Raw genomic sequence first — 57,671 nt, 5'->3', positions numbered from 1 at the left:
GGCACAACCGGCATCACCCACGATAAAGGACAGCCGGTCGGCTGGATGCACCGGGTCCAGCGGTACATAGGCCGCCCCCGCCCGCCAGACGGCAATCAAGGCGGCCACCATATCCGGCGTGCGATCCAGGCAAATGCCGACCCTGTCGCCCGGACCGATGCCCTGTGTCGCCAGCCAGCCGGCCAGCGCGCCCGACCGCGCCCACAGGCCGGCATGGGTCAGCACAGACCCGCCCTGCGTCACGGCCGACGCATCGGATCGTTCATGCGCCCGCAGCAACACCAATGGATGCGGCACGGGTTCCGCCAGCGCCGTGTCGTTCCACGTCCGGGTCAGCAGGGCCAGCCCGGCCGCGTCCAGCAGGGGCAGGTCGGCCACGGGCCGGTCGGGATCGGCCAATGCCGCCGACAGCAGAGTCAGCAGATGGCCGCGCAGCCGGTCGATGCTGCTGGCATCGAACAGGTCGCTGTCATACTTGATCTCCGCCGACAGCCCATCCCCCTCCGGACGAAACTCAAAAGCCAGATCAAGCTGCGATCCCTGCAGGTCGATATCCAGCGCCCGGAACCCGGTGCCGTCGCCGGCCTGGGCCATCTGGTTCTGCAAAACCACCATGGCCTGGAAGATGGGCGGGCGCGAGGGATCGCGCGCCACGGCCAGTTCCTCCAGCAGCAGCGGGAACGGATAGGCGCTATGGCCCAATGAAGCCGCCGCATCCGCCGCTGTGCGCGACAGCAGGGCGGCAAAGCTGGGCTGGTCGGCGAAGCCGGCACGCAGCACCATGGGATTGATGAAATCACCGATGGTGGCGGCGAAGCCTTCATCCTCCCGTCCCGCTGTCGGCGTTCCCAGCAACACCTCTGCGGCCCCGGTCCACCGGTGCAGCAGGGCCTGGCACGCCGCCGCCAGCAGCGCAAACAGGGTCACGCCCCGGTCCCGCGCAACCTCGCGTACAGCCGCACTCAGGCCCGCCCCCAGGGCGAAGCGCAACGATGCCCCCCGGAAACCCTGCACGGCCGGGCGCGGCCGGTCGGTGGCCAAGTCCAGCACGGGCAGCGGCCCCGCCAGCCGTTCCCGCCAATAGGCCCGCGCCGCGACACCCGCCGGCCCCGCCAGCCAGGCCCGCTGCGCCGCCGTGAAATCGGCATAGCGCCGGGCCGGGGCCGGCGGCAGGGGCGATCCTGTCAGTTGATGGGCCAGACAGGCGCGCAGGTCACGGGCCAGCAGGGCCAGGGACCAGAAATCGATGGTGATATGATGCATTGCCAGGAACAGCACAAACCGCCCGCCGCCCCGGTCGAACAGCACCGCCCGCCAGCCCAGCCCGCGTTCCAGATCAAAGGGCTGCGCATAGGCTGTCGCGATGGCCGCGCGCAGCCGATCCTCGCCCCAGCCCTGGGCATCCACCTGCCGGATCTCCAGCGCCACGCCGGGGGCCGGTTCCTGCACCGGTTGCCCGTCGATCAGGGGAAAGCAGGCATCCAGCACGTCATGCCGGCGGCGCAGCAGACCCAGGGCCGCTTCCAGCGGGCCGGCATCGGGCAGGCCGTCGATCTCCACAGCGAAGGGCAGCGTATAGGCGGCACTGTCCGGTGCCATGCGCGACAGCAACCACATGGAACGCTGATTATAGGAAAGCGGCGAGCGGGTGGGTATCGTCGCCTGCCGCTGCTGTTGCTGCTGCAGACGCAGCATCAACAGGGCGCGTTTGGCCGGCGACAGGGCGGACAGGTCAACCCCTGGTGCCAGACCCGCCCCTTCCTGCGATGCGGCGGACAGGCGGGCGACAAGTTTATCCATCAATGCCTCAGCTTCGGCCGCCCCCAGCAAGGGGTCGGGACGGGTCAGGGTCAGGCCCAGGCTGCCATCGCCACCGGTGACGGCGGCCAGCACCAGTTGCGTGGCTGGCGGCACCACGGCGAAATCCAGCGCCGACGCCCCCGGCACTGCCACTCGCCCCAGATTGGTCAGGCCCAGCCGGTCCGGCGTGAAGCGACCGATATCGGCGGTGGCCGCCGGCAGCAGGCCGGGTTCGGCCAGTCGCGACAGGGCGGCAAGATGGGCGGGCAACAGCCGCTCTGGCGCGGCGCGGTCGCGCACCGCCGCCGCAACCTCCCGCGCCAGGGCCCAGAAGGGGGTATCGGGGCCGGCGGCATGGGCCGTCGTCACCTCTGCCACGGCCAGAGTGAAGTCCTGCCCGCCACCCAGGGCCGCCTGCACCGAAACGGGGCTGGTCAGGCTGAACCCACCGGCCCGGCCCGTGGCCGGCAGCAGGGCCGCTGCCAGCGCGCCCTGCAGGCTGGCCCCCTCCCGCCGCGCCCGGTGGGCCAGGGCATCGACCAACCCCGGTTCCAGCCGGCGATGGCTCAGTCGTGGCTGCCAGCCGGCGGGCGTCAGCGACACGGACGGCAGGCTGGCAGAAGGTGCCGACAGCCCGGCGACGGCGACGGCGCGGGTTTCATAGGCGGGCGGGAATGCCCGCACCGCCTCCGCCGCCCCCAGAAGGGCCGCCAGCAGCCGCATTCCGGCATGGGCATCACCCAGCGCATGATGGAAGCAGACCAGCAGGTCAGCGCCACCGCCGGCATCACGCAACAAGGTCACCCGCCATAGCGGGCCGCTATCCCGCCGGAACGGCGTCGCCAGTTCCGTCTCCGCCATAGCCAGCCAGCCGGCCCCACCACCGTCACGGACAGTCAGGCCAGCCGGCCCGGCATCGGCATGCCAAAAGGGTACCCCACCGGCCCCGATGCGGGCGCGCAGCAGCGGATGCGCCGCCTGGGCTGCCGCCACCGCCGCCGCCAGCCGGTCGGGGTCGATGCAAGCGTCCAGCCGGGCGCGGACCACGACGTGCATGGGCCGGAACCCGTCCAGCGCCAGGAACAACTGTTCCAGCAGGCCCGCCGCGCGCCCCGTCATGCCACACCCCCGGCAGCAGCTTCGGCGGCCAGCAGCGCCTCCACCTCCTCCTCCGACAGATTGTCGATATCGGCCATCAGCCGGGCAAGGTCGCCATCTGGCAGGGCGGGCTGCGTCGGCGGAGCAGCCGACAGCCCGTCTGCCACCGCCGCCGCCAGGGTCGCAACACTGCCCCCGGCCAGGGATGCCGCCAGCGGCAGGGAGACGCCGAAGCTTTTCTCCACATGCCGGTGCAGTTCGATCGCCGTGAAACTGTCCAGCCCCTGGCGCAACAGCGACAGGCCAGGGTCCAGCAATGCCGGAGCGATCGACAGCACCCGCGCCGCCAGGGCCGCCATGGCGGCCTGGATCGCCGGCAACCGGTCGGGGACGGGCAGCGCCATCACCTCCGCCCGCAGGTCGCGCGACGCCGGTGGCGCAACCGGCCCGTCGCCCTGCACCAGATCAGCGATCAGCGGTGCCGGCGCCGACCCGGCGCGCAGGCCCCGGAACCGCTGCCAATCGACCGGCAGCGGCACCACCACGGGCACGTTCAGGCCCAGCGCGCTGTCCAGCACCGCCATCACCTGTTCCGGGTCCAACGGGTCCAGGCCGATATAAGTGGCCCCGCCCCCCGCCGCCAGACCGGGACCGGCCAGCACGGGCCAGGCCACGGACAGGGCCGGCAATCCCGCTTCCCGCCGCACCTGCGCCAGTGCATCCAGCCCGGCATTGGCCGCCGCATAGACCGCCTGCCCCGGCGCGCCCAGCAGCCCCGCCAGGGAACTGTTCAGCACGAACAGGTCCAGCGGGTCAGCCTGCGTCAACCGGTCCAGCAGCAGCGCGCCGTCCAGCTTGGCCGACAGCACGGCGCGGATACGTTCCGGTGTCTGGCCGGCCAGGATGCCGTCATCCAGCATACCCGCCGCATGGATGACGCCGCGCAGGGGCGGCAGCGTTCGGCGCAGATCGTCCAGCAGGGTCGTCATGGCCCCGGCATCGGCGCAATCGGCCGCCCGCCAGGTGACACGGGGGTCGGCCCCGCCCGCCGGGTCCGGTCGCCGCGACAGCAGCACGACATGCCCGGCACCACGCGCCAGCAGCCAACGGCACAGCGTCCGGCCCAGCCCGCCCGTACCACCCGTCACCAGATAGGTGCCATCGCCACGCAGACGCACGGAAGTGCCCGCCCCCTGGACCGGAACCAGACGCTGCCGCTGGACGGCACCACCCTGAAGCTGGAATTCCTGCGTGCCGGGACGCGCCAGCAGGGCGGTGATGGCAGCCGCATCCGTATCATTCCCAGCCAGCAGGCGATGGCCCGCCCGGTCCGGATATTCCAGCGCGAAGCCGCGATGCAAACCCCAGAGCGCGCCGGCCACAGGCGATGTTTGCGTCACCAGCAGATGCACCCGGCCCGCCGCACCGGTCAGCAGGGCCGTGGCCTCTGCCACCATCGCCACCCCATCGCCGGTGCCATTGGTAACCAGGACCAGATCCGCACCGCCCGGCGCATCCGGCGCTGACAGCGCGTCGGCCAGCCCCGCTGCCCCCGGCCCCAGCGCCTGGGCGCGCAAGGGTATGGCACCCACACCAACCCCGTCATCCTGCACCCAGCCCGGTACATAAAGCGGCACTGGCCTTGGTGCCATGATGGGCAGCAGGGGGGCATTACCGCTGCCCTCATGCCAGAAGCGCCGACGCTGCCAGGGATATGTCGGCAGATCCAGGACGCGCCCTGCCGGGGACAAAAGGTCCCAGCGGATGCTGTCCAGACCCGCCTGATAGAGCCGACCCAGCGCCGTCAGGGCCGCAACGTGATCATCCGTCCCCCGCCTCAGACCAGGCACCACCAGCACCTCCGCCCCCCGCACCAGGGCCGTGCGAGCGATGGCGGGGGACAGGGCCGGATGGGCACCGATCTCCAGGAAGATGGGCGTCGCGCCGGCCGACAGCAGGGGCACCGCCGCCCCCTGGAAATCCACCCGTGCACGCAGATTGCGCGCCCAATAGTCGGCGTCGGGTGCCCGGGTCAGGGGCGTGGCGGTGATGGTGGAGATCATGGGCAGGCGCGGCGCTTCGGCCTCCAGCCCGGCCAGCGCATCGCGCAGGGCGGCAGCCGGTTGCTCCATCAGGGGGCCATGGAAGGCGACAGGCACGGAAAGCCGTGTGGCCCGGATGCCCTGGCCCGTCAGGTCGGCCACCAGCCGGTCGATGGCCGCCCCATCGCCGGAAACGGCCACACTGTCCGGCCCGTTAAGGGCGGCGATGGTGATATCCAGCCCCAGCCGGTCGATGGCGGCCTGGGCGGCCCCCTCATCCAGGGACAGTGCCGCCGTGGCACCTGCCGCCTGCTGTGACAGGTGGGTCCGCGCCACGACAATGCGCGCCGCCGTCGCCAGGGTGATGCAGCCTGCGGCATAGGCCGCCGCCACCTCGCCCAGGCTGTGGCCGATCACGCTTTCCGGCTCCACCCCCCAATGGCGATAAAGGGCCAGCAGAGCCACCTGCAGCGCGAACAGGCCGCAGGCCGCGTCCATCACATCTTCCACCGGCACAGCCACCCCGTCCGGCCGCGTCAGCAGCAGGCTGGCCACGCTGGCCCCCCCGGCTGCGACGATGGCGGCATCGGCCGCGTCCAGGGCGGCGCGGAAGGCGGGTTCCCGCACACCCAGCGCCGCCGCCGCCCCGCGCCACAGATTGCCCTGGCCGGAAAAGACGAAGACCAGTTTCCCCCCGGCCGGTTCGGCGCCCGGCGCATCGGCCAAGGCCGCCGCCAGCCCCGCCGCATCCGACCCGACCACGGCCAGCCGGCAGCGGTGATGATCCCGGCGGCGCGCGGCGCTATAGGCCACGTCCCCGGCGCAAGAATTGTCGCGGACCAGCCAGTCCCGCATGCGCGCCGATAGGTCACGCAGCGCCGCCGGGCTGCGCGCCGACAAAGGCAGCAGCACGGGACCGTCAACGGTCGCCATCGGCGGGACGTCCGGGGCCGGGGCCAGCACGACATGGGCATTGGTGCCCGACCAGCCGAAGGAACTGACCCCGGCCAGGCGCGCCGCCCCCGTCCAGGGCGTGGGCACCACCGGCACCTGGAACCGCGTGGCGGCAAACGGGATTTCCGGGTTGGGTGCCTGAAAATGCAGGTTGGGCGGCACCATCCCGCGTTCCATGGAAAGCACCGCCTTGGCCAGCCCGGCAATGCCGGCCGCCCCCTCCAGATGCCCAAAATTCGATTTCACCGCCCCCAGCAGGCAGGGACCGGCAGCGGCCGGACCGCCCAGCGCCTCCGCCAGCGCCTCCACCTCGATCGGATCGCCCAGCCGGGTGCCCGTTCCGTGCGTCTCCACATAGGTGATGTCCGCGCCCGGTCGCCCGGCCATGGACAGGGCCTTGGCGATCACCGTTTTCTGCGCCTGCGCATTGGGGGCGGTCAGGCCCAGGCTGGCGCCGTCCTGGTTGGCGGCGGAACCCAGGATCACGGCCCGCACCGGGTCACCGTCGCGCAGCGCGTCCGCCAGCCGCTTCAGCACCAGCATGCCCCCGCCCTCGCCGGAGATGACGCCATCGGCACGGGCATCGAAGCTTTTGCAACGGTAATCACCGGGCCAGTCGCCCATGCGCGCCGTGGCCGTGGGGAACAAGGGCAGCAGGCGCAGATTGACCCCGCCGGCCAGCGCCAGCGACACCTCCCCCGTCCGCAGCGCCTGACAGGCCAGATGCACCGCCACCAGACCGGAGGAACAGGCGGTATCCACCGCCATGGCCGGCCCCCGCAGATCCCAGAGATAGGCGATGCGACCGGCGGCGACATTATGCGCCGTTCCGGTGGCGCTGTGCGGCGTCACGCTGGCCGGGTCAGCGGCCTGCAAAAAGAAATAGTCGCTGGACTGGCTGTGCAGGCCGACATAGACGCCGGTATCGCTGCCGGCCAGGGTCGATGGCGGGATGCCGGCATGTTCCAGCGCCTCATAGGCGACTTCCAGCAACAGACGCTGCTGCGGGTCGATATCAGCCGCTTCCCGCGGCGATATGCCGAAGAATTCGGGATCGAAACCATCGACCTCCGGCAGGAAGCCACCATAAACTCGCCTTTGTTCCGCATCCGGAACGCCCAGGGCGCGGAAAAACGCCGTCTGGTCCCAGCGACCGGGCGGCAGTTCCACGATCCCGTCCACCCCGTCCAACAGCATGCGCCAATAGGCGTCCGGCCCATCGGCCCCGCCGGGAAAGCGGCAGCCCAGGCCGATCACGGCCACGGGCGGCACGGCCTTCGCCGCCGCCTGTGCCGCCTTCAGGCTGCGAATCTGGCGCAACGCGTCGGCCAGCAGCTTCTGGTAATCGGGGCCCGGATCAATACTCATGGGCGGGCACTCTCCACGAAATCCTGTTCCAGTTCAGCGGCCAGCAGCCGGGCCAGTTCCGCCGTCGACAGATCGTCGAAATCCTCAACCGGGGCCGGCGGCGCTGCTGCCACCGCCACCGCAGCCACCGGATCGGTCTCCAGCAGTCCAGCCAGATGATCGGCCAGCGCGCCCGGATTGGGGTGCCGCCACAGCAGCGTGGCCGACAGGGCCAGACCGTAATCACGCTGCAACCGGTTGCGCACGCCCATGGCCATCAGGCTGTCGATGCCCAGCCCGGCCAGCGGCGTGCGGGCATCAATGCCGGCCGCATCCCGGCCCGTAACCGCCGCGACATGGGCGATGACGGACCGCACCAGCGCCGCCCGCAGCAGCGGGCCGGGCGGCGGCAGGGCATCGCGTGCCGCCCCCTCCGTTGCCGTGGTGTCGTTGCCGGCCAGCAGGTCGGTGAACAACGGATCGGTCGCCACCTGCGGATAGGCCTCGCGCCAGCGCGGCACATCCAGCGGCAATATGGTCAGCGCCGCCGGCAGGCTGCCACCCGGCCGGGCCAGCAGCCGGCGCAGGATCATCCCGCCGCGCGCCGGATCGATACCGCCGATCCCCTGCGCTGCCAGCCGTTGCCCTCGTTCCGCGACTGCCGCCGCCAGCCCCACCTGTGTCCAGGCCGACCAGCCGATCGACAGGGCCGACACGCCCTGCCCGCGCTGCCAGGCGGCCAGCGCATCCAGAAAAGCATTGGCCGCCGCGTAATTGCCCTGTGCCGGCCCGCCGAACAGGGCGGCGGTGGAGGACATGTGGATCATGAAATCCAGCCCCGTCCCTGCCAGCGCCCGGTGCAGCGCCCAGGCACCTGCCAGCTTCGGCGCCAGAACCCCGTCCAGCCGGTGAGGGTCCATGGAAGACAGCGGCACATCGTCCAGCGTCCCGGCCGCATGGATGACGCCGCGAACGGGGTGTGCCGCGACCAGGGCCGCAACGGCCCCCAGGTCCGTAACGTCCAACTGCGCCTCGTGCACCACCACGCCCCGCGTGCGCAAGGCGGCGATATATTGGGTGGCCTGCGCCGTCGGCCCCTGTCGTCCGGCCAGCACCAGACTGCGGACACCGGCATCAGCCAGCGCTTCGGCCAGGACCAGCCCGATGCCACCGAACCCGCCGGTGACCAGCACAGCGCCGTCGATTCCGTCCGATAGCGGTGCCTGATGCGCCAGGATGGCGGCATCGTCGCGGTCCAGCGCCGTGAGGCGGGCACCGAAGGCCCGGCTTCCCGCCAACCGTATCTGCCGTTCCGGCCCGTCGGCCAAAAGCCAGGCGGCCAGCGCCTCAGCATCGACAGAACCGTCCAGTTCAATGAAGCCCGGCCGGTGGCCCGGCATTTCCTGCATCGCGGTGCGCATCAGGCCCGCCATGGCGGCGTGCAGAGGGCCGGTCGGGAACAGGGTCCACAGGCGCGCCCCCTGCCCATCCGCCCCGGCAAGGGCACGGCACAGGCCGGCCAACGATCCCACGCCCGCCGCCTGCGCCGCCATCAGGCCGGCGGGCGACAGGTCGGCCATATCGGTCGGTGCCGCCGGGGCGGTCAGGTGTACGATGCCGGCAAGGCCGGTCAGGTCTGTACCTGCCCCATCCGTCTGGTGCCGCACGCTGCAGCCGGCGCGCGCCAGGGCGGCGGCCAAGGCATCCGCGACATCACCTGTTCCGATCAGCAGCCAGGCCCCCAGGCGTCGGGCCGCACCAGGCACGGGCAGGGGCTGCCAGTCCAGCCGGTAGAGCCAATTGGCCAGTTCCGCATCGGCCCCGCCATCCAGCCGCTGGAACCGCACCCCCTCCAGCGCCGCAAGCACCCGGCCGTTATCATCCAGCAGGGACACATCGCCCACCGGATCGCCCTCGCCCGGGCGGGCCAGCGCGTGGACCCAGGCGGCATCCGCCACGGCGCCGGTCGCGGACAAGCTGTCCACGGCGACCGGCACATGTGGTGCCCCGTCCTCCTTGCCCTGCAATGCCGCGAGGGCCAGGGCCTGCAACCCGCCATCCAGCAAGGCCGGATGGATACGGTGCCCCCGACCGGCGGCGATGGCAGGCAGGGGTGACAGGCGGGCCAGTACCTCCCCCGCCCCCATCCGGATATCGGACAGCACGCGGAAGCCGGGCCCCAGTTCCACACCTGTCCTCGCCGCCGCCGCATAATAATCACCGGCATCCAGCAGCACGGGGCAGCGGGCCATGATCGGTGCCAGCACCCGGTCGGGCCGGATCGTTGCCGCTATCGCCGATAACCGGGCGTGCGCATGTAAGGTCCAGCCGCCCTCACCCTTGGCGTGGATGGACAGGTGCCCCCCGCCATCGGCGTCCCGTCGCACAATGCTGTGCAACGGCACGGCCCCGTCAACCGGTACCAGCAGCAGGCGCTTCAGCGCCATGTCGGCCACGCCGCCGCCATCAGCCGCCGCCAGCGCCATATCAAGATAGGCCGTACCCGGCAGCACCATGGCGCCACCCACCCTATGGTCGGCCAGCCAGGGCAGTGCCCGCACCGACAGGCTGCCACGCCAGGCACTGTCCGGCCCCGGCTGGTCCACCGCCCCGCCCAGCAGCGCATGGCCCGCCTTGCCCAGGGGCACACCGCCGGCCCGTTCAGCCGCCGCCAGCCAATGGCGGGTCCGCGCCCAGGGATGGGTCGGCAGGTCGGGCACCACGGGATGCCAGCCCTGCAGCGCCGTCCAGTCCGGTTCCGCCCCCCAGGCTGCCAGCCGGCCCAGCGTGGCCAGCAGATGGGAGACCTCCCCCTCCCCCCGGCGCAGCGTGCCGGTCAGGCGCACCGGATGGTCCAGCCCCGCCAGCCCTTCCTCCAGCCCCGGCACCAGCACGGGATGCGGGCTGACCTCCAGGAAGATTGTCGGCGCATCGGTCGCCAGCCGTTGCACCACAGGCCACAGGCGGACCGGCCGGCGCAGATTGTCGGCCCAATAGCCGGCATCCAGCCGTTCGCCCGCGATCACGTCGCCGGTCACAGTTGAATGCAGGGCAATGGTGCCGTCCCCCGACCGGATGCCGGCCAACGCATCGGCCAGCGGCCCCAGCACCGGATCCATCTGCGCACTGTGGGAAGCGTAATCCACCTTCACCTGACGGGCAAAGATGCCGGTCGCATCCAGCGACGCCACCAGTGCGGCCACAGCATCGGCCCTGCCCGCCACCAGCACGCTGCGCGGGCCGTTAATGGCAGCCAGGGACAGGGCGTCGCCATGCGGACGGAGGGCTGCCAACGCCTGTTCCTCCCCCATCTCCAGCACGGCCATGGCCCCGCCCGCTGCCCGTTCCATCACCAGGCGGGACCGGGTGCAGATGATGCGGGCGGCATCCGTCAGGCTGAGGACACCCGCCGTGCAGGCCGCCGCCACCTCCCCCATGGAATGGCCGATGACGGCATCGACATGCAGGCCCCAGGCCAGAAACTGCCGGGCCAGCGCCAGTTGCAGGGCGAACAGGGCCGGTTGTATCCGGTCAGCCGGCGATGCGTCGAATGATGCGGCGTCCAGCGCCAGCACGTCCGACAGACGCCAGAAAACATGGGGGGCAAAGGCCGCCTCGCACGCGGCCAGAGTCTCACGCACCACCGGCAGCACCGCCGCCAGTTCACGGCCCATGCCGGCATATTGTGATCCCTGGCCGGGGAAGATCATCACCAGCCGCGCGCCATCCTCCGCCTTCACAGGCTGCGGCACCGCAAGCAACGCCGACGACAGGTCCGCGACCGTCCGGCCGGTAATAGCCAACCGCCAGGGATGGCGGCTGCGGCGCTGGGCCTGGGTGGCGGCGATGGCATGGGCATCGCGGGTCGGACCTTCCGCCCGCAGCCAGTCCCGCCAGATCCCGACACTCACCTCCAGCGCCGCCCGGCTTTGCGCCGACAGCAGCAGCAGGGCCGGCAGGTCGGGCGCGGCCTCCGTTGGCGGCGGTACCATGCCCTGCTCCAGCACTATATGGGCGTTGGAGCCGCTGAAACCGAAAGCGCTGATCGCGGCGAAGCGGCAGCCCTGTTGCGGCCAGGGAGTCAGCGCGGTGGGCACGGTCAACGCTCCGTCCGCCCAGTCGATATGCGGGTTGGGCCGGTTGAAATGCAGGTTGGGCGGCACCTGCGCCCTTTGCAGGCACAGGACGGCCTTGATCAGCCCGCCGATCCCGGCTGCGGATTCCATATGGCCCAGGTTGGACTTCACGGCCCCCAGCAGCAGCGGCCCCGCCCCATCCGGTCGATAGGCGCGGGCCAGCGCCCCCGTTTCGATCGGGTCGCCAAGCGGCGTGCCTGTGCCATGGCATTCGACATAGGCAACCTCAGCCGCCGCCACACCCGATACCGCCAGCGCGCGACGGATCACCGCCTCCTGCGCGCGGCCATTGGGGGCGGTCAGGCCGTTGCTGCGGCCATCCTGGTTGATGGCGCTGCCACGGATCAGGGCCAGGACCGGGTCGCCATCGGCCAGCGCCCTGGACAGGGTCTTCAGCACCACCATGCCGCACCCCTCGCTGCGGACATAGCCGTCGGCGGCGGCGTCAAAGCTCTTGCAGCGCCCGTCAGCCGCCATGGCCCCCAGCTTGGAGAAATAGATGGCACCATCGGGCGACAGGATGATGTTGACCCCGCCGGCCAGCGCCATGTCGCTCTCCCCCGCCCGCAGGCTTTGACAGGCCAGATGCACTGCGGTCAGCGAGGCAGAACAGGCGGTATCCACCGCCAAAGCCGGCCCGTTCAGCCCCAGCAGATAGGACAGCCGCCCCGCCGCCACGCTGGCATTGTTGCCGGTGCCGAAATAGGGATCGATGCGCAGCCGGTCCTTGCGCGTCTCCCCATATTCCAGGGTGGCGATGCCCAGGAACAGGCCGGTGGCGGAGCCGGCCAGGCTGCGCGGCGGCTGGCCGGCGCGTTCCAGCGCCTCCCACGCCACCTCCAGCACCAGCCGCTGCTGCGGGTCCAGGCTGTCGGCCTCACGCGGCGCAATGCCGAAAAAGGCGGGGTCGAACCCGTCGATACCCGACAGGAAGCCGCCCCAGCGGCTGGTGGTCTTTCCCGGTGCCTCGGGATCGGGGTCATACACCTCGCCCAGATCCCAGCGATCGGCCGGCACCTCGGTGATGGCATCGGCGCCGCCGGCCAGCAGGTCCCAGAAAGCCTCCGGACTGTCCACCCCGCCGGGGAAGCGGCAGCCCATGCCGATGATGGCGATGGGCTCCGCATTCAGCACCTCGATCCCGCCGGCGCGGTCGCGCAGCGTACGGACCGCCAGCGCCAGCTTGGCAGGCGGCAGGCCCGCGATCCTGTCCAGCGCCGACATCACGTGCCCCCCAGCGCGCGCATCACATCATCATCCGACAGATCGGCCAGGGCCCCCAGCACATCGTCGATATCATTGGCCACCACCGCCGGGGCGGCGGCGGGGATCGCTTCTGCCACGCCGAACAGTTCGGTGTCCAGGAAGGCGGCGATGTCGGCCACGGTCGGGTGATCGAAGACCAGCACGGCCGGCAGGGTGGCCGACAGCGCCCGTCCCAGGCCCCCGCGCAAATCCACGGCGGCCAGACTGTCCAGCCCCAGTTCACGCAGCGGCCGGCGCGGATCGGGGCGTTCCCCCGGCCCCAGGCCCAGCACGGATGCCGCCTGCCGTGCCACCAGATCGGCCAGTTCCCGCCGCCGCCGGTCGGGCGCCAGGGCCGCCAGTTCCGCCCGCCGGCTGTCTTCCACTTGCCGTTTGGGCAGCAGGTCGGCGAACAGGGCGGGACCGTCGGCCATCGAAGTCCAGTCGATTTCCGCGATCATGGCGGTGGGGCCCGCCGCCGGGTCGCCCAGCACCCGGCCCAGGGCAGCCAGGGCGGCGGCCGGCTGCATCGCCCGCAGGCCGCGTGCGGCGGCGCGGCCGGAACCGGCGCGCGCCGCCATGCCCACCTCTGCCCACGGGCCCCAGGCGATGCTGGTTGCCGCCAGGCCCTGCCCGCGCCGCCAGTCGGCCAGCCGGTCCAGATAGCGGTTGGCGGCGGCATAGGCGGCCTGTCCGGCATTGCCCGTCAACCCGGCCAGCGAGCCATAGAGCACGAACTGGCTGAGGCCCATCTCCGCCGTCAGCCGGTGCAGCGCCCAGGCACCCCCGGCCTTGGCCGCGATCACCGCCGCTGCGCGGGCGGGGTCAATCTGGGGGATGGTGGCATCCTCCAGCAGCCCCGCCGCATGGAAAACCCCGTCCAGCGGCGCCATCCCGTCCAGCCCAGCCGTCAGCGCACCCGCCAGCGCCGCCATATCCCCCACATCCACCGCCTGATAGGCCACGCGGCAGCCCCCCGCTGACAGGTCGGCCAGCAACGCCGCATCGCCAGGACGCCGACCGATCAGCAGCAACCCGCCGGCCCCGCCTTCCGCCAGCCAGCGCGCTGTCACCAGCCCCAGCCCGCCCAGCCCGCCCGTAACCAGATAGGACCGGTCGGCACGCGGCACAAATCCGGTACCCGTCGCAGCGGGCAGCCGGCGCAGCCGCGCGATCTGGGGTTGGCCGCCGCGCCAACGCACTTGTTCCCCCGCTGCCAAACCTTCGCCCTCACCGGTGCCGCCCATCCGGGCCGCATCCTCCAGCCCGGCGGTCAGCGCCAGCCCTTCCAGCAGCGCGTCGGCTGGGCTGTCGGGCCGCGCGCGGCACCAGACGGGGCCCGCCGTCGCCTTGACCTGATCCAATGCTGCCAGGAAGGCGGCGGGATTGGGGCTCAATGCTTCGCCATGGCCGGCCAGCAGCAGGCCTACCGGAGCAAGGGGCTCCAGCGGGGCGGGCTGCCAGTCGATGGTGTAAAGGCCCGCCGCGTCCGGGCGCAGGGCCGCCTCCGACAGGCGACGGATGGTGAAGCCCTCGATGGACAGCAGCGGTCGCCCATCCTGGGGATCGGTAATCGACACATCCAGGGTGACATTATCAGCCGCCAGCCGGGCGGCACCCGCCGGCCCGCCGGCCACGGCGACGGCCACCCGCCCCGGCAACGGACCCGCCACGGTCAGACGCTTCAGATGCACGGGCATGGAGGCGCGCAGGCCGGCCCGGCCGCCCCCCTGTGCCGCCAGCCAGTCCGGCCCGCCGATGACCTGCAGACAGACATCCAGCAGCAGCGGATCGACGGGTGTCGATCCCGTATGACCGATATCGACCAGGGCAGAGGCCGAAGCACCATCAATGCGGAAATCCGACAGCACGCGATAGCTTGGCCCCAGCGACAGCCCCACCCCCTCCAGGAACGCGTGGAACGTCACCGGATCGGCACCCTGTCCCGTCCCCCCGGACATCGCCGCCGGCACCGGTCCCGTGCCATAGCGCCCCTCGGCATGGCAGGTCCAGTCTCCGCCTGCATCAGCACTGCAAACGCGGAAGCCGCCATCAGCCGCCGTGACCAGCTGCAACCGGCGGCTCTCCCCATCCTCCAGCGTCAGGGCGGCGCGGAAATCCACATCCTCCAGCGATCCGGCCCGCGCCGACAGGGCGAAGGCCAGGAAGAAGGCGGCCGGCACGGTGATGCGCCCGAAATAGCGGTGATGGTCCAGAAAGGGGAAGGTCCCCACCCCGACCAGCACTTCATGCACGCTCTCCCGCCCGGCAAGGTCCAGCTTCCGGCCCGGCAAGGTGCCGGACGACGGCACGCTGGCCACAGGGCGCGGCGGAAAATCGACCCAGCAGCGACGATGCTGCCAGGGATATGAGGGCAATGAAGCGACGGAGCGCGGGGCTGGGAAGGCAGCAGCAAGGCGCACGGGTGCGCCCAATGCGTGCAACTCGCCCAAGGCCGACAGTAACGTCGCCTTCTCCGACCGGTCGCGGCGCAGCGTGGCCACGGCCCGGCCCGGCCCGTCGCCCAGGATCTCACGGACAGAACGGGTCAGCACGGCATGTGGCCCGACCTCCACGAACAGTTCCACGCCGTCCGCCACCATGGCGGCCACCGCATCGGCAAAGCGCACAGGTGCCGCGATGCCGTCCGCCCAATAGCCGGCGTCGAACCGGGCCTGCCCATCGCGCCGCCGCCCGGTCAGCGTGGAATAGAGCCGAACCGGCCCGTCCGCCGCCGGCACCAACCCATCCAGGGCTGCGCGCAGATCCGGTTGCAAGCCCAGCATCGACCGGCTGTGGAAGGCGTAGCGTACATCCAGCCGCCGCATCGCCACACCCTTGGCCGCCAAGGCCACCAGCCCGCCCTCCGTCCCCGCCACCACGCAGGAACTGGGCGCGTTGATGGCCGCGATATCCAGGCCGGTGCCAGCAATCAAACCCGATAATTCGTCGGGCGGCAGGTTCACGGCGGCCATGGCACCGTCGCCATGGGCCGTCTGCATCACCCGACCGCGATACACGGCCACACGCATGGCCTGTGCCATATCCAGCAGACCGGCGGCATGCGCCGCCGCGATCTCGCCCACGGAATGGCCGGCCACGGCGTCGGGCTCCACGCCCCAATGGGCCAGCAGCCGGGTCAGGGCGATCTGCAGGGCGGCCAGCACCGGCTGCGCCACCGCCGTCTCCTCCAACCGGTCGCCATTGGCCAGCATGGCGCTGATGGTCCAGCCGGTCAGGGGTTCGACCACAGCGTCGGCCTGCTCCACAACGGCGCGGAACACCGGTTCCGTAGCCAGCAGGTCGCGCCCCATGCCCGCCCATTGGCTGCCCTGGCCGGAAAACACGAAACTTGTGCGCCGTCGGCGCGCCGGTTCCGGCGGGCCCACGTCCCCGCCCTCGGCCAACACGGCACGCAAGGCGGCGGCTGCCCCGGCATGGCTGTCCGCCACCACCGACAGCCGGTATTCATGATGTGTGCGGCGCGTGCCGGCGGTGAAGGCGATGTCGGCGAAGGGCAGCAGCGGTGCCGCTTCCAGCCAGTCGGCCACCCGCGCCACGGCAGCGCGCAAGGCCGGCCGGCTGCGTGCCGACAGCGGCAGCAGGAAGGGGCCGGCGGGCGCGGCGACCGGTGCGGCCGCCGCCGGCGCCTCACGCAGCAGCACATGGGCATTGGTGCCCGACCAGCCGAAGGAACTGACGGCGGCGATGCGCGGCCGCTGCCCCGCCGGCCAGGACAGCGGCTCCCGCACGATGGACAGGCGTGTACCGGCGATTTCAATGTTGGGGTTCAGTTCCCCCAGCCGGCGATAGGGCGGGATCATGCCCTGGCGCAGGCAGCCGACAGCCTTGATCACCCCCGCCAGACCCGACGCCGCACCCGCATGCCCGATATTGGCCTTCACCGCGCCCAAAAGGCAGCGGCCCGGCGCGTCACTGGCGCCATAGGTCTCGGCCAGCGCCTCCATCTCGATCGGGTCGCCCAGCGGCGTGCCGGTGCCATGCGTCTCCACATAGCCGACATCGCCGGCAGCCAAGCCGGCCCGCGCCAGGGCGCTGCGGATCACGTCGGCTTGCGCCTTCTGGTTGGGGGCGGTCAGGCCGTTGCTGCGGCCGTCCTGGTTGATCGCCGTGCCGGCCAGCACGGCCAGCACCGGATCGCCATCGCGCCGGGCGGCGTCCAGCGGCTTCAGCAGGATCGCCCCGCACCCCTCGCTGATCACCACCCCGTCGGCGCGGGCATCGAAACTCTTGCAACGCCCGTCCGCCGCCATCATCCCCATCTTGGACGAAGGCACCAGCGACATGGGCGACAGCAGCACATTGACCCCGCCGACCAGGGCCATGTCGCATTCCCCACGCTCCAGGCTCTGCGCCGCCAGATGCAGCGCCACCAGGGACGACGAACAGGCGGTATCCACCACCAAAGCCGGCCCACGCAAGTCCCAGAGGTAGGAGACCCGCCCCGCGATGGCGTTCAGCGCGACACCCGTACCGGAGAAAGGCTGTATCTCCTCCAGCCGGTCGAAGGTGCGGGCGGAATATTCGTGATTATAGGCACCGACAAACACGCCCGTGCGGCTGCCGGCCAGGGAGGTGCGGGTTTGTCCCGCCGCCTCCAACGCCTCCCATGCCACTTCCAGCATCAGGCGCTGCTGCGGGTCCATCCAGGCCGCCTCCCGCACGCCCAGGCCGAAGAAAGACGCATCGAACCCGGCGACATCGGACAGGAACCCGCCCCAGCGCGTGGTCATCTTGGCCGGCGCGTCGGGATCGGGGTCGTAGAAGGCCTTCCAGTCCCAGCGGTCGGCCGGGATTTCCCCGATGGCGTCGCCGCCATCGGCCAGCAAGTCCCAGAACCGGGCAGGATCATCCGCCCCGCCCGGATAGCGGCAACCCATGCCAATGATGGCCATGGGCACGGCCACATCCCGCGCGGGTGCCACCGCGTCGGCCAGGGCCGCCTTGCGCTGCAGGTCGCGAACCAGCAGGGCCAGCTTCTGCGGTGACAGGCGGGAAAGCCGTTCCTCCAACTCCATGGTTCAGCCCTCCGCCCGATAGCGCTGTTCGGCCTCGTCTTCCGACAGACCCTCCAGCATGTCCAGCAGGTCGCCCAGGCCATCATCGTCAGATGCCGCAGGTTCGGCGATGACCAGCAGCGGCACCTCCATCCGTTCGGCCAGGTGCAGGGCCAGATCGGCCACGGTCGGGTGCTTCCAGACCAGGGTGACGGGCAGTTTCAGCCCGGTATCCGCCTCCAGCCGGTTACGGGTCTCCAATGCCATCAGACTGTCGAAACCCAGATCCTTCAGCGCGGTATTGCGCTCCACCGCCGCGGGCGACAGGCGCAGGACACGGGCCAGCACCCCGGCCAGATGCGCCTCCAGCCGGCCCTGCCGGGCCCAGCCCACCGGTTCGGCCAGCAAGGCGGCACGCAGGTCCGTCGCCGGCTCCCGCACCGCCACCATCGGCAACGTGACCTCCGACAATAACGGTGCCGCCGCCAGTGCCGGATAGGCCTGGGCCCAGCGGCGGCGGTCGAACGACATCACCGCCAGCTCCGCCACCTCCGCCAGCCCCAGGCAGCGCATCAGCAAATCCAGCCCGCGTTCGGCCGGCAGCGGTTCCACCCCCCGCTGGCTCAGCCCGTCCGCAGCATCGGCAACCAGCCCGATATCCGCCCAGGGTGACCAGTTGATGGACAGGCCCGGCAGGCCGCGCGACCGCCGTGACCGGGCAATGGCGTCCAGGGCGGCATTGGCCGCCGCGTAGTTGCCCTGTCCGGGCGACCCCAGAAAGGAGGCAAGGCCGGAGAACAGCACGAAGAAATCCAGTTTCCGGTCTGCCGTGCCCTCATCCAGGATCAGGGCCCCGCCCTGCTTGGCGGCCAGCAACCGTTCAAAGCGCCCGGCATCCTGTTGCAGCAGGATACCATCATCCAGGGACCCGGCCGCATGGATGACGCCGCGCAGGGGGCGGTCCGGCCGGTCGATATCGTCCAGCAGCGCCAGCATGCGGGCCCGGTCGGCCACATCCACCTGTCTTATGTCCAGTTCCACGCCGCAAGCGGCGATGGCATCCAGGGCCGCCGCCTGCGCCTCCCCCGGCGGACGCCGGCCGGTCAGGACCAGGCAGCCGGCCCCTGCCTTTGCCAACCTTTCCGCCACCGCCAGCCCCAGCCCGCCCAGGCCACCCGTCACCAGATAGGTACCCTTGCGATGTAGGCTTGCCGGTTCCACCAACGTCACCGCAGCCCCCGCCAGCCGCGCCACCGACAGGGCACCGTCGCGCACCGTCACCTGCGTTTCCGGCACATCGGACAGCAGCAGCCGAGCGAAAGCTGCCCAGTCATCGGCACCGGGCACCGGCGGCAGATCGGTCAGGCTGCACCGCAATTCAGGATGTTCATGCGCCACCGTCCGGCCCAGGCCCCAGACGGGCCCTTGCGCCGGTGCGGTGCCGTCCCACTGCACCCCGGCCGTGGCCAGCCACAGGCGCGGCGGATTGCGCAATGCCGCGCGGACCAGCGTCTGCACCAGATGCAGTGCATCAACCACCCCATGCCGCCGCTCCTCCGCCGGCGACAGCCCGGACAGGCCCAGCGCCCCCAGATGCACGATGCCGGCCAGGGAACCGGATACCTCCGCCGGCACCTGGGACGCCGTTTCCACCTGGGCACCGGCCTGGGTCAGGGCCGATGCCAGCGCCGCCCGTTCCCCGTCCCCGCCGCCGACCAGCAGCCATTCCGACCCCGCTGTTACGAGCGGCGGCACCGTCGCCGGCCGCCAGTCGATGCGCCACAGCCAGGGCGCATGGTCGGGTGCGGCGTCGGGCAGCAGGGCGCGGGCTTCCTGATAGGGCGTGGGCCGGTCCAGGGCAGCGCGGTTATGGGCCAGCAATTCCGCCACGGGCGCATGCGGATCATGGACCGCCGACATCAGGGCATAGATCATCAGGCCCGCATCCAGCGCCCGACCGACATTGGGATACATGGCGACATGGCGGACCAGGGCCGGATCGACGGCGGGATCGGCCGCCACCTTGGCCAGATTGGCCTCAAAATCCCCGTCATACAGGCAATTGGCGATGGGGCCGCTGACATCGGTGCAGGACAGCAGCCGCATCCGGGCCCCGGCCAGCAGTTCGGCGAACTGCGCCGTGGTGGCCGAGTAGGTGGACAATTCCGGCAGATCGACCGACGACGACCCGGTGGCCAGCACCTCGGCCAGGATCAGCCGCCCGCCCGGGGCCAGATGGCTGCGGATATTGGCGAACAGCGATACCTTGTCGGCGATCAGGCCCGACACCTCGAACCCGAACACCAGATCATAGATGCCGGGGAAGGGTGTCGCGGCACTGTCGCGCTGGTACAGCCGCACCCGGTCGCCCAGCCCCAGCCGGGCCGCCCTGCCATTGCCGATCTCCGCCTGACGCGCCGACAATGTATAGCCCTCCACCGACAGGCCGGGATGTGCTGCCGCAAGATCAATCAGGTCGCTGCCATAGCCGCAGCCGAAATCGAAGGCCCGCTTCAGGCTGGCCATCTCGATCCCCCGGAACAGCAGCCGGCGCAGTTCCAGTTGGCCATCGACCAGCAGTTTCTGCTGGGCGGGATCATGTTCGGGCTGGAACACGGTGCGCAGCCAGGAGAAACCGGGCACGCGCACGGGCAGCAGGCTCCAGGTCAGGTAACCGCTCAGCACCTCCTGCGATGCCTCGGCCCCGCCCTGGGCCAGCCGCGCCTCATGATAGGCGGCACCCTGGTCGTAATAGCCGCCGATCTCCGTCTGTCCGGCGGCACTACTGGGCAGCGGCGGGGCGATGCGCACGCCCTCCACCGGCTCAGCCCAATAGCGCTGGCGCTGCCAGGGATAGTGCGGCAGGTCAACGGGCGGCACGGGGGCGGGCAGCAGCGCCGGCCAGTCCAGCACGGCCCCGGCGGCATAAAGGGCCGCCACCGCCTCGGCCAGCGGGGCCGCCGCGGCCACGTCGCGGCGCAGGCAGGCGACGGCACGCGCCGGACGGCCAGCGGCCTGGATATTCTCCACCATGGCCGGCACCAGCACCGGATGAGGGCCCATCTCGATCAGCACATCCGTGCCGCGCGCCACCAGCCCTTCCACCACCATGCCGAACAGCACGGGCCGGCGCAGGTTGCGGCACCAGTAATCCCCATCCAGTTCCGCGCCCTTCACCAGCGCGCCGGTAACCGTGGACACCATGGTCACCAGCCCGTCGCGCGGCGACAGGTCGCGCAGCAGCGCCGCCAATTCCGGCAGCAGCGGGTCAACCTGCGGGCTATGGCTGGCCACATCCACCTTCACCTTGCGGGCGAAACTGCCCTCGACCTCTAATTGCGCCGCCAGTGCGTCGATATCATTGGCATCGCCGGCCAACACCGTGGACCGGCGGCTATTGGCCACCGCCACCGACAGGCGACCGTGGAAGGGGGCAGTCCGCGCCTCGGCATCCGGCAGCGACATGTCGGTCAGCAGCATCGCGCCCTGTCCGGCGATGCTGGACAGCAGGCGGCTGCGCAGGGCGATGATGCGGGCCGCATCGTCCAGCGACAGGATACCGGCGACATGCGCCGCCGCCACTTCCCCCATCGAATGGCCGACCACCGTATCGGGCACGATCCCCCAGGATCGCCACAGGGCGGCCAGCGCCACCTGCAGAGCGAACAAGGCCGGCTGTATCCGGTCGATCCGGTCCCAGACCGCCCCTTCGCGGATTAGGCCGGCGACGGACAGGCCCAGATGCGGCACCAGTGCGGCGCTGGCGGTCTCCAGCGCGCCGGCAAAGACGGGGTCATCCATCAGGTCCCGCGCCATGCCGGCCCATTGCCCGCCCTGGCCCGGAAAGACGAAGGCCACGCGCGGACGCGACGCAGCCCCCGCACTGGCCAGCGCCTGCCAACCCTCCCCCTCGTCCCGTCCGTCCAGCCAGCCGGTCAACGCCGCACGCAGGCCAGCGGCATCTGCTGCCGTCAGGGCCAGCCGGTGCGGGTAATGGGCGCGGTGTCGCGCCGTGGCCCGGCACAGGGCAGCGGCATCCTCCGTGCCGCCGGCCAACCGGTCCCGATAGGCAGCGGCCAGATCGCGCAGGGCACCGGGGCTGCGGGCCGACAGGGGCAGCAGCAGGGCCTTGGGCGCTTCGACATCCGGGTGGGTGGCAATTTCCGGGGCCGCCGCCACCACGACATGGGCGTTGGTGCCGGCAAAGCCAAAGGCGCTGACACCGGCCACGGGCTGGGCCACGTCCCAGGGCTGAGCGCGGGTCGGTACGCGTAGGTCGGCGGCGGCCCAGTCGATCTCCGGATTGGGCCGGGTGAAGTTCAGCACCGGCGGGATGGTGCGGTGCTTCAGCGCCAGCACCGTCTTGATCAAACCGGCCATGCCGGCCGCACTTTCCAGATGGCCCAGATTGGTCTTCACCGCCCCCAGGACCAGCGGCACATCCTTCAGTTCTGCCGGGCGCAGGGCGCGGGCCAGGGCGTTGACCTCGATCGGGTCGCCCAGGCTGGTGCCCGTGCCATGCGCCTCGACATAGGAGATGTGGGCCGGCTCCATTCCCGCATCGGCCAGGGCGCGGGCGATCACCGCCTCCTGCGCCGGGCCGTTGGGCACGGTCAGGCCGTTGCTGCGGCCATCCTGGTTCACCGCCGATCCGCGCAACACCGCCAGCACATTGTCGCCCGCCGCCAGCGCATCCGACAGGCGCTTCAGCACCACCACGCCGCACCCTTCCCCCCGGACATAGCCATCGGCGGCTGCATCGAAACTCTTGCAGCGCCCGTCACGGGCCAGCGCCCCCATGCGGCAGAAATACAGCGTCGTTTCCGGCGACAGGATCAGGTTGACCCCGCCGGCCAGCGCCGCGTCACATTCCCCGGCCCGCAGTGCCTGGATGGCCAGATGCACGGCCACCAGCGAGGATGAACAGGCCGTGTCCACCGCCATGCACGGCCCCTGCAGGCCCAGCAGATAGGACAGGCGCCCGGCCGCCGCGCTATAGGCGTTACCCGGCCCGTAATAGGGTTCGCGCCGTGTCAGGTCGCCCAGCACGCGCAGATAATCGCCGCTGCCGATCCCCAGATAGATGCCGGTGGCACTGCCCGACAGCCGGTCCAGGGCCAAGCCCGCATCCTCCAGCGCCTCCGCCGCCACCTCCAGGAACAGGCGGTGCTGCGGGTCCAGGCTTTCCGCCTCGCGCGGGGAAATGCCGAAGAAGCCGGCATCAAACCGGTCCACCTGGGTCAGGAAGCCGCCATCGGTTGTGTAGATCTTGCCCACGGCATCGGGGTCGGGATCGTACCAGGCATCCGCGTCCCAGCGATCAGCCGGCACCCGGCCTACGGCGGACCGACCCTGCACCAGCAGATCCCAGAAGGCGGCGATAGTCTCGGCACCGGGGAAGCGGCAGCCCATGCCGACCAATGCGATGGGGGCATGGCGCGCCCCCTCCAGGTCGGCGATGCGCGCCTCCGCCTCTTCCAGCAGCAGCAATAATTCGCGGGTGGGGTCCAGTCTCTCGCCGTTCATCGCGTGCCCCCCCGGCGGGCGGCCAGCTTGCGCTGCACATAATCCGCCAGGGCCGCCTCATCCATCGAGGCCACCTTCTCACGCAAGGCATTTGGTGCAGCCTGCTTGGCCGGCACAGACGGCGGGTCGCCAGCGATGAAGCGGGCCAGGGCCGCCAGCGTGGGATGGTCATAGGTCAGGGTCGCCGGCAGGGGCCGACCGATCCGGCGGGCCAGCTCGCCACGCAATTCAAGGGCCATCAGGCTATCCATTCCAAACACACTGAACGGCTGGTCGGGATCGACCGCCATCTCCTCGGGCAGGTGCAGCACCGACCGCACCACCCGCCCGACCTCCCGTTCCGCCAGCCGCAGCCGATCACCGGGCGGGGCCTGGTCCAGCAATGCTGCCAGTTCGCCACCCGTGACCATATCCACCGACCCGCGCGGGGCCAGCCGGTCCAGGAAGGCACTGTCATCCACGCTGCGCCACGCCTTCCAGTCAAACGGCAGCACAGCGACCGGTCCCGGTTGCCCGGCCAGGGCGGCCAACGCGGCCAGTCCCGCCGCCGGGTCCAGCGTCCGCACGCCGCGCTTTGCCCAACCGGCCGCGTCCGACCCCGCCGCCATGCCCAGGCCGCGCCAGGGTCCCCAGGCTATGCTGGAAACCCGGCGTCCATCGGCGGACAGGGCGGATACAGCCGCGTCCGCCCAAGCATTGGCGGCGGCATAATTGCCTTGGCCAGCCGATCCCAACGTGCCGGCGGCGGATGAGAACAGGGTCAGGAAGTCCAGGTCCATCCCGTCGGCCACCGCCCGCAGGCTGGCCAGCCCCTCCAGCTTGGGGGCCAGCACGGCGGCAAAAGCGTCCCAGTCCAGGCCCGACAGCACGCCATCACGCAATATCCCCGCCGCATGTACGATGCCCGCCAGCGGCGGCACGTTGGCGGCGGCAATGCCTTGCTTGACGGCTTCCACATCGGTGATGTCGGCGCGCACTGGCACGGCCTGCACGCCGTCGCGCGCCAGATCGTCCAGCAGGCCCGCATCCGGTTCCGACCGGCCCAGCAGCAGCAAGTGTTTGGCACCGCGCCGCGCCAGATCGCGGGCCACCGCCTGACCCAGCCCACGCGTGGCCCCCGTCACCAGATAGGTGCGGTCGGGCCGCAGCGGGACCGGCTGGGTCGGTACCGCCGGAACCGGCACCAGCCGCGCCGCGCGCCAGCCGTCGCGCCACGCCCATTGCCGTTCCCCCGCCGCCCGGCAGGCCGCCAGACGGGGCAGGAAGTCCCGGATGATGGATGCCGCATCGGCATCATCATGCAGATCCAGCAGCACCGGTGCTGTTTCCGGCTGTTCCAGCGCCGCCGTGCGGCCCAGGCCCCAGAGCGTGGCACCAGCCGGGTTGGTCACCGTGCCTTGTGCCCCCCTGGTCACCCATAGCGCCGGCACGTCAGTGCGGGCCAAAACCAAGGCCCCCTCCAGCGCCGGGCGCAGTTCCGCTGTCTTGGCCCAGGGGGACAGGTCCAGAGCGGCCAGATGCAGCACCCCGGCGATGCCCGTCAGGTCTCGCCCGGCCACCGCCGGGGGTGCGATCAGTTCCATATCCAGGCCCGTTGCCGCCAGCGCATCGGCAACCCCACCCCGATCCGGCACCACCAGCCAACGACCTGCCGGTTCCGGACCGGCCGGCGGTGCCACCGGCTCCCACGCCACACCCAGCAGGGGCGGCAGGGCGGCCGGCGGCTGGGTGATCCAGTGGCGCACCCGCTGGAACGGGTAAGTCGGCAGCGACACAGGCCGGTGCCCACCGGGCGGATGCAGCGCCTCCAGCCGTACGTCCACGCCCGCACTCCATGCACCGGCCACGGTCTCCAGGAACCGGCGGCGATCCTGCCCGCCAGACCGCAGGTTGGATAACCAAGTGATGGCGGCATCGGGCTGTTCCCGCCGCGCCAGCGCCACCAGCGCCGGGCCGGGCCCGATCTCGATCACACAACCGATGCGCTGGGCGGCCAGGGCCGACAGGGCGGGGGCGAAGGCCACCGGTTCGCGTATCTGCCGGCCCCAATAGCTCCCATCGGGTGCCGACTGCACTGGCAAAGCCGTCAGGGTGGAAATCCAGGGCAGCACGGGCGCCCTGGCGGCAACAGCACCGGCCCTTGCCGTGAACGGGGCCACCGCCGGGTCCATCAGCGGCGAATGGAAGGCATGGCTGACCGCCAGCTTCTTCCAGCGGATGCCGCGTGCCGACAGATCGGCAGTGATCCCGTCCAGCATCACCGCATCGCCCGACAACACCGTCTCTGCCGCACCATTCAGCCCGGCGATGCCCACCCGGTAGCCGACAAGCTCCACCAGATCGGCAGCCGGTGCGAAGACCGCGATCATGGCACCGTCGCGCGGCAGGGCCTGCATCAGCCGCCCACGTGCCACCACCAGCCGCGCCGCATCCTCCAGCCCCAGCACCCCGGCCGCCCAGGCGGCGGCGAATTCGCCCACGCTGTGGCCCAGAACCAGATCGGGCTCCACCCCCAGCCCGCGCCACAGCGCCACCAACCCCGCCTGCAGGGCGAACAGGGCCGGTTGGGCATATGCCGTGTCATTCAGGCGCGCATCATCCCCGCCGCCCAGCCAGATATCGGCCAGGTCCGGCAGTTCCGTCATGGCGGCCAGACAGCGGTCCACCGTTTCGCGAAACAGCGGCTCTTCCCGATACAGCCCGGCCGCCATGCCGGCATATTGGCTGCCCTGGCCGCTGAACAGGAAAGCCACGCGCGTCCGCCCGCCCAGGGGGGCCGTGCCGCGCTGTCCATCAAAGGCGGCAAGGCGGGCGGCGGCATCGGTCGCGTCGTCGGCAAGCACCGCCAGCCGCTTTTCCAGCGGCACCCGACCAGTGGCCAGCGTCCAGGCGGCAGCGGACAGCGACGGTGCATCAAGGGCCGACAGGGCCGCCGCCATGCGCCCGGTCAGGGCAGACAGGGCGGCATCATCGCGCGCCGACAGGGCCAGCAATTGCGGGCCCGTCGCCGCTATCTGCACCGGTTCGGCAGCGTCGTCGGCCCGGATCACCAGATGCACATTGGTCCCGCTCATCCCGAAGGCGCTGACCCCCGCCACGCGCGGTCCCGGCCAGTCCGTCATGCGCACGGGCACCTCAGCCGGCACGGCAGCCAGATCCAGCGCCGGGTTGGGTTTGGTGAAATGCAGGTGCGGCGGGATGCGCCCATGCTGGACCATCAAAGCCACCTTGATGGTGGCCGCGATGCCAGCCGTCGCCTCCAGATGGCCGATATTGGTCTTCACGGTGCCGACATGCAGGGGGGTGGTCCGCCCCTGCTGCACGGCCGCCAGGGCCGCGATCTCGATCGGATCGCCCAGGCTGGTCCCGGTGCCATGCGCCTCGACATAGGTGACGGCATGCGGTTCCGTCTCCGCCTGGGCCAGGGCCGCGCGGATCACCGCCTGCTGGGCCGACCCGCTGGGCACCGTCAGGCCGGCAGCGGCCCCGCCATGGTTGACCGCCGACCCGGCGATCACGGCGATGATGCGGTCTCCCGCCGCGCGCGCATCGGACAGGCGCTTCAGCGCCACTATCCCCGCCCCCTCACCCCGCCCATAGCCATCAGCCGACGCATCGAAGGTCTTGCAGCGGCCATCGGCGGCCAGGGCCTTCAGCCGCGCCATGGTGATGAAAGTATCGGGCACCAGGATCAGATTGGCGGCCCCCGCCAACGCCAGATCGCATTCGCCGCCACGCAGGCTCTGGCAGGCCAGATGCACGGCCAGGGCGGAGGAGGAACAGGCCGTGTCCACAGCCATGGCCGGCCCCGTCACCCCCAGCACATAGGACAGCCGCCCGGCCAGAAAGCTGGTGCCCGTGCCGGTGCCGACATAGGCGTCCAGATCGGCCGGGTCGGCGCTGGCCCGCACCAGCCGGTCGTAATCCTGGTTCATGGTGCCGATGAACAGGCCCGTGCGGCTGCCGGCCAGCCGGTCGGCGGCGATGCCGGCATGTTCCAGCGCCTCCCACGCCACCTCCAGCAGCAGCCGCTGCTGCGGGTCCATCGTCACCGCCTCACGCGGGGAGATGTTGAAGAAGCCGGCATCGAAATGCCGTACCTCCGGCAGCAATGCCGCCTGCCGGCAATAGGATTTGCCCGGCACCGACGGGTCGGGGTCATAGACCGCATCCATGTCGAACCGGTCGGGCGGGATGGGGGCGACGGCGTCGACACCGTCGCACAGCATGCGCCAATACCCGTCCGGCCCGTCGCCCCCGCCCGGAAAGCGGCAGCCGATGCCGACAAGGGCGATCGGTTCGCGTTCGCGCGCCCGCAGCCGCCCCTTCATGTCGCGGACGGCGACAAGGGCGGCGCGCAAGGCAGTGGCTTGGTCGGGGCTGCTGCTCATTGATGGGCCTTATTCACCCGAGGACGCGGATTTGGCCCGCCGCCCGCCACGCCGCGGGGAGGCCGCTTCAGCGGCGGCCAGTGGCGGCGCCGGCTTGCGGGCGCTGACCAGCACATACTGGAATTGCAGCACGGCCAGGGTGGACTGGTGCCATTGCAACAGCGTCTCCAGCCCCAGCCGCTTCACCGCTTCCGGATCGCCCAGCATCTCCATCACATGCTTGCCGAAACCGACGAACACTTCCTGCGACAGGTCCCGCACCTCCACATCGACGAAGCCCGCCTGTTCCAGCCGGGTGGCATAGGTGCCCAGATCGTAAAGGTTTTCCGCCGGAATGGCCCAGAGGCGGGAGGCCAGCAGATCCACAACCTTGGCCACCAGCGGCCGGTCAGGGCGCGGCACGATGTCGGCCAAGGCGATCCGCCCGCCATGGTCCAGCACCCGGTAAGCCTCTGCGAAGAAATCGGCGCGGCTATCGAAATGCAGGGCCGATTCCACCGCCACCACCCGTGTCACCGACCCGGTCGGCACCGGCAGGCGCGTGGCATCGGCCTGGTGCAGTTCCACCCGCCCATCCAGCCCCGCCGCCTTCACCCGCGCCTTGGCGGCCTCGATCTGGTTGGGGATGACATTGACGCCGATGATGCGTTCCGGCTTGCGCTGTTCGGCCCAGCGGATGTCCTGATCGCCGAAACCGAAGCCGGCATCCAGCACCACATCCCCCTCCCCGATACCGGCGGCATCGGCCACCTGATCGACCAGGGCGGCGGCGGCGGCATCGTAATCGGCAGGCGCATCGGCCCAGTAGCCGAGATTGAGATAGAGGCTTTCCCGTCCCAACGCCTTGGCCGCGCCATAGACGGCGGCAAGGCTGGCGGATGGGGTGCCATTCTCCCCCTTCAGAACCGGCGTGGCGGCAGGGCTCATCTCGTGTCCTCCAGTTCCTGGATCAGCAGGGATGTCAGCTCGTCATCGCTGAGCGTGTCGAGGTCGGCATTGTCGGCCGATGCGACCGCCGCCGGGGCGGGGGTGGGGCTTTCGGCCAGGCCGAACAGATGGTCCAGCAGGTACCCGGCCAGGGCGTGCAGGTTGGCCCGGTCCAGGATCAGCGTGGCCGGCAGCGGGCGGCCCAGCAGGGATTGCAGCCGGTTGCGGAATTCGATGGCCATCAGGCTGTCCATGCCCAGATCGAAGAAGCCCTTGCGCGCCGGCACTTCCATCCCGACCGGCAGACCGGTGGCGGCGATCATGGGCGGGCGCAGCAGATCCTCCAGCACCTCCCGCCGCCGCTCCGCTGCGGCCCCCTCCAGCCGGGCCTGCCAGTCGGCGAAGACATTCTGTTCCACCCCGGCATCCACCTTGGCGCGCGGGCGAACGGCGTCGAACAGGCCGGCGCGCGTGGCACCCGCGCCCGACAGATAGCGGCCCCAATCGACGGGCAGCACCGCCACCTGCGCCAACCCCGACGACAAGGTGCTGCCGATCAGGTCCATCCCCTCCGCCCGTGTAAAGGGCCGCACGCCGCGCGCCGTCCAGGCGGTGGCATCGCGCACAGCGGCCATGCCACCGCCGGCCCAGGGACCCCAATTGATGGAAAGGGCAGCCAAACCCAACCCCGCCCGCCGCCGGCACAGCGCGTCCAGCGTCGCATTGGCGGCGGCGTAATTACCCTGCCCAGGGGAGCCGATCAGCGAAGCACCCGACGAATAGCAGACGAACAGGTCCAAGCCGCGATCACGCGTCAACTCGTCCAGGATCAAGGCCCCCGTCAGCTTGGGCGACAGCACCGGTTCCGTCGCCGCCCAATCCAGCCCCGTCAGGGTGCGGTCAGCCAATGTGCCGGCGGCATGGAACAGCCCCGCCAATGCCGGCCGCCGCACGCCATCCATCTCCCCGATCAGGTCGGCCATGGCGGCACGGTCGGTGACATCCACGGCCACGACCCGGATATCCGCCCCCAGGTCCGCCAGCGACGCCGGCACCGCACCGCCCCGGCGTCCCGTCAGGGTGATATGGCGTGCCCCCTGGCCCACCAGCCATTCAGCCGTGGCCAGCCCCAGTTCACCCAGCCCGCCGGTGATCAGATAGCCAGCATCGGCACGGATGGCCGGCAGCGCACCTGCGGGGCCGGCTGGCACCAACCGGGCCGCCTCCACGGCACCCTGGCTGATCCGCACCCGGTCCTCCGGTCCACCGGCCAGCAGGTGTGCTGCCACGGCCCGCCAGTCGGCGGGACCGGGTGCTGCCAGATCGACCAGCCCACCCCAACGGTCAGGCTGTTCCAAGGCGACCACCGCCCCCAGGCCCCACAGCGTCGCATGGGCCACATTCTCCGTGCGGGTGACCAGCCACAGGCGCGGCGTGCCCGGTGCCGCCGTCAATGAATGCACGATCTTCAATGCCGGCTCGATGACCGCCCGCACGTCGACATTCTGCGGCACCACGAAGGCCACCCCGTCGGCCACCGCCGCCAGCGCCCCGGCCAACCCATCAAGCCCGATGATCTGCACGCTGCCCGCCCCACCGTCCTGCAGCGCCTCGGCCAGCGGGGCGGCATCATCACCGACCAGCAGCCAGCGCCCGGCCTTGGCGGCGACGGCTGGGGGCAGCTTCTTCCAGTCCAGGCGGTAGAGCGGTCCGGCATCGCCAGCCGACAGGGCCCGCATCATCACATCACGCCGCGCGCGGCGCAGACGCAGGCCGCGTGCCTCGGCCACCACCCGGCCCGTGGCGGCGTCATACAGCGTGAAATCGCCCGCGAACATGTCGTCGCGCCCAGCCTCCCCCGGCCAGAGCACGGCATGACAGACCAGATCGCCACGTGCATCCCCGAAGAAGCGGAAGCTGTCCACACCCACGGGGATCACGGCCACCGACAGGTCGGTGCCCATCACCGACTGCGACGCCGCACCAAACACCTGATAGCAACTGTCATGCAGGCCGGGATGGAAGGCGAAACTGCCATCGCGCCGGTCGGACGGTTCCGGGGCGCGCATGCGGCCGATGGCTTCCCCCTCGCGCCGCCAGATCGTATCGACCCAGAGATAGGAGCGACCAAAGGTGAAGCCGACGCGGGTCTGCACATCGTCATAGAGTGCCCGGCCCGTCACCAGATCGGGGCAGCGGGCGCGGATCACCTCCAGCGAGGGTGCCACATCCGCGGGGACATTGGCGTGCGTGATGATTGCCGTCGCGTGCAGGGTCCAGGCATCATCATCCGCCCCGTCGATCAGGCTTTGCAGCTCCACCCGCCAGCGGTCGGGGCCGTCCGGGAACAGGGTCAGGCTGACGGTGCGACTGATCGCATCGGTCAGGATGACGGGTTCCAGGAAGGCGATGGCGCTGGCCTCTGCCGGCCGCCCGGCCAGCAGGTCGCGCGCCGCCTCCATCATCAGCGATACCAGTGTCGGGCCGGAAACCACGGCACGGCCATAGACGACATGGTCGCCCAGGATCGGTTGGGTGCCCAGATCGAAGCGCGACTGATATTCCACGGTGCGGGCGGGGGAGCGGTGGCGGGTGCCCACCAAGGCCGCCCCACCCGTGGCCTGGATGTCGGCCCGCACGCGGCCCGGCTGGAACCAGTGGCGTTTGCGCTGGAACGGATAGGTGGGGGCACGCGCCGATGGGTCAGCGAAACCACGATGCACCGCAGCCCAGTCGATGGCGGCCCCATCCTCATACAGTGTGCCCAGGCTGCCCAGCAGCACGCGCCCATCCTGCTGCCCTGCCCGCAGCGACGGCAGAAAGCGCAGATCGGGGTTTGCATCGCCCGCCACGCGCCGGCCCAGCCCCAACAGGGCCGCCCCCGGCCCGATTTCCAAAAAATGTGTGCAGCCAGCCGCGATCAGCGCCGCCATGCCATCGGCGAACCGCACCGGTTGCCGCAGATGCCGACCCCAATAGGCCGGATCGCGCAGCAGACCGGCATCGGCGAAACCGCCCGTGACGTTGGAAACCAGAGGGGTGGCCGGATCGGCAATGTCGCAGCCGGCGGCACTGGCCGCAAAGGCATCCACCACCGGGTCCATCAGCGGAGAATGGAAGGCGTGGCTGACCGTCAGGTCGCGCACCCGCACCCCCTCTGCCTGCAACACCTGACCAGCCCGGCGCACGGCTTCGACGGTGCCGGAGATCACCACCTCATCGGGCGCATTCAGGCCAGCGACTGCCAGCCGGTCGGGATCAGCCGCCACCAGGGGGGCCACCCGGTCGATGCTGACGGCCACCGCCGCCATGGCCCCGCCCGTCGGCAGCGCCCCCATCAGCCGCCCGCGTTCCACCACCAGCGCCAGCGCATCTTCCAGCCCCAGCACGCCAGCGGCATAGGCTGCGGCGAACTCACCGACACTATGGCCCATGACGGCGGCGGGGTTCACGCCCCAGCTTCGCCACAGGGCCAGCAGCGCCACCGACAGGCTGAACAAGGCCGGCTGGGTGAAGCCGGTATGGTCGATGCGCCGGTCGGCTGGATCTGCGGGATACAGAATATCCAGCAGCGGCACGCCCAGATCGGCGCACAGGGAAGCACACCGGTCCAGGGCGGCGCGGAATACCGGCTCCGTCTCATAAAGCTGGCACCCCATGCCGGCATATTGCGCGCCCTGGCCACTAAACAGGAAGGCCACCTGCGGCGCGGCACCGACACGGGTCGGCGGTGACAAGGAAACGGCGGCCGACGCGATTTCAGCGGCCGTCCCCACCAGCACGCGGCGATAACGCAAGCCGTTGCGGGTACGGGAAACAGCGGCAATCAGGTCGGCGGCCTCCTTGTCGGATGCATCGGCCAGCCTGCCGGCAATGGATTGCGCATCGGCAGTCAAGGCCGCCGGTGTACCGGCAGCCAGCGCCAGGACATGCACGGGACGGGCGTGGGGAGCCGGCGCCGTCACCGTCTCCACCCCCGCCAGCACCATATGCGCATTGGTGCCCGACAGGCCGAAGGCGCTGATGGCGCCCAGACGCTCCCCGGTCCAGGGCTGGGCCGTCGCCGCCAGCCTGGCGTTGATGGCATCCAGGTCGATGGCAGGGTTCAGCCGCGCCACCGGCCGCTGCGGCGGCAGGGTCCCGTGATGCAGCGACAGGGCCAGCTTGATCAGCCCGGCGATGCCCGCCGCCGGCTCCAGATGCCCGATATGCGCCTTCACCGCCCCCAGATGCAGCACCCGCTCGCGTCCCGGACCATAGACGGCACCCAATGCCGCCACCTCGATCGGATCACCCAGCGACGTACCGGTGCCATGCGTCTCCACATAGGTGACGGCTGAAGGTTGCACTCGCGCCTGGGCCAGGGCGGCGCGGATCACCGCCTGCTGCGCCTCGCCATTGGGCACAGTCAGGCCGCTGCTGGCCCCGTCATGATTGACCGCCGATCCCCGGATCACCGCCAGCACGCGGTCGCCCGCCGCCAGCGCGTCGTCCAGCCGCTTCAGCACCACGAAGCCCGCCCCCTCACCCCGCCCATAGCCGTCGGCGGACGCATCGAAGGTCTTGGAACGGCCATCGGGCGACAGGGCGCGCAGGCCGCAGAGATAGATTGTCAGGTCGGGCGACAGGATCAGGTTGACCCCGCCGGCCAGCGCCATGTCGCATTCCCCGGCCCGCAGGCTTTGACAGGCCAGATGCGCCGCCACCAGAGACGACGAACAGGCCGTATCCAGCGACAGGCTCGGCCCCTGCAACCCCAGCACATAGGATAGCCGCCCCGCCGCGAAGCAGAAGCCGGTGCCGGTGCCGCGATAGGGATCGATGCGGTCTGTCCCCACCCCGTCAGCCTGCATCAGCCGGGCGTAATCATCCAGCCCGATGCCCACGAACACGCCCGTGCGGCTGCCGCGCAAGGTGGCGGGCGCGATACCGGCATGTTCCAGCGCCGCCCAGCCGGCTTCCAGCATCAGCCGTTGCTGCGGGTCCATACTGTCGGCCTCGGCATCGGGGATATCGAACAGGCCGGCATCGAACCGGTCGACATCATCCAGGAACCCACCGGCCCGCGTGTAGAGCTTGCCGGGACAGCCCGGTTCCGGATCAAACAGCCGGTCCATGTCCCAGCGCCCGTCCGGCACCGGCCTGATACCGTCACCGCCAGCCGCCAGCAGACGCCAATAGGCATCCACGCCGTCAGCCCCGCCGGGAAAGCGGCAGCCGGCCCCGATCACGGCAATGGGGGTGGCATCGGCGGCGGCATCCAGCCGCGCCTGCAGCGCCTTGATCTCCGCTGCGGCACGGGCCAGCAATGCGCGATGGGCGTTATCGTCCGTCACGTCCCCGGAACCTCCGCCGCCGCCAGGATGTAATCCAGCGGCCCATGTTCGCAGGCGCGCTCGGTGCCGGGCCAGGTGAGGTCGCTGCCGATGGCACCCAGCATCTGCGTCAGCGCCAGCACATAATGCAGCCGGTCGCGGCTGAACAGCATGGAGGGCGAAACCTGGGCCAACGGCGTCCAGGGGCTGATCTCGCCGGCGTCCAGGCGCTTGCGCAGGTTGCGGGCCATGGGGGCATAGACATGCTCGCGGATGGAAACCACCTGAACATTGGTGAAGCCCGCCGCCAGCAGTTGGTCGCGATAGACCGACCGGTCCACGACATTGGCGGCCGGCATCATCGCCTTGTTGGGAAAGCGGCGCATGGCGTCCACCACCCAGCCGAACTTGCCCGCCAGGGCGCGCGGCATGGGCAGGATGTCGCAGGCCGCGAAACGCCCGCCCGGCTTCAGCACGCGAAAGGCCTCGGCGAAGAAATCGGCGCGCGTGTCGAAATGGTGCCCGCTTTCCACCGCCACCACCTTGTCGAAACTGCTGTCGGGCAGGTCCAGATCGGTGGCCGACATGCGGTGCAGGGTGACGCGGTCGGCAATCTCCGCCTTCTGCAACAGGTTATGGGCCCCCTGAATCTGGGCCAGCGACAGGGTGATGCCGGTGACATGAGCGGCGTCGAAATCCTGTATCCAGTGCAGGATCTGGTCGCCATGGCCGCAGCCGGCATCCACCACCTTGTCACCCTTGCCCAGCCCCGCCGCCTGTCCCACCAGCCGCACCAGGGCGCGGCAGGCCTCGTCCTGGCTTTGCGGGTCGTCCTTCCAGTAGCCCTGGTTGAAGAAGCCGCTCTTCTCCGTCAGGAAGCCGTTGGCATTGTCATAGAAGGCGGCCACGTTGCGTTCCGTGCCGCCGCCGATCCCAAGCTCGCTCATGCTCCGGCCCCTTGCTTCTCGATGAGGTAATCGTTGATCACCAGCGCATCCAGGCCGCTGGTGGCGAAGACGGCGATGGCATCTTCCACCGAATGCACGATGGGCTTGCCCATGACGTTGAAGCTGGTGTTCAGCAGCATCGGCACGCCCGTCAGCCCGTGAAACGCACTGATCAGCGCGTGATAGCGCGGGTTGATCTCTTCCGTCACCGATTGCAGGCGACCAGTGAAATCCTCATGCACCACGGCCGGCACCTTTTCCCGCACCTCCGGTCGGAAGACCAGCGTGCGCTCCATATAGGGGCTGGACTGGTAATCCTCGAACCAGTCGGGCCCGTGCTCATGCAGGATGGAGGGGGCGAAGGGCCGGAATTCCTCGCGGAATTTCACCCGGTCATTGATGCGGTCCTTCATGGCGGGGTCGCGCGGGTCGGCCAGGATGGAACGGTTGCCCAGGGCACGGGGGCCGAACTCCGCCCGATCCTGGAACCAGCCGATGATGCGCCCCTCGGCCAGCAATTGCGACGCCTTGGTCACAACCTGTCCGTCCGGCAGATGCTGCAGGCTGGTAAAGCCGCCGAACCGCACCATGCGCTCCAGCGCCGAAGACGCGGCCGTGCTGCCCAGATAGGGCGACAGGGTACGGCCCGCGCCCGCCCGATCCTGGCCCGGATGATCCTCCGCCCAGGCCAGCAGCGCCGCCCCCAGCGCGTTGCCATCATCGCCCGGTGCCATGGGCACATGCAGGGCCTTGAAAGGCGTGCTGGACAGGATGCGTCCGGAATAGGATGAATTCAGCGCGCAACCGCCGCCGAAGGCCAGGTTGTCGCTGGGATGCACGGCGTAGAGGGCCGCCAGCAACTCGCCTGCCACCTCCACGAAAATCTCCTGCCCCGTGCGGCCCAGATCGGCCCGGCGGCGCTGATAGATGGTGGGGTCCGGATCGGCCTTGGCCGCCGCCATCAGCGCCTGTACCTCTTTCAGGCGCCGGCCCGTGTCGCGGCCCTGCGGGTTGTGCAGGGCCAGGCCGTCGGCCTGCACCAGCGGGCGCAGCAATTCATAGAATTCCGCATCCACGCTGCCATAGGGTGCCAGCCCCATGACCTTCCATTCCTCCCCCTGCACCGTGTCGAAGCCGCACAGTGCGCAGACCTTGGAATAGAACATGCCCAGGCTGCCGGAATTCTGGGCCAGGGCCTTGGGCTTGGCCGCCAGGGATGTGAAGGCCCCGTCGCGCCAGCTGTAGAAATTGGTGGAACTCCACTCCCCATACCCGTCGATGACGGCGCAGGCCGCCTCCTCGAACGGGCTGGTATAGCAGGCGGTGGCGGCATGGGTCAGGTGATGGTCGTAGCGGCGGATGCCGGCCACCGTGAACCCCTGGTCGCGCAGCGCCCCCAGATTATGGCCGGCCAGGCTCAGCGTGCTCAACATGCCCTGGCGCAGATGGTCGAAGCGCGGCCAGGGCCAGACCAGATGGTCGCTGCGCGCCATGAAGAAATCATTCACCGGCCGCAGCAGCCCGCCGATCCCCGGTACATCCACCAGCGACGAGGTCCACAGCGATTTCAGGACCTTCTTGCTCCAGCTGACGGCCACCACCACCTCGGCATCCTTGCCACAATACTGGCGGATCAGCTTAGGCGCGCGCAGGATATGGTCGGGCACGGCGTTGAAGGCGCGCTTGTCCTGGAGATAGCGTTCCTGCGCCTCCGCGAACAGAACCTCCCCGTCCGGGGCCACGATGGCCATGGCGGGATCATGGAACGACGCGGCCAGACCGACATAATAGGTCGCCATCAGCCCCTTCCCCTTTCTGCGGTTTGCGGGCCCGCCGCGGCATCCAGTGCGGCCAGCAGGTCGGACAAGATTTCTGACGGCCGCGCAGGTGCGGCCACAGGCGTGGCGGGCGGGACAGTGCCCGGCAGCCGTGATAGAAGATGGTCGGCCAGCGCGGTGACGGTGGCATGCTCGAACACGGCGGTCGGCCCCAATATGCCGCCCAGCGCCTGGTTCAGCCTGGCTTGCAGGGCCATGGCCATCAGGCTGTCCATGCCCTGGTCGAAGAAGCCGCGATTGGGGTCGGGCACCCCGCCGCCCATCACCGCCGCCAGCGCCTCACCCACCAGCAGCCGCAGCCGGCCGCGCCTTGCCAGCGGCGGCAGGGCCAACAGGGCGGCCAATGCATCGGGCACGGGCGGCACCTTGGGCATGGTGGCAGACGATACCTGCACACTGGCCGCCAAGGGTCCGGCCCCTTGCGGCAGTGCCGCATGGAACGCCGCCCAATCCAGGCGCAGTGCGGCCGTCACCGGTGCGGTGGCCCCGGCCAGCACCGGCCCCAGCATGGACAGCGCTTGCGCATTCGACAGCGCCCCGATGCCCTTCGCCCGCCGGCCGGCGGCGGCATCGGCACCCAGATTTGCGGCCATGCCAACCTGCTGCCAGGGGCCCCAGGCAATGCTGGCCGCCACCTGCCCCCTGGCCCGACGCCGCCGGGCCAGCGTGTCCAGGAAGCCGTTGGCAGCACCATAGCCCGCCTGGCCCAGCGCCCCGAACAGCCCGGCCATCGACGACATGAACAACTGGAAATCCAGCCGGTGCCCTTCCGTCAGCCGGTCCAGAAAATCCGCACCGGCGGCCTTGGCCGCGAAGATGTCGGACAGGGCCTCGCGGTCCTGACCACGCAGCAGGCTGTCGCGCAGCACACCCGCCGCGTGCACCACACCGCGCAGGGCCGGCCAATCACTGCCGAACCCGTCCAGCAACCGGGCGACATGGGCCGCATTCCCCATATCGACGGCCGCGACCTCCACCACCACACCCCGCCGGCGCAGGCCATCCAGCACGCCCAGCGCATCCGCCGACGGTGCCCGCCGGCCCGCCAGCACCAGATGGCGGGCACCGGCATCGGCCAGCCAGCCGGCACAGGCCAGCCCGATCCCGCCCAGACCGCCCGTCACCAGATAGGATGCGGCCGGATCGATGGCGGGGGTCGCCGCAACGGCCTCCTGCCGGCGCAGCACCGGCACCAGCCGGCGGTCCGTCGCCAGCACGATGCGCCCGCCGGTCCGCCCCAATTCATCGATGACCCGGTCCAGGGCAACGTCGTCGCCAGCCCCGATCACCGCGGCGATGCGGCCCGGCAGTTCCCAGCCGATGCCTTCGACCAGCGCCCATAAGGCACCGGCCACGGGATCGACCCGTGGATCGCCGGTGACCAGCCAGAGCGGACCATCGGCCTCACGCACCACCCGCAGGCAATGATCGCAAGCATCAACCGCGGCGGCGGCATCATCGCCTGTACCCTGCAACACCAGCAATTGCCTGTCGCCGCCGGTGCCCAGGCGGGAGGCCAGGGCGTCATGCAGCGCGCCCGCCCCCCGGACAGCCCAGGAACCGGGGGCCGCAACCGCAGCCGCCGGCGCATCGGTGAATTCCACGGCATAGAGTGCCGCTTCCCCCGGTTCCGTCGTCACCGGCGGAGGTGCCGCCACGGGCTCCGGCAGCCAGCAGACACGGCGCTGCCAGGGATATGGCGGCAGGGGCGTCACCCGGCCCGCCTTGACGCCCAGCGTGTCCCAGTCCGGCGTGAAGCCGCGCACGAACAGGTCGCCGACGCAGCGCAGAAGGCTCAACCGGTCATCTGTGGCGCGGCGCAGGGTGGGCACCAGGGTCAGATCCCCCGCCTCCCCGCCCCGCGCGGCCCACAATCTGGCGATGCCGGACAGCAGGGCCGGGTGCGGTCCCACCTCGACAAAGCAGCGATGGCCGGCCTGCAGCAGGTGGACGGAGGCGGCGGCGAAAGCCACAGTTTCGCGGGCATTGCGGCCCCAATAGGCACCGTCCAGGCGCGGGGCCGGCCCGCCGGTGACGGTGGAGATCATCGGCAATGCGGGTGCGGCCGGCACCAGCCCGGCCAGCGATGATGCCAGCGCCTCCACCGCCCCCGCCACCTGCCGCCCATGGAAGGCATAGGCACCCGGCAGCGACCGCGACGGCACGTTCAGACGGGTGATCGCCGCCTCTACCCCCTCCGGCGTGCCCGACAGCACCAATGACGCCGGCCCGTTGACGGCGGCGATATCGACATCCAGCCCCGCCAGGGCCGGTGCCACGGCATCGGGTGCCAGATCGACCGCCACCATGCAGCCCTGCCCCGCCAGCCCGGCCATCAGCCGGCCGCGCGCCGCGGCAATGGCGATACCCTGCTCCACGCTCAGGGCACCGGCGACGATGGCGGCTGCGATCTCCCCCACGCTATGGCCGATGACGGCGGCCGGCTTCAGCCCCAGGCTGGCCAACAGCCGGGCCAGCGCCACCTGCACCGCGACCAGCACCGGCTGTGCCAGTTCCGTCGGCGTCAGGTCGCGCCCCTGTTCCAACGCCTCGATCAGCGACCAGCCCTCGGCCCGGCGCAGGGCCAGATCGCAGGGTTCAAGCCCCGCACGGAAGGCGGGCAGGCTCAGCAGGCCCCGACCCATTCCCGCCCATTGCCCGCCCTGTCCAGTGAAGACGAAGACCGGGCCTGCCACATCCTGCGTAACCGTGCCGACGGCAATGTCGGGACCAGTCGCCCCGCCCGCCGCAGCGCGCAACCGCTCAGCCAGTTCTTCTGCACCATCACCCGTCACTGCCAGCCGGTGCGCCAGCGGGCTGGACCGTCGGGTCAGGGTGGCCTGCAGGCCCGCCAGATCCGTCCCCGCCGCCAGCATGTCCGCCGCCTGAAGCGCCCGGGCGGACAGGGCCACCGGGTCGGCTGCCGTCACGACCAGCAATGCAGCACCGGCGACCGGGGACGGCACCGACCGGGCCAGGGCCGGTGGCGTTTCCTCCAGCACCAGATGCACATTGGTGCCGCCGAAGCCGAAGGCGCTGACCCCGGCGAAGCGACGCGATCCGTCGGCGAGGGCTGGCCAGGGTTCCGCCGATACCGGCACATGCAGGTCAAAGCCGGGGCCGAAATTGGGGTTGGGCCGGGTGAAATGCACCTGTCCGGGGATCGTCCCGTGTTTCAGGCACAGCACAGCCTTGATCAGCCCGGCCATGCCCGCCGCACCTTCCAGATGGCCGATATTGGCCTTCACCGCCCCGATGCGCAGCGGTCCGGCCCGCCCCGGAACGCTGTAAACGGCGGACAGGGCCTGCACCTCGATCGGGTCGCCCAGGGTTGTGCCGGTACCATGCGTTTCAACGAAATCCACGGCATGGGGGGCGATGCCGGCATTGTCCAGCGCCGCGCGGATCACCCGTTCCTGGGCCAGCGGGTTGGGGGCCGTCAGGCCGTTGCTGCGGCCATCCTGGTTGATGGCACTGCCCCGCAGGACCGCATGGATGCGATCACCCGCCGCCATGGCATCGGCCAGCCGCCGCAGCACCACGGCACCGGCCCCCTCCCCACGGGTGAAACCATCGGCAGCGGCATCGAAGCTCTTGCAGCGACCGTCGGGGGCCAGCATCCCGGCCTGCCCCAGGGACAGGCCGATCTCCGGCGACAGGATGGCATTGACCCCGCCGACAATGGCCATGTCGCTCTCGCCCGTGCGCAGGCTCTGACAGGCCATGTGGAAGGCGGTCAGCGCCGACGAACAGGCGGTGTCCACGGCCAGACTGGGGCCGTTCAGGTCCAGCAGGTAGGAGAGGCGATTGGCCAGGATGGCATCGGCGATGCCCGACACGGCATAGGGATCGGGTATCCGCCCCGGTGCCAGCGACCGGCGGACATAGTCGCTGATGCAGGCACCCACGAACACGCCGGTGCGGCTGCCGGTCAGGGCGGCGCGCGTCAGGCCGGCATCATCCAGGGCCGCCATCGTCCCTTCCAGCAACAGGCGCTGCTGCGGGTCGATCCAGGCCGCCTCATGCGCCGACAGGCCGAAATAACCGATATCCAGCCCGTCCAGCCCTTCGACATATCCGCCCAGCGGTCGCTCCCCGTCGCCGAACCAGCGGTTGGCGGGGGCGGGACCGATGGCATCAACCTTGTCCAGCAGCAAACGCCAGAATGCATCCGGCCCGTCCGCCCCGCCGGGGAAGCGGCAGCCCATGCCGATGATGGCCAGCGGCTCGCCCATCAGCAGGGCCTGGACCTGGGGATCTTGGCGTACCCGCCGCGCCTGTAAGGCACGCTTTTCGGCGGTGATCATGGCGGGAAGGTCGGTCATGCCGCACCCCCCAGGGTCAGCAGCGCCAAGGCTTCCTCATCCGACAGTGCGTCGATATCGGCATCCAGCCGGGCGGCGGGGATAGGCATGGCAACCGGCGCAGGTGTGCCGGCTGGCCGCAACCTTTCCGCCAGATGGCTGGCCATCAGGGTCGGGGTCGGGCAGGTCCAGGCCAGGGTGGCGGCCAGGCGCAACCCCGTCAGCCGTTCCAGCCGGTTGCGCAGTTCCAAAGCCATCAAACTGTCCAGCCCCAGGCTGCGCAGCGGCTCGTCGGGCGGCACCTTGGCCGGATCGGTGCGCAGCACGGCGGCGATCTCCGCCGACAGCAGGGCCAGTTGCCGACCAGCGGCGGCATCGGCAAAGGCCCTGGCGAAATCCGACACGGCCTGCGGCGGTACCCCGGCACCGGCCAGGAAGGGCCGCGCGGCAGCACCCGGATAATGGTCGGCCCAGGCATCACGGTCCAGGCGCATCACCGCCCACACCCCGCCCGGACCGGCGATCAACCGGCCCAGCGCCGCCAGGCTGGCATCGGGCGACAGGCCGGCCAGCCCGCGCGCACCCAGCCTTTCCCCGCGCCGCGCATCCGCCGCCGCCAGCCCCACATCCGTCCAGGGCCCCCAGGCCACGGCATGGGCCGGCAAGCCTGCGGCCAGCCGCAACCCGGCCAGGGCATCGACGGCGGTATTGGCGGCGGCATAATTGGCCTGCCCCGGCGTGCCCAGCCAGCCAGCGGCAGAGGAGAACAGCACGAACAGGCCCAGATCGTCGGCCAGGGTCAGGCGGTGCAGGTTCCAGGCGCCGGCCAGCTTCGCCCCCAGCACCGTTGCCATCCGTTCCGGCGTCAGATTATCGATGACGGCATCATCCAGCGTGGCGGCGGCATGGAAGATGCCGCGCAGCGGGGCGGTTTTGCGCACATCGTCCAGCACCCGGCCCAGCGCATCCGCATCGCCCACATCCACGGCGAAGGTCCGCACCACGATGCCGGCAGCCGCCAGCCGGGCCAACACAGCTTCCGCCGCCGGCCCCGGCCCCCGCCGGCCCAGCAATACCAGATGCCGCGCGCCCCAGGCGGCCAGTTGTTCGGCCAATCGCAGGCCGATCCCGCCCAGCCCGCCGCTGACCAGATAGGCCCCCTCCGGGTCCAGTCGCGGGGCCCCGTGCGGAACAATCGCAGCGCAGCGGACCAGCCGGGCCGCCAGACGCCGTCCACCGCGCAGCGCCACCTGATCCTCATCCCCGCCGGCCAGCAGGTGCCGGGCCAGCCAGTCGGCCTCTGCCACCCCTGGCCGGGCCGGCAGATCGACCAGACGCAGAGGTACGCCCGCCTGTTCTGTCGCCGCAACGCGCAGGAAGCCACGCATCGCCCCCTGGCCGACCGCAGGGCCGGACGGCAACGGCAAGGTTCCCGTCTCCACCGCCTCCGCCCCGCGCGTCACCAGCCAGAGCGGCGGCAGGTCACCATCGGGACGCAGCAGGGCAAGGTGACGGACCAGCCGCAGGGCGGCGACGGCCTGCCATTCCTGCGCTGCCACGGGATCGCCGTCCCCACCGTCCAAAGGCGCGCGGCCGGCCAGCCAGACGATGCCGACGCAGCCCGCCAGATCGTCCGCCGTCAGCACATCCCCGATCTTTTCCGGGGCGGACACCCCCATCACCATTGATGCGGCACCCGCCGCCGACAGGGCATCGGCCAGCGCCGCGCCCAGGCCATCATCCGCCGCCGGGCCGCCATCAATCAGCAGCCAGCGGCCGGTCGCGGCCAGCGGCCCATCGGGCAACGGCTGCCAATCGATGGCGTGGAATTCCGCCGCTTCCGCCACCGTGCCGGCCACGGGCAGCACGGGGCGGACATGGTCGGTCCGGGCCCAGCCGATGGCGGGGAAACGCAAAGCCGGACGCCTTGCATAGAGTGCGGCTGCGTCCACCACACCGCCGCTGGTATGGATGGCGCCCAGCGCGTCCAGCAGGGCATCAGCCTCCCCCTCCTCCCGGCGCAGCGTCTCCACCACATGGGCGGCATCACCAAGACAGTCGCGCAGGGAAGGTGCCAGCACGGGATGGGCATTGACCTCCACAAAGGTGCCGAAGCCATCGGCGCGCAAGCGCTGCACAATATCGGCAAAACGCACAGGCAGGCGCAGGTTGCGGCCCCAATAGGCCGCATCCAGCGCCGTCCCCGGCAGGGGACCACCCGTCACCGTGGAATAGAAGGCCACATCCCCGCCCGCACGCGGAGCGATGCCGGCCAGTTCACGCGTCAGATCAGACAGCAGCGGATCGACCTGCGGGCTGTGGCTGGCCACATCCACCTTGACCGGACGGCAGAAGGTGCCCCGCAGTTCCAGCGTCTGCCGCAAGGCATCCACCGCATCCGGATCGCCGGAGAAGACCAGGGTACGCGGGCCGTTGATGGCGGCCACGGACAGGTGGTCGCGCCAGGGGGCCAGCACCGCCTCCCCCTCTGCCGCATCCAGTTCGGCCAGCAGCATGGCCCCCTGTCCGGCGATGGAGCGCAGCAGCCGGCTGCGCCGCGCGATGATGCGGGCGGCATCGGCGGGCGACAGGATACCGGCCACACACGCCGCCGCCACTTCCCCCATGCTGTGCCCGGCCACGGCGTCGATGCGCACCCCATGCGTCCGCAGCCAGCCGGCCAGCGCCACCTGCAGGGCGAAGATCAGCGGCTGGATGACATCGATGCGGTCGAACCGGTCGGCGGACAGCAGTTCATCCACCAGCGGACGCTCCGTAAAGGGTTCAGCAGCCGCACTGATGGCCTGGAACGCATCGCGGAACAGCGGGTCATCGGCATAGAGCGACCGGCCCATGCCCGGCCATTGCCCACCCTGACCGGGGAAGATCAGCACGGTACGGGCCGGGCCGCCCCGCGTCCCCGCCGGTCGTGCCGCCAGCTTTCCCGCCAGTTCGTCCACTGTGCTGGCGCGCAGCACCAGCCGGTGGCGATAATGGTCGCGCCCGTGCCAGGCGGCACGGCACAGGGCCGCCAGATCGGTATCGGGCCGCAGCCAGCCCGCCACCTGGCCCACCAGATCCGCCAGCCCCTCGGCACTGGCGGCCGACAGGGGCAGCAGATGGCCGGCTGCACCCAGCCGGTCCACAAGGGCAACGACATCACCCGTCGGTGCCGACCCCAGCACGACATGCACATTGGCGCCCGACCAGCCGAAGGCACTGACGGCGGCATGGCGCGCCCCGCCCGTCCAGGCGGCGGGGGCGACCGGCACCGTCAGGCCGGTGCCCAGATCGATATGCGGGTTCAGCCGGTTGAAATGCGCCATGGCGGGGATTTCCCGCTTTTCCACCGCCAGCACGGCGCGGATCAGCCCGGCAATGCCGGCGGCAGCCTCTGCATGGCCGATATTGCCCTTCACCGAACCCAGCGCACAGGCATCGGCCCGCCCGCCGCCATAGACCCGCGCCAGGGCGTCCACCTCCACCGGGTCGCCCAGCGGCGTGCCGGTGCCATGGCATTCGACATAGCCGATATCGGCGGGGGCTACCGAGGCATCGGCCAGGGCGGCGCGGATCACCGCCTGCTGGGCCTTGCCGCTGGGCGCGGTGATGCCGTTAGTGGCGCCATCCTGGTTCATGGCGCTGCCATGGATGACGGCCCGGATCGGGTCGCCATCGGCCAGCGCGTCGGACAGCCGCTTCAGCACGACCATACCGCACCCTTCCGACCGCACGAACCCGTCGGCCCTCGCATCGAACGGCTTGCACCGGCCATCGGGGGCCATCATGCCCATGGCATCGGTGATCATCCCGAACAGCGGCGCCAGGATCAGGTTGACCCCGCCCGCCAGGGCCAGATCGCTTTCCCTGGCCCGCAGGCTGGCGCAGGCCAGATGCACCGCCGCCAGGGACGATGCACAAGCGGCATCCAGCGCCAGGGCCGGGCCACGCAGATCCAGCAGATAGGACAGCCGCGCCGCCGCAATGGAATGCGAAAGGCCCGTCCCCAGATAGGCATCCAGCCCGTCCGGCCGATCCAGCCGCAGATGCAACTGGGCGAAATCGTCATTGTAGAGGCCCAGATACAGGCCCGTGGCGCTGCCGGCCAGCCTGGATGGGGGGATCAGCGCATCGGCCAGCGCCTCATGACAGACCTCCAGCAGCAGGCGTTGGCGCGGGTCCATCGACCGCACCTCTCGCGGGGACAGGCCGAAGAACCCGGCATCGAACCCGTCAATATCGGGCAGGAACCCGCCCAGCAGGGCGGCATCGGGTACAGGGGCCGGCGCGCTGGTGAAGGATTTCAGCCGGGACGGCGGATAGGGGCCGATGGCATCCTGGCCGTCGCGTGTCCCCTGCCAGAAGCGATCGGGCGTATCGCCGCCACCGGGATAGCGGCAGCCGATGCCGATGATGGCGACGGCCCGGTCGCGCCCGGCTTCCAGCTCCGCCACGCGGGCCCGCAACTGGCGGATTTCCGCCAGCGCCCGACGCATCAGCGCTTCCTGATCGGCTGGGCCACCCAAGCTCACGCCCTCCGTGCCGCCGGGGCGGCGTCCAGCTCGCGCTCCAGCAGCGCCATCAGGTCCTCATCCTCTCCGGCATCCACCGCCGGCGGTGGAGCGATCTGTTCAGCCAGATAGGCCGCCAGGGATGCGGGGCCGGGATGGTTGAACAGGTCGACCGGGCGGATGGTCATGCCCAGTGCCGTCTCCAGCCGCTGGCGCAGCGCCATCAGCATCAGGCTGTCGATGCCCAGCGCCCGGAAGGGCCGGGCCATGTCCAGGCCGGCCGCCGGCAGGCCGGCCACGGCGGCCGTGCTGGCCCGCACCAGCGCTTCCAGCCGCTTGCGCCAGTCGGCAACCTTACGGTCGAACGCAGGTTCCGCCACGGGTGACGGCGGCACAGGCACCGGGGATTTGGGTGGCAATAGCCGTGACAGCAGCGGTGCGGCGGCGGCAGCCGGATAGGCCTCTGCCCAGCGCTGCCAGTCCACGGCCATCACACCCTGTACAGGCTCGGCGGCCGGGTCCCCGTCCGGCATGGACAGCAGCCGTTCCAGACAGGACAGCCCCTCGCGGATGGCGATGGACCGCACGCCGGACGGCGCCCAGCCGGCACGCGCCGCCATGCCTGCCTCTTCCCAGAAGCCCCAATTGACCAGGGTCACCTTCTCCCCCGCCCGCCGCCGCTGCGCCGCGATCCCGTCCAGCGCCGCATTCGCCGCCGCATAGGCACCCAGCTGCGGGCTGTCGATCAGGCTGGAGAAGGAGGAGAACAGGACCAGAAAATCCAGGCCCAGCCCCCGTGTCAACCGGTCCAGCCACCAGCCGCCCTGCAGCTTCGCCCGCAACAAAGCCGCCAGACCCGCCTCGTCCAGCGCATCGACGGGCAGTTGCTGCATGACGCCCGCGGCGTGCACCACACCGCGCAGACGCGGACGGGCCTCAGCCGATGCCACCATCCAGGCCGTCAAGGCGGCGCGGTCCCCCACATCCAGCGCATCGACAGTAACGGTGACGCCGCGGTCACGCAGCGCCTGCACGGCATCGGTCACCGGGCCCTGCGCCGGCAGACCCGTGCGCCCTACCAGATCGATATGCCGTGCCCCCCGGTCAGCCAGCCATTGCGCCAGCGCCAGGCCCAGCCCGCCCAGCCCGCCCGTCACCAGATAGCGCCCGTCCGCCGCCAGGGCCGGCACGGCCACCGGCGCCAGCAAGGGACGCGGCGCCAGCCGGGCAGCCAGCGTCCGGCCGGCCCGCAACGCCAGCCGCGTCTCCCCGCCGCCGGCCTGCAGGGCGCGCAGCAGGTCCGCCGCCTGGGCCGATGCCGGCAGGTCGGGGTCCAGATCGACCATGCAATGCCACAGGCCCGGATATTCGGCCGCGATGGCCCCGCCCAGACCCCAGAGCGGGGCCTGCAGGGGCGCCAGCCGCTGCTGCCCGATCAAGGACCGGGCACCGGCCGTGATGATGGACAGGCGGGCGCCGGGCAGGGTGGCCAGCCGCGCCGCCAGCGACGCGGCATCCGCCAGGCCAGCCGCCACGCTGTCGGGATCGCCGGCCGGCAGGGACAGGGCCCGCAGGTCGATGACATGCATGTCGGGCCAGTCGCAAGCCGTCCGGGCCGTCGCCAGCCGCACGCTGCCGCCGGTCGCCGAAATATGGCCGGCCAGCGCCGCCGCCAGTCCGTCCCCATCGCCGACCAGCAGCCAGTCGCCGCCAGCCGCCGGGGCGGGCCGGTCGACAGGCTGCCAGTCCAGGCCGTAGAGACCAAGGGGGATGCGGGATGCCGCCGGGCGGGCGGCCGGCACATCGGGCCAGAAGCGGCTGCGCTGCCAGGGATAGGGGGCGGGCGGCAGGAAGCGCCCGCCGGCGGGATGCAGTGCCTGCCAGTCCGGTGACAGGCCCGCCGCATACAGCCGGCCCAGGGCCGTCAGCAGGGCCGGGACCTCCGGTGCATCACGGCGCAGGGTAGCCCCCACAAGGGCGCCCGTGCCGACCAGGCCCCGTTCCATGGCGGGCGCCAGCACGGGATGCGGTGTCACCTCCAGGAAGAATGTATCCCCACCGGCAAAAGCGGCAACCCCCTCCTGAAACCGTACCGGACGGCGCAAGTTGGACACCCAATAGGCTGCATCCATGGCGCTGCCATCCTGGACCGCCCCGGTGACGGTCGACAGCAGCGGCACCGCGCCCTTGCGGGGCGACAGGCCATCCAGCGCCGCCGCCAGTGGCTCCAGCAGCGGATCGACCTGACCGGTATGGGAGGCCACGTCGACACGCACCATGCGCGCGAATGCCCCCTCCTCTTCCAGCATGGCGACCAGGGCGGCCACGGCCGTGACGGGGCCAGCCACCACCGTATCCGCCGGCCCGTTCCAGGCCGCGACGCAAAGCCCGTCGGCCGACAGGAAGGCCCGGCGGCGCAGGCGGGCCAGTGCTGCCTCCGTCTCCCGCCCGCCCAGGCCGACCAGGGCCATGGCACCGCCGGCCCGGCCCTGGGCCAGCAGGCGGCTGCGGGTGCAGATGATGCGGGCGGCATCGTCCAGCGACAGGATGCCGGCGGTATGGGCCCCGGCCACTTCCCCCATGGAATGGCCGATGACGGCATCGGGCCGGATGCCCCATGCCGCCAGCTGCGCCGTCAGCGCCACCTGGATGGCGAACAGAAACGGCTGTATCGCGGCCACATCGTCATGGCGCGGATCGTCCGCCGGGGCCTGCATCAGGTCCAGCAGATCGGGTCCGCCCTGACGCGCCACAGCCGTCGCACACTCCAGCAGCGCGGCACGGAAGGCGGGCAGGTCCATCAGGCCCCGCCCCATGCCAGGCCATTGGCCGCCCTGGCCGGGATAGGCCAGCACCAGCCGCCGGCGCCCCGCCGTCACCCCCTGCCCGGCTTCCAGCCAGGCGGTGGCCGCCGCACGCAGACCAGCGGCATCGCTGGCGACCAGGGCGGCGCGTACCCCCTGATGACTGCCGCGCAGGGAACGGGTCCAGGCCAGGTCGGCGACGTTCCCCTGAAAATCCGCCAGCTGGGCGATACGGGTGCGCAGGGCTTCCGAACCGTGCGCGGAGACCGGTACCAGCACGGGGCGTGCGGCACGTGTCGGCAGGCGACCATGTTCGGCCAGATGGCGCAGGGTGGTGGACAGGGCGGCCGGGCCGCCATGGCCCCGTGCCAGGGTTCCCAGCACGGTGGCCGCACTTCCCGCCGATTGCGCGATGGCCCGGCGCAGCAGGGGCTGCGGTCCGATCTCCACGAAGATCGACACGCCTTCGCCGGCCAGGGCACGGATCGTATCGGCGAAGCGCACCGGCTGGCGCAGGGCCGTCCGCCAATAGGCGGCGTCGGGCACAGCGCCCGCGCGGATGGTGGACCGGAATTCATGGTCGGGCCGGCGCAGGCGCAGATCGCCCAATCCGGCCGTGAACCCATCCAGCACAGGGTCCAGCAGGCGGCTGTGATGGGGGACGGGCACCGCAACGCGGGTGGCACGCACCCCGTCGGCCAAGGCCGCTGCCTCCGCCGCCGCGACGGCAGCCGGTGCACCCGCCAGGACGGTCAGGCAAGGCCCGTTCAGGGCGGCAATATCCAGGTCCAGCCCATGGGCCGTAATCCAGTCGGCAGCGGCATCGGCGGCCAGCGCCACCTGCACCATGCCACCCTTGCCCGACAGACGCTGTTCGGCGGCGGCGCGGTGGCAGACCAGGTGGCAGCCCTGCGTCAGGTCCAGCCAGCCGGCAGCCACGGAAGCCGCCATCTCCCCCGTGCTATGGCCCAGGACGATGTCGGGCGTCAGGTCCCACTGCACGAACAGCCGCCACAACCCGACCTGCAGGGCGAATTGCATTGGCTGGGCGATGGCGGGTTCCGACGATGCCTCCCCCTCCGGTGCCGACAGGGCGCGCAGCACCGACCAGCCCAGCAGCGGTGCCATGGCTGCGTCGCATTCCTCCACGGCCCGGCGGAAAACGGGTTCGGCCGCCAGCAGGTCGCGCCCCATGCCGGGCCAGACCCCGCCGCTGCCCGTGAAGATGAAGGCCATCCGCCCGTCAGCCACCCCGTCGGCGTGCGCGGGCAACGGCACGGGATCGGCGGCGGGTGCCGCCTCCACAACCATATGCGCGTTCGACCCGCCAAAACCGAAGGCGCTGACCCCCGCCCGGCGGGTGCCGCGCCCTTCCGGCCAGGGGCAGCGCCGGTTGACCAGGCACAGCCCCAGATCGGCAAAGGGAATGGTGGAACTGGGCCGGTCGGCATGCAGGGTGGCGGGAATAAAGCCGTCCCGCAGGGCCAGCACGGTCTTGATCAGCCCGGCGATACCGGCCGCCGCTTCCAGATGTCCCAGATTGGATTTCACCGACCCGATCAGCAACGGCCGGTCGACGGGGCGTCCCGCCCCCACCACCGCGCCCAGGGCGCCGGCCTCGATCGGGTCGCCCAGCGCCGTGCCCGTACCGTGGGCCTCCACATAGTCGATGTCGGACGGATCGATCCCGGCCCGGCGGCAGGCATCGGCCAGCACGGCGCGCTGGGCGGCGGGGTTGGGGGCCGTCAGGCCGTTGCTGCCCCCATCGCTGTTGACGGCACTGCCGCGCACCACGGCCAGCACCTGGTCGCCATCGGCAAGGGCGTCGTCCAGCCGCTTCAGCGCCACGATGCCGCCACCCTCACCCCGGACATAGCCGTCCGCACCCTCGGCGAACGGCTTGCAGCGGCCGTCCGGCGACAGGCCCCCGAATTTCGACATGGCCAGCGTGCTTTCCGGCCCGCAGATCAGATTGATCCCGCCGGCCAGCGCCAGATCGCATTCCCCCGCCGCCAGGCTGGCGCAGGCCAGATGCAGCGCCGTCAGAGCGGACGAACAGGCGGTGTTGACCGCCAGCGACGGCCCCTCCAGCCCCAGCATATAGGAGATGCGCCCCGCCAGCACGCCATGGTCCTGGCCCGTGGCGCTGTGCTGGCGGAAATCCTCCAGACCCGGCGTGGCGATGCGGGCATAATCGCCCCACATGGCACCGATGAATACGCCCGACCGGCTGCCACGCAGGCCCTCCAGGGGCAGACCTGCAGCCTCACACGCCTCCACGGACAGTTCCAGGGCCAGGCGCTGCTGCGGGTCCATCTGCACCGCTTCCACGGGCGCGATGCCGAAATAATCCGCATCGAAACCGGCAATGTCCGGCAGGAAGCCGCCATGGCGGCTGTTCATCCGGCCCGGTACGGTACGGTCAGGATCGAACAGGGCATCGGCGTCCCAGCGGTCGGCCGGCACCGGGCCGACCGCGTCCACACCATCGTCCAGCAGCCGCTTGAAAGCCGCCAGATCGGGGGCGCCCGGAAACCGACAGGCCATGCCGATGATGGCCACAGGCACGGCGCGCGACAGCTTGACCGGCGCACGGCGGCCCGGCAGCGGCGCCTGCCCGTCGGCAACCAGCCTTTGCGTCAGGGCGGCGATGGTCGGACATTCCCAAAGCAGGGTGGGCGGTAATTCGCGGTCCAACACCCTGGCCATCTCCGCCACGATGGCCAGGGCGTTGGCGCTGTCCACACCCAGATCGTGGAAGCTGCGCCCATGGTCGATCCGGTCCGGATCGATGCCGGCATGGCGTGCAACCACCGCCGCGACGCGGCGTTCCAACATGTCGGCTTCCGCCCCCAAGGTCACGCCCCCTTGGCCGCGCCGGGGGCGCGGGGGCTGCGGGCGTTGCGGCGCGGGGATTGCACGCCGGCCGGTTCTTCGGCCTCTCCCCCATCTTCCATCCAGCCGGATGCCTCGATCCAGCGGTAGGTGGGGTCAAGGTCGGCGGTCTCTCCCAACAGCACGGACTTGCGGCGCAGCTGGTCGATGGGGCTGCCGGCGCCACCCCCGTGGCTTTTCGACGGCGTCACCACCTTTTCCGGCCAGGGATTCAGGCGGAAGAACCCGTCGCCGCCCAGCAGCAGGGCGCATTGCTCGGTGACCAGCTCCATGGGCGCGGAGACCACCATGTCGGTGAACAGGCCGGGATTGCCAGGCAGGAACAGCCATTCGCCATAGCCCCAGTCCAGATCGTAGCCCGCGATGGCCGCCACCCCCGCACCGGTGCCCACCGACAGCAGCCTTGTTTCCGGCAGCACCGCGCTGGCCACCACCCGCAGCCGCTTCACCTCATGCAACAGCATGCAGAGTGCTGGATTGTTGGCCACGACCCCGCCATCGACATAGCCCTGATAGATGGGAAAGGTGATGGGAAAGGCGCCGGTGCGCACGCCGATATCGACGGCCAGCTCATCTGCATCCTCCGGGTCACCACCATGGCTGTCGAACACCTTGGGCGCCCAGCCCCGATGGCCACCCGGCAATTGCGCATCCAATTTCACGGTGACCGCGACCACGCGGTGGTAAAGCTCCTTCAGGCGCCGATTCCCCAGCCGGGACCGCAGATACGCCTCCAGATTGGCATTGTCATAGATGGCCACCTTGCCAGCCAGGGCCCCCAGGTCACGCCACAGGCTGCTTTCATAGATGGGCGCCGTTCCGTCCCACAGTTCAAACGCATCGCCCAGACCGTTGGCCGGGTTCTCATGCGCCGCCATCAGCAGGGCGTTCATACCGCCCGCCGATGTTCCGGCAAACGCGTCGGCGCGCCCGAGGAATCCTGGGAACTTTTCCTCGATCCGTCGCAGCATGGTCAGTGTGGCCAGGGACAGCACACCCCCGCCATCCATCGACAATAGCCGTCTCATGCATGGCCTCCCTCAAAGTGACGTGAGCACACAGGGGAACAAAATGCAAAAGGGGAACGCTGCCATCCGCGATTCCCGCCGATGGCCCACCCAACGCGTGTGAAGGCGGTGACCCGCTTATACCGGCGGCATGCGCGTTCGGCTCATACCGCTGGCGGGCACATAGGGCGCCTTATTCGACCGTAACCTTGCGCGGGCGACGACCGCCCTCCAGCAGCTTCAGACGGCGATCGATCACCTGCTGATAGCCGGCCAGGATCTCCGACTGGGCCTTCAGATATTGAATCTCCAGGATCGACCGGGATTCCTCATCCAGCATCAGGGCGCCGTTCAAGCCGCTGACCAGATTGCCCAGCAATTTCCGCAGGCCACCGGCCTCTTCCTCGAAATCCTTCATGGCACATTCCTTCCTGCTGGTGGAACGCTGAGAGTATACACTCCCAACGAGAAAAAATCCTAGAACCTGATATGCAGAACACCATCGGCCATCTTTGCGCTCTGCACATCCTTTGACAGGACGGAGCGCGGCAACGGCACATGCCGCTTGAAGGTGCCGATGCGGATGGTCAGGTCTTCCTGATTGCGGCTGATATCCAGGTCGCTCTTGTCCACAAAGGGCAGCTTGATGGTCAGCAGATAATCCTCCCCTTCCTTGGTGAAGGTATAGGGGGCACCCTTGTGGTAGAATTGCGCCGGGTCGTCGCCGCTGAACAGGGCATCGGCCACGCGCTGCAGATTACCGACGCCGATCACCTCGTCATCGAACAGGGGCAGCGACACAGTCGGAACCGGGTCGAAATATTCACGGACTTCCTTGGCATAGACCGTCTGCGCCTTCACCCAACGCGAATAATAACCGTCCGGCGTATCGGGCAGCAGACGGTTGATGACGATTCGGTCCACCGCCACCCCGTACATGTTGAAATACATGAAGGCGCGCTGCGTCTCGCGGATCACCATCTTCTCCGCCTGGGTGACCAGGCGGACGCTGGTCGTCTCAGGGTCGACCAGCAGCTTGTCGACGCCGGTGATGCGCTCGAACAGCTGCATCATGGCGGTGAAATATTTCTCGTCGGGCAGCTTGTAATCGGTGAAGCGCTTGGCGATGGGACCGGCGAACCGCACGATGTTGCGGTCCACGTTGAAGCGCTTGCGCACATACCATTCGATGGTCGAGGTGATGGAAACGAAGCGCAGGCTCTCGCTGGTCGGCGGGCAATCCAGCACGATGACGTCGTATTTGCCTTCCGACATATACTTATTGACATACATCAGGGCGATGACGTCCTCCATCCCTGGAATGACCGCCACCTCCTCCGCGATGACGTCGGTCAGGCCGGAAGAGGTCATCAGCATGGCGAGATAGCGGTAGATGTCGCCCCAATGCTTCTCGATCTCCACCTGCACGTCGATTTCCTGGACGTCCAGGTTCTCCGCCGCGCGCACCGGTTCGCCGCCATTATGGTCGAACAGCCCGCGGGGCAGATCGAAACAGTCGAACAGGCTGTGCGCAAGGTCGAAGGAGACCACGATGGTGCGATGGCCCTTCTGCGCACAGGCCAGACCCGTCGCCGCCGACACCGTGGTCTTGCCCACACCGCCCTTGCCCGACATCAGGATGATACGTGGCATCTCTATCCGTTTCGGCGACGCCAAACGCGCCGCTTATGATTATTAAGACGGGCGCCCCGGAAAACGATTACCACGGGCGATTGGTTAATCCCCCTTAATCCATAGCGGCGGATAGGGCAAATGATTTATATATGCGCTGCACACTGGCAGGTGGCGGGCAGACTTTCCCTGCCTACTCCCCAGCTATATTCATTTTGGCTAGGCATGGTCCGGAATGACTTATTCGAATATTGCAAACGACCTTACATTGTCGAATGCAGCCCTACTGGGTGCCCAGACACCGTGGATCGTGCCCTGGCACCGGTCCGGGCAGGCCCGTGTGACGCTGGTGGCCTTTCCCCATGCGGGGGGCACCGCCTCCATGGCCAGACCCTGGCCTGCGGCATTACCGGGCTGGGTGGACGTTGTGGCGGTGCAATATCCGGGTCGGGAGACGCGAATCGGGGAAAAGCCATACAACCGTGCCATACCGTTGGTAGAAGCGATCGCCGAGGCCCTGGTGCCCACCCTTTCGGGGCCGGTCTGTTTCCTGGGCCATTCGATGGGGGCGCTGCTGGCCTTCCTGACGGCGCGGTACCTGGCCGCCGGCGGGCACCGGCCGCCCAACCATCTGATCGTGGCCGGGCGGCGGGCCCCCCACCTGCCCGACCCGTTCGAACAGGCGCATGCCCTGCCGCAGGACCAGTTCCTGGCCCGTCTGCGGCGAATGAACGGCACCCCTGCCGCCGTGTTCGACCATGCGGAGCTGATGGAACTGCTGCTGCCCATGCTGCGCGCCGATTTCGCGGTGAACGAGACCTACCGGCACGAGGATGACAGCCCCGCCCCCTGCCCGGTCACGGCACTGGGTGGCACGCGCGACCCGATGGCGCGACCCGACGAGTTGGAGGCATGGCGGGCACAGGCACCCCAGGGCTTGACCACACGCCTGTTCGAAGGCGACCATTTCTTCCTCCGCACCGCCCAGGCGGCGGTCCTGGAGCATGTGACGGACATCCTGTCCGGGCTGGCATCGCGTGCAAGCTGAAACAACCCGAGAACGACCGAGGCGTCATGTCGACCATCCGTATCCTGGCGCTTGATGGCGGGCCGCGCGGCCTGCTGATGAACAGCATCCTGCTGCGGCTGGAGAATGAGCGGCCGGGCCTGCTGGACAGTATCGACATCTTCGCCGGCACCTCGGCGGGCAGCATTTCCGCCGCGCTGATCGCCGCCGCCCCCACGGCGCGCGAGGGCGTGAAGAACGCCATCGAATTCTGGCGCCGCTGGCGGCCCTTCGCCCAGTCCAAACAGAAGAGTTCCCGCTCCTGGATGGCGCTGGCCGGGCTCAGCGCCTTCATGACGCATGCCTCGATCTACCGGAACCTGGAGGAGATGCTGGGCGACCGGCGTCTGTCCGACCTGCCGCGCAAGCTGCTGATCCCCAGCTTCTGCCTGGACAATGAGGCGTCCTTGCGCGAAAGGCGGCAATGGTCGGTGCGCATCTATCACAACCTGCTGCCCGAGCTGCTGGACGAGGATGACCGGGTGCTGGACATCTGCATGCGATCCAGTTCCATCCCCATGGTGCATCCCGTCTACCAGGGCCATATCGATGGCGGCCTGTTCGCCAACAATCCCGCCCTGTGCGCCGTGGTGACGGCCCTGGATTTCGAGGATACGAGCCTGCCGCAGGTCGAGGTCCTGTCGCTCGGCCAGGGCATCACCAGCACCTACATGCCGCTGACGCGCGGCGATGTCGGCTATGGCAAGTGGCTGCTGGACAAGGATAATCCCATCGCCATCATCAAGGTGGTGATGGAGAGCAACATGCAGGCCATCAATTACCAGTGCAGCCGCCTGCTGGAGGACCGGTTCATCCGCTTCGACCCCGTGCTGACCAGCGATGTCGAACCCGATCCCAAGCGTCCCTTCGCCGAGTATAACAACCGCCAGGAATTCATGGCGGCACAGCTGGACCTGCGGCAGGTGTTGAACCGGCTGGAAGCGGCAAACTGGCCGGCACGATGATCCGGCGGCGCTGTGGGTGCAGCGTCAGGGTGACGGGCAGCCGGGCCCCCAGATCGCCATCCAGCTGAACCGGGGCATCGGTATCCGCCGCATCCAGGGCCTCCAGCACCACCCGGCGTGACGGAATGATGCGCACATCCGGCAGCAGGTGTACCCGCCCGCGCAGTACGGCCAGCACATCGCGCAGCAGGGCGCGGCGGCTGGCCTGCGGGAACAGCACCACCTGCAAACTGTCCGACGCCAGATCGGCCTCGCGGGCCAGGATGAAGCGGCCGCCATAATGGCGCCCCTTGCACACCACCACCGACGCCGCCTCATAGTCACCGTCATCCAGGATGACACGGTAGCGGTGGCGGCGGAAGCGCAGCAGGCCCGCCAGACCAGCCAGGACATAGGCGCCCTTGCCGATGAAGCGCTTCAGCCGAAGGTTGGCGCCGGCCACCACGCGCGCGTCATAGCCGGCACCCGCCATCAACAGGAAGGCCCGGCCCCCACCGGTGCCCAGATGGATGCTGCGTTCCTGGCCGCCCAGCAGCGTATCCGCGATCGCGTCGATGCCCCCACCAAGCCCAATCTCCGTGGCGAAGACATTGGCGGTCCCCAGCGGGATCAACCCGATGGGCAGGTCGATCTCCGCGGGCAGGCCGTTGAACACGGCATTCAGGGTGCCATCGCCGCCGGCCACGATGATGGCATCCAGCGCCTCATGCCGCCCGACATCGGCCGCCAGCCGTTCAACCGCCTCGCGGCCCGCCGCCTCCTGCAAAAGCACCTCCAGCCCGGCCCGGCGCAGCCGGTCCAGGACAAGCACCATACGGTCGCGGCGGCGTGGCGCCAGCCTGGCATTGAAGATGACCAGCACCCGCCCAAGCGGTGTCCGGTCGACCGGATCGATATCCCCCACCCTGACATTCCCCCGCTTCCGCACCGCGCCACCCGCCATGCGGACATAATGGCAGTTCATCACAACTGACAAGCGTGACTGACAAGTGCTGCGGGATCAAGATACCGTGATGGGAGGGTCCGGAATGAATAGGGAAAATGCGTCAGGCCATCCGGGTGACGCCAATCGGCGCGGCCCTGGTGGGAATGGGCGCCCAGCCCTGCCCATGGAGGGGATCGATGCCACCGGCCAGGATCTCCGCTTCCAGAATGTGCAGGTGCTCCGCCGTTACGTCGGCAGCGACCTTGACCACCTTGCAGACACGGCCGTGCCGGTCGAAAACCGGGATATAGGCGCCGTGGAACCAGACCATCCGTCCCCCCTTGGCCAGATAGGGCGACCGCCGCGACTGCATCCGCTCGCCCAGGAGCAGCTTGTGCCAGAAGGCGGCATAATCACCGCCTGTCCCGGTGGCATCGTTCAGAAACATGCTGTGATGGCGATCCTTGATCTCGCCCCGTTCATAATCCATGGCGCGCAGGAAATTGTCATTGGCATCCAGGATCAGCCCGTCGGGCGTAAACTCGACGACACATAGCGCTGTTCCGGCCGCGGTGAATACGGCGTCGATGTCTTGCTTGCGACTGAACGACATGGCCCTCATCCTTCCCCCCGTCTCCGGAACATGGGCTTAGGATAGGACGATACTGCTGCCCCTTCAGCCTATCAGAAGGTTAGAGCCAGTCCAGATCGGGAGGTCCATCAGTATAGTCTGCGGTTGATGCCGCCATTACACGCATCGCATTGACCGATCATCATATGCTTTCGGTCAGGATTGCTCATTCATTGGGATCGCACAGGCGCCGACATGGCGTGAACCAGGGTTTCTGACGATGGGGCAATCGGTGCCATGGGGCGCCATAGACGACGTTCGGCTTGAGTTGGGTAAGCATCCGGCGTAGGCCCATTCAGGGTTTTGCCTTCCAATTCCATGGCAAGAGTTCGGCGATTGCCTTTGCT

The 57,671-nt window shown here is 70.1% G+C and carries 20 protein-coding genes (1 of these 20 running past the window's edge); 2 read left to right on the top strand and 18 right to left on the bottom strand.

Annotation, left to right across the window (positions count from 1 at the left end; all coding sequences use genetic code 11):
• The 16 genes from AC1Q7F_RS22695 to AC1Q7F_RS22620 all read right to left on the bottom strand — a co-directional run.
• Positions 1–2,919, bottom strand: partial view of an amino acid adenylation domain-containing protein gene (locus tag AC1Q7F_RS22695; protein ID WP_492510824.1) — the 5' portion only. Its footprint begins 1,521 nt before the window's first position; only the first 2,919 of its 4,440 coding nucleotides appear in the window; it begins with the start codon at positions 2,917–2,919; the stop codon falls past the left edge of the window.
• A complete protein-coding gene (locus tag AC1Q7F_RS22690; protein WP_492510823.1) occupies positions 2,916–7,262 on the bottom strand; it encodes a type I polyketide synthase in 4,347 nt (1,448 codons plus the stop codon). Before AC1Q7F_RS22690 ends, AC1Q7F_RS22695 begins: the two co-directional genes overlap by 4 nt.
• A complete protein-coding gene (locus tag AC1Q7F_RS22685) occupies positions 7,259–12,601 on the bottom strand; it encodes a type I polyketide synthase (RefSeq protein ID WP_492510822.1) in 5,343 nt (1,780 codons plus the stop codon). The genes AC1Q7F_RS22690 and AC1Q7F_RS22685 overlap by 4 nt, the downstream gene beginning before the upstream one ends.
• Positions 12,601–17,661, bottom strand: coding sequence for a type I polyketide synthase (locus tag AC1Q7F_RS22680; protein ID WP_492510821.1), 5,061 nt, complete (start codon positions 17,659–17,661; stop codon positions 12,601–12,603). Before AC1Q7F_RS22680 ends, AC1Q7F_RS22685 begins: the two co-directional genes overlap by 1 nt.
• Positions 17,662–17,664: 3 nt before the next feature.
• A complete protein-coding gene (locus tag AC1Q7F_RS22675) occupies positions 17,665–23,166 on the bottom strand; it encodes a type I polyketide synthase (RefSeq protein WP_492510820.1) in 5,502 nt (1,833 codons plus the stop codon).
• On the bottom strand, positions 23,163–27,557 hold the full coding sequence (locus tag AC1Q7F_RS22670) for a type I polyketide synthase (protein WP_492510819.1): 4,395 nt from the start codon (positions 27,555–27,557) through the stop codon (positions 23,163–23,165). The genes AC1Q7F_RS22675 and AC1Q7F_RS22670 overlap by 4 nt, the downstream gene beginning before the upstream one ends.
• A 9-nt stretch (positions 27,558–27,566) precedes the next feature.
• The gene (locus AC1Q7F_RS22665) at positions 27,567–28,484 is read right to left on the bottom strand and encodes an SAM-dependent methyltransferase (protein ID WP_492510818.1); all 918 of its coding nucleotides are present in this window, start codon (positions 28,482–28,484) and stop codon (positions 27,567–27,569) included.
• Positions 28,481–33,820, bottom strand: a complete 5,340-nt coding sequence (locus AC1Q7F_RS22660; protein WP_492510817.1) for a type I polyketide synthase — start codon at positions 33,818–33,820, stop codon at positions 28,481–28,483. Before AC1Q7F_RS22660 ends, AC1Q7F_RS22665 begins: the two co-directional genes overlap by 4 nt.
• Positions 33,817–34,746: an SAM-dependent methyltransferase gene (locus AC1Q7F_RS22655; RefSeq protein ID WP_492510816.1), complete on the bottom strand. Its 930-nt coding sequence runs from the start codon at positions 34,744–34,746 to the stop codon at positions 33,817–33,819. Before AC1Q7F_RS22655 ends, AC1Q7F_RS22660 begins: the two co-directional genes overlap by 4 nt.
• On the bottom strand, positions 34,743–36,545 hold the full coding sequence (locus tag AC1Q7F_RS22650; protein WP_492510815.1) for a carbamoyltransferase family protein: 1,803 nt from the start codon (positions 36,543–36,545) through the stop codon (positions 34,743–34,745). The genes AC1Q7F_RS22655 and AC1Q7F_RS22650 overlap by 4 nt, the downstream gene beginning before the upstream one ends.
• Positions 36,545–40,909, bottom strand: coding sequence for a type I polyketide synthase (locus AC1Q7F_RS22645; protein WP_492510814.1), 4,365 nt, complete (start codon positions 40,907–40,909; stop codon positions 36,545–36,547). Before AC1Q7F_RS22645 ends, AC1Q7F_RS22650 begins: the two co-directional genes overlap by 1 nt.
• Positions 40,906–45,384 (bottom strand): type I polyketide synthase, encoded by a 4,479-nt coding sequence (locus AC1Q7F_RS22640; RefSeq protein WP_492510813.1) that lies wholly within the window; start codon positions 45,382–45,384, stop codon positions 40,906–40,908. Before AC1Q7F_RS22640 ends, AC1Q7F_RS22645 begins: the two co-directional genes overlap by 4 nt.
• Before the next feature lie 32 nt (positions 45,385–45,416).
• On the bottom strand, positions 45,417–51,041 hold the full coding sequence (locus tag AC1Q7F_RS22635; RefSeq protein ID WP_492510812.1) for an SDR family NAD(P)-dependent oxidoreductase: 5,625 nt from the start codon (positions 51,039–51,041) through the stop codon (positions 45,417–45,419).
• Between the two features lie 20 nt (positions 51,042–51,061).
• The gene (locus AC1Q7F_RS22630) at positions 51,062–52,126 is read right to left on the bottom strand and encodes a patatin-like phospholipase family protein (RefSeq protein WP_492510811.1); all 1,065 of its coding nucleotides are present in this window, start codon (positions 52,124–52,126) and stop codon (positions 51,062–51,064) included.
• 172 nt (positions 52,127–52,298) lie between these two features.
• Positions 52,299–52,523 carry a hypothetical protein gene (locus AC1Q7F_RS22625; RefSeq protein WP_492510810.1) on the bottom strand — a complete coding sequence of 75 codons (225 nt, stop codon included), beginning with the start codon at positions 52,521–52,523 and terminating at the stop codon, positions 52,299–52,301.
• Positions 52,524–52,582: 59 nt separating this feature from the next.
• Entirely contained in the window at positions 52,583–53,758 is a 1,176-nt protein-coding gene (locus tag AC1Q7F_RS22620) for an ArsA family ATPase (RefSeq protein ID WP_492510809.1), read from the bottom strand.
• A 247-nt stretch (positions 53,759–54,005) separates the two neighbouring features.
• Between AC1Q7F_RS22620 and AC1Q7F_RS22615 the strand changes: the two genes are divergently transcribed.
• Entirely contained in the window at positions 54,006–54,785 is a 780-nt protein-coding gene (locus tag AC1Q7F_RS22615) for a thioesterase II family protein (RefSeq protein ID WP_492510808.1), read from the top strand.
• Between the two features lie 26 nt (positions 54,786–54,811).
• On the top strand, positions 54,812–55,768 hold the full coding sequence (locus tag AC1Q7F_RS22610) for a patatin-like phospholipase family protein (protein WP_492510807.1): 957 nt from the start codon (positions 54,812–54,814) through the stop codon (positions 55,766–55,768).
• On the opposite strand, the gene AC1Q7F_RS22605 is transcribed toward AC1Q7F_RS22610, so the two are convergent.
• Both AC1Q7F_RS22605 and AC1Q7F_RS22600 read right to left on the bottom strand, forming a co-directional pair.
• Positions 55,698–56,672: a diacylglycerol/lipid kinase family protein gene (locus AC1Q7F_RS22605; protein WP_492510806.1), complete on the bottom strand. Its 975-nt coding sequence runs from the start codon at positions 56,670–56,672 to the stop codon at positions 55,698–55,700. The two genes, AC1Q7F_RS22610 and AC1Q7F_RS22605, sit on opposite strands and share 71 nt — an antisense overlap.
• A gap of 142 nt (positions 56,673–56,814) precedes the next feature.
• Entirely contained in the window at positions 56,815–57,306 is a 492-nt protein-coding gene (locus AC1Q7F_RS22600; protein WP_492510805.1) for a PAS domain-containing protein, read from the bottom strand.
• Positions 57,307–57,671 lie beyond the last annotated feature (365 nt).

It is taken from the genome of Niveispirillum sp. GW835-FHT14G11 (assembly GCF_058793615.1).
Note: the sequence above shows the minus strand (reverse complement) of the source record. Positions and strands in the feature narration are given on the sequence as shown.

What these genes read in the sequence shown, in the direction of transcription:
- AC1Q7F_RS22690 (WP_492510823.1), bottom strand. Translation starts at nt 7,262, where the DNA reads ATGAGTATTGATCCGGGCCCCGATTACCAGAAGCTGCTGGCCGACGCG.
- AC1Q7F_RS22685 (WP_492510822.1), bottom strand. Translation starts at nt 12,601, where the DNA reads ATGTCGGCGCTGGACAGGATCGCGGGCCTGCCGCCTGCCAAGCTGGCG.
- AC1Q7F_RS22680 (WP_492510821.1), bottom strand. Translation starts at nt 17,661, where the DNA reads ATGGAGTTGGAGGAACGGCTTTCCCGCCTGTCACCGCAGAAGCTGGCC.
- AC1Q7F_RS22675 (WP_492510820.1), bottom strand. Translation starts at nt 23,166, where the DNA reads ATGAACGGCGAGAGACTGGACCCCACCCGCGAATTATTGCTGCTGCTG.
- AC1Q7F_RS22670 (WP_492510819.1), bottom strand. Translation starts at nt 27,557, where the DNA reads ATGAGCAGCAGCCCCGACCAAGCCACTGCCTTGCGCGCCGCCCTTGTC.
- AC1Q7F_RS22665 (WP_492510818.1), bottom strand. Translation starts at nt 28,484, where the DNA reads ATGAGCCCTGCCGCCACGCCGGTTCTGAAGGGGGAGAATGGCACCCCA.
- AC1Q7F_RS22655 (WP_492510816.1), bottom strand. Translation starts at nt 34,746, where the DNA reads ATGAGCGAGCTTGGGATCGGCGGCGGCACGGAACGCAACGTGGCCGCC.
- AC1Q7F_RS22650 (WP_492510815.1), bottom strand. Translation starts at nt 36,545, where the DNA reads ATGGCGACCTATTATGTCGGTCTGGCCGCGTCGTTCCATGATCCCGCC.
- AC1Q7F_RS22645 (WP_492510814.1), bottom strand. Translation starts at nt 40,909, where the DNA reads ATGACCGACCTTCCCGCCATGATCACCGCCGAAAAGCGTGCCTTACAG.
- AC1Q7F_RS22640 (WP_492510813.1), bottom strand. Translation starts at nt 45,384, where the DNA reads ATGCGTCGGGCGCTGGCGGAAATCCGCCAGTTGCGGGCCCGCGTGGCG.
- AC1Q7F_RS22635 (WP_492510812.1), bottom strand. Translation starts at nt 51,041, where the DNA reads ATGTTGGAACGCCGCGTCGCGGCGGTGGTTGCACGCCATGCCGGCATC.
- AC1Q7F_RS22630 (WP_492510811.1), bottom strand. Translation starts at nt 52,126, where the DNA reads ATGAGACGGCTATTGTCGATGGATGGCGGGGGTGTGCTGTCCCTGGCC.
- AC1Q7F_RS22625 (WP_492510810.1), bottom strand. Translation starts at nt 52,523, where the DNA reads ATGAAGGATTTCGAGGAAGAGGCCGGTGGCCTGCGGAAATTGCTGGGC.
- AC1Q7F_RS22620 (WP_492510809.1), bottom strand. Translation starts at nt 53,758, where the DNA reads ATGCCACGTATCATCCTGATGTCGGGCAAGGGCGGTGTGGGCAAGACC.
- AC1Q7F_RS22610 (WP_492510807.1), top strand. Translation starts at nt 54,812, where the DNA reads ATGTCGACCATCCGTATCCTGGCGCTTGATGGCGGGCCGCGCGGCCTG.
- AC1Q7F_RS22600 (WP_492510805.1), bottom strand. Translation starts at nt 57,306, where the DNA reads ATGTCGTTCAGTCGCAAGCAAGACATCGACGCCGTATTCACCGCGGCC.